The 57671-nt window shown below is 69.1% G+C and carries 51 protein-coding genes and 2 pseudogenes (1 of these 53 running past the window's edge); 23 read left to right on the top strand and 30 right to left on the bottom strand.

What is annotated here, in order from left to right; genetic code table 11:
- A protein-coding gene (locus A8G15_RS07115; protein WP_068157189.1) for an Rv1476 family membrane protein crosses the window boundary here: on the bottom strand, positions 1-505 show its 5' portion. 29 nt of this gene lie to the left of the window's left edge; 505 of the gene's 534 nt are visible here — the first part of the coding sequence; it begins with the start codon at positions 503-505; its stop codon lies beyond the left edge, outside the window.
- A 319-nt stretch (positions 506-824) separates the two neighbouring features.
- Here A8G15_RS07115 and acnA point away from each other — a divergent pair, with 319 nt between their 5' ends.
- Positions 825-3629, top strand: a complete 2805-nt coding sequence (gene acnA / locus A8G15_RS07110; protein ID WP_068157186.1) for an aconitate hydratase AcnA — start codon at positions 825-827, stop codon at positions 3627-3629.
- A gap of 242 nt (positions 3630-3871) precedes the next feature.
- The gene (locus tag A8G15_RS07105; protein ID WP_068157366.1) at positions 3872-4438 is read left to right on the top strand and encodes a TetR/AcrR family transcriptional regulator; all 567 of its coding nucleotides are present in this window, start codon (positions 3872-3874) and stop codon (positions 4436-4438) included.
- Positions 4439-4450: 12 nt separating this feature from the next.
- On the opposite strand, the gene A8G15_RS31415 is transcribed toward A8G15_RS07105, so the two are convergent.
- On the bottom strand, positions 4451-4702 hold the full coding sequence (locus tag A8G15_RS31415) for a helix-turn-helix domain-containing protein (protein WP_068157183.1): 252 nt from the start codon (positions 4700-4702) through the stop codon (positions 4451-4453).
- A 118-nt stretch (positions 4703-4820) separates the two neighbouring features.
- On the bottom strand, positions 4821-6452 hold the full coding sequence (locus A8G15_RS07095) for an ABC-F family ATP-binding cassette domain-containing protein (protein WP_068157179.1): 1632 nt from the start codon (positions 6450-6452) through the stop codon (positions 4821-4823).
- 124 nt (positions 6453-6576) lie between these two features.
- Between A8G15_RS07095 and A8G15_RS07090 the strand changes: the two genes are divergently transcribed.
- The 3 genes from A8G15_RS07090 (at position 6577) to ku (ending at position 9540) form a co-directional block, all read left to right on the top strand.
- The gene (locus tag A8G15_RS07090) at positions 6577-7365 is read left to right on the top strand and encodes an SDR family oxidoreductase (protein WP_068157176.1); all 789 of its coding nucleotides are present in this window, start codon (positions 6577-6579) and stop codon (positions 7363-7365) included.
- 4 nt (positions 7366-7369) lie between these two features.
- Positions 7370-8512 (top strand): lycopene cyclase family protein, encoded by a 1143-nt coding sequence (locus A8G15_RS07085; RefSeq protein WP_068157172.1) that lies wholly within the window; start codon positions 7370-7372, stop codon positions 8510-8512.
- Between the two features lie 62 nt (positions 8513-8574).
- Positions 8575-9540 carry a non-homologous end joining protein Ku gene (ku, locus tag A8G15_RS07080; protein WP_068157169.1) on the top strand — a complete coding sequence of 322 codons (966 nt, stop codon included), beginning with the start codon at positions 8575-8577 and terminating at the stop codon, positions 9538-9540.
- A gap of 36 nt (positions 9541-9576) precedes the next feature.
- Here the strand turns inward: ku and A8G15_RS07075 are convergent, their stop codons facing one another.
- From A8G15_RS07075 to A8G15_RS07030, 10 genes are all read right to left on the bottom strand, one after another.
- Positions 9577-11127 carry an MFS transporter gene (locus A8G15_RS07075; protein WP_156665289.1) on the bottom strand — a complete coding sequence of 517 codons (1551 nt, stop codon included), beginning with the start codon at positions 11125-11127 and terminating at the stop codon, positions 9577-9579.
- Positions 11128-11250: 123 nt separating this feature from the next.
- A complete protein-coding gene (locus tag A8G15_RS07070; protein ID WP_068157164.1) occupies positions 11251-11706 on the bottom strand; it encodes a MarR family winged helix-turn-helix transcriptional regulator in 456 nt (151 codons plus the stop codon).
- 112 nt (positions 11707-11818) lie between these two features.
- Positions 11819-12205, bottom strand: coding sequence for a MarR family winged helix-turn-helix transcriptional regulator (locus A8G15_RS07065; RefSeq protein WP_068157363.1), 387 nt, complete (start codon positions 12203-12205; stop codon positions 11819-11821).
- A gap of 95 nt (positions 12206-12300) precedes the next feature.
- A complete protein-coding gene (locus A8G15_RS07060; RefSeq protein WP_068157160.1) occupies positions 12301-12720 on the bottom strand; it encodes a metal-sulfur cluster assembly factor in 420 nt (139 codons plus the stop codon).
- Complete coding sequence (sufU, locus tag A8G15_RS07055) at positions 12717-13187, bottom strand: Fe-S cluster assembly sulfur transfer protein SufU (protein ID WP_068157155.1); 471 nt, start codon at positions 13185-13187, stop codon at positions 12717-12719. The genes A8G15_RS07060 and sufU overlap by 4 nt, the downstream gene beginning before the upstream one ends.
- A 1-nt stretch (position 13188) precedes the next feature.
- Positions 13189-14493, bottom strand: a complete 1305-nt coding sequence (locus tag A8G15_RS07050; protein WP_068157153.1) for a cysteine desulfurase — start codon at positions 14491-14493, stop codon at positions 13189-13191.
- 4 nt (positions 14494-14497) lie between these two features.
- A complete protein-coding gene (gene sufC / locus A8G15_RS07045; RefSeq protein WP_068157149.1) occupies positions 14498-15286 on the bottom strand; it encodes a Fe-S cluster assembly ATPase SufC in 789 nt (262 codons plus the stop codon).
- A gap of 41 nt (positions 15287-15327) precedes the next feature.
- On the bottom strand, positions 15328-16560 hold the full coding sequence (sufD, locus tag A8G15_RS07040) for a Fe-S cluster assembly protein SufD (protein ID WP_068157147.1): 1233 nt from the start codon (positions 16558-16560) through the stop codon (positions 15328-15330).
- Complete coding sequence (gene sufB / locus A8G15_RS07035) at positions 16561-18009, bottom strand: Fe-S cluster assembly protein SufB (protein ID WP_068157144.1); 1449 nt, start codon at positions 18007-18009, stop codon at positions 16561-16563.
- Positions 18010-18095: 86 nt separating this feature from the next.
- Entirely contained in the window at positions 18096-18863 is a 768-nt protein-coding gene (locus A8G15_RS07030) for a helix-turn-helix transcriptional regulator (protein ID WP_425415073.1), read from the bottom strand.
- Between the two features lie 107 nt (positions 18864-18970).
- On the opposite strand from A8G15_RS07030, the gene mptB reads away from it, so the two are divergent.
- The 4 genes and pseudogenes from mptB to A8G15_RS07010 all read left to right on the top strand — a co-directional run.
- Complete coding sequence (gene mptB, locus A8G15_RS07025; RefSeq protein ID WP_068157138.1) at positions 18971-20731, top strand: polyprenol phosphomannose-dependent alpha 1,6 mannosyltransferase MptB; 1761 nt, start codon at positions 18971-18973, stop codon at positions 20729-20731.
- The gene (locus A8G15_RS07020; RefSeq protein WP_068157135.1) at positions 20728-21672 is read left to right on the top strand and encodes an ABC transporter ATP-binding protein; all 945 of its coding nucleotides are present in this window, start codon (positions 20728-20730) and stop codon (positions 21670-21672) included. Before mptB ends, A8G15_RS07020 begins: the two co-directional genes overlap by 4 nt.
- A complete protein-coding gene (locus A8G15_RS07015) occupies positions 21669-22469 on the top strand; it encodes an ABC transporter permease (RefSeq protein WP_068157133.1) in 801 nt (266 codons plus the stop codon). The genes A8G15_RS07020 and A8G15_RS07015 overlap by 4 nt, the downstream gene beginning before the upstream one ends.
- A 61-nt stretch (positions 22470-22530) precedes the next feature.
- Positions 22531-23490, top strand: a pseudogene (locus tag A8G15_RS07010) (COX15/CtaA family protein); the annotation flags it as partial.
- A 53-nt stretch (positions 23491-23543) separates the two neighbouring features.
- Here the strand turns inward: A8G15_RS07010 and A8G15_RS31715 are convergent.
- Complete coding sequence (locus A8G15_RS31715; RefSeq protein WP_082899713.1) at positions 23544-23891, bottom strand: hypothetical protein; 348 nt, start codon at positions 23889-23891, stop codon at positions 23544-23546.
- A 22-nt stretch (positions 23892-23913) separates the two neighbouring features.
- Between A8G15_RS31715 and A8G15_RS07005 the strand changes: the two genes are divergently transcribed.
- Complete coding sequence (locus A8G15_RS07005) at positions 23914-24879, top strand: quinone oxidoreductase family protein (protein WP_068157130.1); 966 nt, start codon at positions 23914-23916, stop codon at positions 24877-24879.
- Here the strand turns inward: A8G15_RS07005 and A8G15_RS07000 are convergent.
- Both A8G15_RS07000 and A8G15_RS06995 read right to left on the bottom strand, forming a co-directional pair.
- Positions 24876-25845 (bottom strand): annotated as a pseudogene (locus A8G15_RS07000) (IS481 family transposase). The gene A8G15_RS07005 and the pseudogene A8G15_RS07000 sit on opposite strands and share 4 nt — an antisense overlap.
- A gap of 180 nt (positions 25846-26025) precedes the next feature.
- On the bottom strand, positions 26026-27003 hold the full coding sequence (locus A8G15_RS06995; protein ID WP_068157127.1) for a heme o synthase: 978 nt from the start codon (positions 27001-27003) through the stop codon (positions 26026-26028).
- Positions 27004-27225: 222 nt separating this feature from the next.
- Between A8G15_RS06995 and tkt the strand changes: the two genes are divergently transcribed.
- From tkt to A8G15_RS06965, 6 genes are all read left to right on the top strand, one after another.
- A complete protein-coding gene (tkt, locus tag A8G15_RS06990; protein ID WP_068157359.1) occupies positions 27226-29328 on the top strand; it encodes a transketolase in 2103 nt (700 codons plus the stop codon).
- Between the two features lie 8 nt (positions 29329-29336).
- The gene (gene tal / locus A8G15_RS06985; RefSeq protein ID WP_068157123.1) at positions 29337-30482 is read left to right on the top strand and encodes a transaldolase; all 1146 of its coding nucleotides are present in this window, start codon (positions 29337-29339) and stop codon (positions 30480-30482) included.
- Between the two features lie 2 nt (positions 30483-30484).
- Positions 30485-32026 (top strand): glucose-6-phosphate dehydrogenase, encoded by a 1542-nt coding sequence (gene zwf, locus A8G15_RS06980; RefSeq protein ID WP_068157121.1) that lies wholly within the window; start codon positions 30485-30487, stop codon positions 32024-32026.
- Complete coding sequence (gene opcA / locus A8G15_RS06975; RefSeq protein WP_068157356.1) at positions 32023-32931, top strand: glucose-6-phosphate dehydrogenase assembly protein OpcA; 909 nt, start codon at positions 32023-32025, stop codon at positions 32929-32931. The genes zwf and opcA overlap by 4 nt, the downstream gene beginning before the upstream one ends.
- Positions 32924-33676 carry a 6-phosphogluconolactonase gene (gene pgl, locus A8G15_RS06970; protein ID WP_068157118.1) on the top strand — a complete coding sequence of 251 codons (753 nt, stop codon included), beginning with the start codon at positions 32924-32926 and terminating at the stop codon, positions 33674-33676. The genes opcA and pgl overlap by 8 nt, the downstream gene beginning before the upstream one ends.
- 367 nt (positions 33677-34043) lie before the next feature.
- Positions 34044-34922: an LLM class F420-dependent oxidoreductase gene (locus tag A8G15_RS06965; RefSeq protein ID WP_068157116.1), complete on the top strand. Its 879-nt coding sequence runs from the start codon at positions 34044-34046 to the stop codon at positions 34920-34922.
- Between the two features lie 192 nt (positions 34923-35114).
- Here the strand turns inward: A8G15_RS06965 and A8G15_RS06960 are convergent, their stop codons facing one another.
- Positions 35115-35369 (bottom strand): hypothetical protein, encoded by a 255-nt coding sequence (locus A8G15_RS06960; RefSeq protein WP_068157113.1) that lies wholly within the window; start codon positions 35367-35369, stop codon positions 35115-35117.
- Positions 35370-35437: 68 nt separating this feature from the next.
- On the opposite strand from A8G15_RS06960, the gene A8G15_RS06955 reads away from it, so the two are divergent.
- The 4 genes from A8G15_RS06955 (at position 35438) to A8G15_RS06940 (ending at position 40347) form a co-directional block, all read left to right on the top strand.
- Entirely contained in the window at positions 35438-36532 is a 1095-nt protein-coding gene (locus tag A8G15_RS06955; protein ID WP_068157110.1) for an NAD(P)H-dependent amine dehydrogenase family protein, read from the top strand.
- Positions 36529-37008 (top strand): carboxymuconolactone decarboxylase family protein, encoded by a 480-nt coding sequence (locus tag A8G15_RS06950; RefSeq protein ID WP_068157107.1) that lies wholly within the window; start codon positions 36529-36531, stop codon positions 37006-37008. The genes A8G15_RS06955 and A8G15_RS06950 overlap by 4 nt, the downstream gene beginning before the upstream one ends.
- Positions 37009-37578: 570 nt before the next feature.
- The gene (locus tag A8G15_RS06945) at positions 37579-39090 is read left to right on the top strand and encodes a basic amino acid/polyamine antiporter (protein ID WP_068157103.1); all 1512 of its coding nucleotides are present in this window, start codon (positions 37579-37581) and stop codon (positions 39088-39090) included.
- A gap of 15 nt (positions 39091-39105) precedes the next feature.
- The gene (locus A8G15_RS06940) at positions 39106-40347 is read left to right on the top strand and encodes an arginine deiminase (RefSeq protein WP_068157100.1); all 1242 of its coding nucleotides are present in this window, start codon (positions 39106-39108) and stop codon (positions 40345-40347) included.
- Between the two features lie 784 nt (positions 40348-41131).
- Here the strand turns inward: A8G15_RS06940 and A8G15_RS06930 are convergent.
- The 4 genes from A8G15_RS06930 to A8G15_RS06915 form a co-directional block, all read right to left on the bottom strand.
- Positions 41132-41578, bottom strand: coding sequence for a nuclear transport factor 2 family protein (locus A8G15_RS06930; protein ID WP_068157092.1), 447 nt, complete (start codon positions 41576-41578; stop codon positions 41132-41134).
- 77 nt (positions 41579-41655) lie between these two features.
- On the bottom strand, positions 41656-42744 hold the full coding sequence (locus tag A8G15_RS06925; RefSeq protein ID WP_068157090.1) for a sensor histidine kinase: 1089 nt from the start codon (positions 42742-42744) through the stop codon (positions 41656-41658).
- Positions 42741-43445 carry a response regulator transcription factor gene (locus tag A8G15_RS06920; protein ID WP_068157086.1) on the bottom strand — a complete coding sequence of 235 codons (705 nt, stop codon included), beginning with the start codon at positions 43443-43445 and terminating at the stop codon, positions 42741-42743. The genes A8G15_RS06925 and A8G15_RS06920 overlap by 4 nt, the downstream gene beginning before the upstream one ends.
- Before the next feature lie 61 nt (positions 43446-43506).
- On the bottom strand, positions 43507-44205 hold the full coding sequence (locus A8G15_RS06915; protein WP_068157084.1) for a DUF305 domain-containing protein: 699 nt from the start codon (positions 44203-44205) through the stop codon (positions 43507-43509).
- A gap of 223 nt (positions 44206-44428) precedes the next feature.
- Between A8G15_RS06915 and A8G15_RS06910 the strand changes: the two genes are divergently transcribed.
- Positions 44429-44917, top strand: coding sequence for an SRPBCC domain-containing protein (locus tag A8G15_RS06910; protein WP_068157080.1), 489 nt, complete (start codon positions 44429-44431; stop codon positions 44915-44917).
- A gap of 109 nt (positions 44918-45026) precedes the next feature.
- Here the strand turns inward: A8G15_RS06910 and ppc are convergent, their stop codons facing one another.
- Positions 45027-47777 carry a phosphoenolpyruvate carboxylase gene (gene ppc / locus A8G15_RS06905; protein ID WP_068157078.1) on the bottom strand — a complete coding sequence of 917 codons (2751 nt, stop codon included), beginning with the start codon at positions 47775-47777 and terminating at the stop codon, positions 45027-45029.
- A gap of 47 nt (positions 47778-47824) precedes the next feature.
- Positions 47825-48058, bottom strand: a complete 234-nt coding sequence (gene secG / locus A8G15_RS06900; RefSeq protein ID WP_068157075.1) for a preprotein translocase subunit SecG — start codon at positions 48056-48058, stop codon at positions 47825-47827.
- Positions 48059-48240: 182 nt separating this feature from the next.
- On the opposite strand from secG, the gene A8G15_RS06895 reads away from it, so the two are divergent.
- On the top strand, positions 48241-49152 hold the full coding sequence (locus A8G15_RS06895; RefSeq protein WP_245687743.1) for a tyrosine-protein phosphatase: 912 nt from the start codon (positions 48241-48243) through the stop codon (positions 49150-49152).
- Positions 49153-49302: 150 nt separating this feature from the next.
- Entirely contained in the window at positions 49303-50217 is a 915-nt protein-coding gene (locus A8G15_RS06890; RefSeq protein ID WP_068157071.1) for an SDR family oxidoreductase, read from the top strand.
- Positions 50218-50226: 9 nt separating this feature from the next.
- Here the strand turns inward: A8G15_RS06890 and A8G15_RS06885 are convergent, their stop codons facing one another.
- The 7 genes from A8G15_RS06885 to rapZ all read right to left on the bottom strand — a co-directional run bounded on the left by A8G15_RS06885 (position 50227) and on the right by rapZ (position 57540).
- Positions 50227-51444, bottom strand: a complete 1218-nt coding sequence (locus A8G15_RS06885) for a CynX/NimT family MFS transporter (RefSeq protein WP_068157067.1) — start codon at positions 51442-51444, stop codon at positions 50227-50229.
- A gap of 93 nt (positions 51445-51537) precedes the next feature.
- Complete coding sequence (gene tpiA / locus A8G15_RS06880; protein ID WP_068157064.1) at positions 51538-52326, bottom strand: triose-phosphate isomerase; 789 nt, start codon at positions 52324-52326, stop codon at positions 51538-51540.
- 5 nt (positions 52327-52331) lie between these two features.
- Positions 52332-53543 (bottom strand): phosphoglycerate kinase, encoded by a 1212-nt coding sequence (locus A8G15_RS06875; RefSeq protein WP_068157061.1) that lies wholly within the window; start codon positions 53541-53543, stop codon positions 52332-52334.
- Positions 53544-53569: 26 nt separating this feature from the next.
- Positions 53570-54586 carry a type I glyceraldehyde-3-phosphate dehydrogenase gene (gap, locus tag A8G15_RS06870; RefSeq protein WP_068157058.1) on the bottom strand — a complete coding sequence of 339 codons (1017 nt, stop codon included), beginning with the start codon at positions 54584-54586 and terminating at the stop codon, positions 53570-53572.
- 121 nt (positions 54587-54707) lie between these two features.
- Positions 54708-55685 carry a DNA-binding protein WhiA gene (whiA, locus tag A8G15_RS06865; protein ID WP_211270126.1) on the bottom strand — a complete coding sequence of 326 codons (978 nt, stop codon included), beginning with the start codon at positions 55683-55685 and terminating at the stop codon, positions 54708-54710.
- The gene (locus A8G15_RS06860) at positions 55682-56683 is read right to left on the bottom strand and encodes a gluconeogenesis factor YvcK family protein (RefSeq protein ID WP_068157052.1); all 1002 of its coding nucleotides are present in this window, start codon (positions 56681-56683) and stop codon (positions 55682-55684) included. The genes whiA and A8G15_RS06860 overlap by 4 nt, the downstream gene beginning before the upstream one ends.
- Complete coding sequence (gene rapZ, locus A8G15_RS06855; RefSeq protein ID WP_068157353.1) at positions 56680-57540, bottom strand: RNase adapter RapZ; 861 nt, start codon at positions 57538-57540, stop codon at positions 56680-56682. The genes A8G15_RS06860 and rapZ overlap by 4 nt, the downstream gene beginning before the upstream one ends.
- Between the last annotated feature and the right edge of the window lie 131 nt (positions 57541-57671).

Below are 57671 nucleotides of genomic sequence, written 5' to 3'. Positions count from 1 at the left end.
CCTCGGCCTTGCGGCGGCGCGCGACCTTCGCGAGCGCGGTCGCACCGGCGGCGGCAGCGACGACGAGGATCAACAGGATCGTCCAGGCGGTCCATGCGGGACCGGGTTCGGTGATCGAATCGACGAAGTTGCGCGTGGAGACGACCGGGTCGCCCGTATAGGTCCGGTCCTGCGCGGCTTCGAGGGTCACCCGGTCGAGGCTGTCGCTGTAGGCGCCCACCCAGCCGGGACTGAGCACGAGCACGGTGCCGCCCTCTTCGCTCCCGACCTCGGTCGCGAGGTCGCGCAGCTGCGAATCGATCCGCGGGTTCCCGTCGACGACGACGACACGCAGGTCGATGCCGTGGTCCTGCGCCCGGTGGACCTGCTCGACGAGGGCGTCGACGCTGCCCGCGGGAGCGGAGACCTGGTCGTCGGCGAGGTCCGCCAGCACCTGGTCGAGCGAGACGCCCGGCGGGAGATCGGTGGCCGATGGCACTGGAATTCGTGGCAGTGGCGCAGACATCTCTCTCCGGTGGGGCTGGACGGGACCGGCGGCGCAGCCCCCGAGTCCGGTGGACTCGGGCACCGCGCGCACGGCGACATCCGCACCCTACGCGATGAGCGTGCCCCGACCGACCCGCACCGGGAGGCCGGCCACGGCGCGGAACCCACGCCCGGCCATTGCGCCGCGCGCATTGCAGGACAAGCGTACTGTTAGACTTGCCGCGAGACGCCGCGACACCACCACCCCTCCCCGGGATCCCGGTTCGGTTTCGTGTGCCTCGCTTCGGCCGTCGACACAGCCCCGTCGGCGGCGAGCCTCATCGACGAGTGGAGCTGACGTGAGCACCAGTACTGATTCGTTCGGAGCCAAGGGAACGCTGGAGGTCGGAGAGAACTCGTACGAGATCTTCCGCCTCTCGGCCGTGCCCGGCACCGAGAAGCTGCCCTACGCATTGAAGGTTCTCGCCGAGAACCTGCTGCGCACCGAAGACGGTGCGAACATCACCGCCGACCACATCCGCGCCATCGCGAACTGGGATCCGTCGGCCGACCCGAGCGTCGAGATCCAGTTCACCCCGGCCCGTGTGATCATGCAGGACTTCACCGGTGTTCCCTGTGTGGTCGACCTGGCCACCATGCGTGAAGCCGTCACCACCCTCGGTGGCGACCCGAACAAGGTCAACCCGCTGTCGCCGGCCGACATGGTCATCGACCACTCCGTCATCCTCGACTTCTTCGGCACCGCCGACGCCCTCGAGCGCAACGTCGACCTCGAGTACGAGCGCAACGGTGAGCGGTACCAGTTCCTGCGCTGGGGCCAGGGCGCGTTCGACGACTTCAAGGTCGTCCCCCCGGGCATGGGCATCGTCCACCAGGTCAACATCGAGTACCTCGCGCCGACCGTCATGGTCCGCAACGGGCAGGCCTACCCCGACACCTGCGTCGGCACCGACTCGCACACCACGATGGTCAACGGCCTCGGTGTGCTCGGCTGGGGCGTCGGCGGCATCGAGGCGGAGGCCGCGATGCTCGGCCAGCCGGTCTCCATGCTGATCCCGCGCGTCGTCGGCTTCAAGCTCACCGGTGAGATCCAGCCCGGCGTGACCGCCACCGACGTCGTGCTCACCGTCACCGACATGCTCCGCAAGCACGGCGTGGTCGGCAAGTTCGTCGAGTTCTACGGCGCCGGTGTCGCCGAGGTGCCGCTGGCGAACCGCGCGACCCTGGGCAACATGAGCCCCGAGTTCGGCTCCACCGCCGCGATCTTCCCGATCGACGGCGAGACGATCAACTACCTGCGCCTGACCGGCCGCAGCGACGAGCAGCTCGCGCTCGTCGAGGCGTACGCCAAGGAACAGGGCATGTGGCACGACGCCGCCAACGAGCCCGCCTACTCCGAGTACCTGGAGCTGGACCTGAGCACGGTCGTGCCGTCCATCGCCGGCCCGAAGCGCCCGCAGGACCGCATCCTGCTGTCGGAGTCGAAGATCGCGTTCCGCAAGGACATCCACAACTACGTCGAGGAGCAGCTGCCGGTCGAGCACAGCAAGCTCGACGAGGCCGTCGAGGAGTCGTTCCCGGCGTCCGATCCGGCCGTTCTCTCGTTCGCCGACGACGGCGCCGTCGACGTGCAGTCGGCCGCCAACGGTGCCGAGGGCCGCCCGACCAAGCCGGTCAAGGTGAGCTCCGCCGAGCGCGGTGACTTCGTCATCGATCACGGTGCCGTCGTGGTCGCGGGTATCACCTCCTGCACCAACACCTCGAACCCGTCGGTCATGCTGGGCGCTGCCCTGCTGGCTCGCAACGCGGTCGAGAAGGGTCTGTCCACCAAGCCGTGGGTCAAGACCAACATGGCTCCGGGTTCGCAGGTCGTCAACGACTACTACGAGAAGGCCGGCCTGTGGCCGTACCTCGAGAAGCTCGGCTTCTACCTCGGCGGTTTCGGCTGCACCACCTGCATCGGTAACACCGGTCCGCTGCCGGAGGAGATCTCCAAGGCCGTCAACGACAACGACCTGTCGGTGACCGCGGTGCTCTCGGGCAACCGCAACTTCGAGGGTCGCATCTCCCCCGACGTCAAGATGAACTACCTGGCATCCCCGCCGCTGGTCATCGCGTACGCGCTCGCGGGCACGATGGACTTCGACTTCGAGCACGACGCGCTGGGCCAGGACCAGGACGGCAACGACGTGTTCCTGAAGGACATCTGGCCGTCCGCGCAGGAGATCGACGACACCATCAAGTCGGCGATCAGCCAGGACATGTTCCGCAAGTCCTACGCCGACGTGTTCAAGGGTGACAGCCGCTGGCAGAACCTCGACACCCCCGAGGGTGACACGTTCGCGTGGAACGAGGACTCCACCTACGTGCGCAAGGCGCCGTACTTCGACGGCATGCCGCTCGAGCCGCAGCCGGTCTCCGACATCAAGGGCGCCCGCGTGCTCGCGCTGCTCGGCGATTCGGTCACCACCGACCACATCAGCCCGGCCGGCCCGATCAAGCCCGGCACCCCGGCTGCGCAGTACCTGGATTCGCACGGCGTCGAGCGCAAGGACTACAACTCGCTCGGTTCGCGTCGCGGCAACCACGAGGTGATGGTCCGCGGCACGTTCGCGAACATCCGCCTGCAGAACCAGCTGCTGGACGGCGTCTCGGGTGGCTACACCCGCGACTTCACCCAGGACGGCGCTCCGCAGTCGTTCATCTACGACGCGTCGCAGAACTACCAGAACGCCGGCATCCCGCTGGTCGTCCTGGGCGGCAAGGAGTACGGCTCCGGTTCGTCGCGCGACTGGGCTGCCAAGGGCACCCGCCTGCTCGGCGTGAAGGCCGTCATCACCGAGTCGTTCGAGCGCATCCACCGCTCCAACCTCATCGGCATGGGGGTCATCCCGCTGCAGTTCCCGGCTGGTGAGTCGGCGAAGTCGCTGGGCCTGACCGGCACCGAGGTCTTCGACATCGAGGGCATCGAGAAGCTCAACGAGGGCGTCACCCCGGAGACGGTGAAGGTCACCGCGACCAAGGAGAACGGCGAGAAGGTCGTCTTCGACGCGGTCGTGCGCATCGACACCCCCGGCGAGGCGGACTACTACCGCAACGACGGCATCCTGCAGTACGTGCTGCGCAACATGATCCGCGGCTAGAGGCGGCTCCGCGGCTGTGTCGCCCTCGGCGACACAGCCGCCCCACCCACCTGTGCGCGTTTGCGGCCCGCGGGCGCTGCGCGCCGGTGAGCACTTTCGGCCCGGACGGGCGCAGAGCGCTCACGACCACGATTCGCCGGCGGCGATCATCGATTCGGCAGTGGTCGTGGGCGCTTTGCGCACCGGGTGACCTGTCCCGCGAAAGGCCGAAGTGCCACCCGCACACGACGAAGGAGGTGCCCGTGCCCAAGGTCAGTGAGGACCATCTCGCCGCGCGCCGGAGCCAGATTCTCGACGGCGCACGACGCTGCTTCGCCGAGCACGGCTACGAGGGCGCGACGGTCCGGCTTCTCGAGGACGCCACCGGATTGTCGCGCGGTGCGATCTTCCACCACTTCAAGGACAAGGACGGCCTGTTCCTGGCGCTCGCGCAGGAGGATGCCCGGCGAATGGCGGAGGTCGCCGCCGACCAGGGTCTCGTCCAGGTGATGCGGGACATGCTCGCCTCGCCGGAGCAGTTCGACTGGCTCGGCACGCGGCTCGAGATCACCCGCAGACTGCGTACCGATCCCGATTTCGCGCGGGCGTGGACCGCGCATTCGGCGCAACTGACCGAGGCGACGGAAGGCCGCCTCGCCCGGCAACGCGAAGCCGGCCGGCTGCGCGACGACGTGCCGACCGATGTCCTGCTCGGCTATCTGGATCTGGTTCTCGACGGTCTCGTCGCACGGATCGCGTCCGGGCACGCGGAGAAGGAGCTCACCCAGGTGCTGGACCTGGTCGAGGAATCGGTGCGGCGCCGCGACTGATCGGCGCCGGTGTCAGCTGGTGCTGCCCGAGGCGGCTGCGCGCCGGCGGTTGGGGCCGCCGCGCCCACGGAGCGCGACGTGGGATTCGACGAGCACGTTGTGCACGAACCCGTAGGACCGGCCCGTCTCCTGTGCGAGCGTGCGAATGCTCGCTCCGGCTTCGTAGCGCCGCTTGAGTTCCTGTTGGAGGCGGTCCCGGGATTCTCCGGTGACCCGCGTCCCCTTGCTGAACGTGGACTGCCCGTCTTCGGATCTGCGTGCCATCGGATCCCTCCCGTCGGCTCGACAAGGCTCCGCTTACCAGGCTAGTTCACGTCGACGAAACCCGAGGCGGATCGCTGCGCACCGCCCCCGTATGTTCGTGCCACACCCGTCACCGGTGTCACGCGAGCTGGATCAGTTCGAGGTACTCCTGCGACCAGTGGTCCTCGGTACCGTCGGGCAGCAGGATCACCCGTTCCGGGTTCAGGGCCTCGGCGGCACCCGGGTCGTGGGTGACGAGCACGACCGCGCCCTCGTAGCTGCGCAGTGCGTCGAGCACCTGTTCACGCGAGACCGGGTCGAGGTTGTTGGTGGGTTCGTCGAGCAGCAGCACGTTCGCCGCCGAGGACACCAGCCCGGCCAGCGCCAGACGGGTCTTCTCACCGCCGGACAGGGTGCCTGCCGGCTGGTCGAGCTGCGGCCCGGTGAACATGAACGCGCCCAGCAGGCCGCGCAGATCCTGTTCCCCCGCGTCCGGGGCGGCGTGCCGGATGTTCTCCCACACGCTCGCCTCGTCGTCGATGGTGTCGTGTTCCTGCGCGAAGTAGCCGATCTTCAGGCCGTGCCCGGGTACGAGTTCACCGAGGTCCGGCTTCTCGACGCCGGCGAGCAGCCGCAGCAGCGTGGTCTTGCCGGCACCGTTGAGGCCGAGGATCACGACGCGGCTGCCGCGGTCGATGGCCAGGTCGACTCCGGTGAAGATCTCGAGCGACCCGTAGACCTTGGTGAGTTCCTCGGCCATGAGCGGTGTCTTGCCGCACGCGGCGGGCGTCGGGAACCGGATCTTGGCGACCTTGTCGGCCACCCGCACGTCGTCGAGGTCGTTGAGGAGTTTCTCGGCGCGCTTGGCCATGTTCTGGGCGGCGGTCGCCTTGGTCGCCTTGGCACCGAGTTTCGCGGCCTGCTTCTGCAGCGCCGACGCCTTCTTCTCGGCGTTGGCGCGTTCCCGGCGGCGACGCTGCTCGTCGGTGGCGCGGGCGTCGAGGTACTTCTTCCAGCCCATGTTGTAGACGTCGGCCTCCCCGCGGACCGCGTCCAGGAACCACACCTTGTTGACGACGTCGGCGAGCAGGTCCACGTCGTGGCTGATGACGATGAGACCGCCGTCGTGGTTCTGCAGGAACCCGCGCAGCCACGTGATGGAATCCGCGTCGAGGTGGTTGGTGGGCTCGTCGAGCAGCAACGTGGTGTCGGACTTGCCGCCGGAGCCGTCGGAGGCGGCGAAGAGGATGCGCGCGAGCTCCACGCGGCGTCGCTGACCACCCGACAGGGTGTGCAGCGGCTGACCGAGGACCCGATCGGGCAGGCCCAGGCTGTGGCAGATGCTCGCGGCCTCGGATTCGGCGACGTACCCGCCGAGCGTCGAGAAGCGTTCCTCGAGCGAGCCGTACTTGCGGACGGCACGGTCGCGGATCTTCTCGTCGACGGCTTCGGCCATCAACGCCTGCTGCTTCTCCATGCTGCGCATGATCTCGTCGAGGCCCCGCGCCGAGAGCACCCGGTCCTTCGCGAGGACGTCGAGGTTGCCTTCCTTCGGGTCCTGCGGCAGATAGCCGAGATCACCCGAACGCACGACGGTGCCCGCGTAGGGTTCGCCCTCCCCCGCGAGGATGCGCAGGGTGGTGGTCTTGCCGGCCCCGTTGCGGCCGACCAGTCCGATCCGGTCACCCGCCTGCACCCGCAACGCCGGCCCCGGCGCGGAGAGCAGCGTCCGCACACCGGCGCGGACTTCCAGGTCGGTGGCGGTGATCACGCGTGGGACTCCTCAGGGGGACGAACGGGACTGGGTCATGATGCCGGACGAACGGGCACACGAACCATTCATTTTACCGTGGTGCAGGCACGCCCCCGAGGTGAGATGCGCTACGTTCCGGGCTATGACGAGTTCCCCCGAATCCCCCGCCGTGCGCAACTTCGACGGACGTGTCGCGCTGGTGACCGGCGCGAGCCGAGGTATCGGCAAGGCCATCGCCGCCGAGTTGCTCGCCCGCGGCGCACACGTCGCGATCACGGCCCGTAAACCCGGTCCGCTCGCGGAGGCGGCCGCCGAGTTGCGGGCGCTCGGTCATCGCGGCTCGGTTCTCGAACTGCCCGGCAACGCAGGCGACGCCGACGCGCGCGGCGAATCGGTGCGGCGCACGGTCGACGAGCTCGGGGGCCTGCACGTGCTGGTCAACAACACCGGCATCAACCCGGTGTTCGGTTCGCTGATGGACGCCGACCTCGATGCGGTCCGCAAGATCTTCGATGTCAACGTCGTCGCGGCCCTCGGGTACGTGCAGGAGGCGTACCGGGCGTGGATGGCCGAGCACGGCGGCGCGATCGTGAACGTGGCCAGCGTGGCCGGTCTCCGTTCGACCGGGGTGATCGCCGCGTACGGCGCGTCGAAGGCGGCGCTGATCCGGTTGACCGAGGAACTCGCCTGGCAACTCGGTCCGTCGATCCGTGTCAACGCGATCGCCCCGGGCATCGTGAAGACGAAGTTCGCGGCGGCACTCGTGGCGGCGGGAGAGGACGCGGCCGCGGCCGGATACCCGATGAAACGGCTCGGCACCCCCGAGGACGTGGCACAGCTGGTGGCGTTCCTCGTCTCGGACGCGGCGCAGTGGATCACCGGCGAGACCGTCCGGGTGGACGGCGGGCTCCTCGCGACCGGTTCCATGTGATCGCGTGACCGGTTCCTCCGGCTCCGGTGACCGGGGCCGCGCACGCGCGGACCTCGTGATCGCCGGGCTCGGCCCGGCCGGCCGGGCGCTGGCGTTCCGCGCGGCGACCGCGGGCCTCGAGGTGACGGCCGTCGACCCGCACCCGGATCGGGTGTGGACGGCGACGTACGCGGCGTGGGCGGACGAACTGCCCGGCTGGTTGCCCTCGGCCGCGGTCGCCGCGCGTGTCGATGCGCCGTGGGCGTGGGCGGTGCGGGCCCATCGCATTCCTCGTCCGTACCGGGTGCTGGACACCGCTGCGCTGCAGCGCGCCCTGTCCCTGGACCGCATCCGGGTCGTGCCGGCGCGGGCCGTCGCGGTCGGTCCCGACGAGGTCTTGCTGGCCGACGGCAGGCGCCTGGCCGGTCGCTGCGTGATGGACGCGCGTGGACTGCCCGCGACGCCCGGACGGGCGCAGCAGACCGCGTTCGGGCTGGTCGTGGATGCCGCCGCGGCGGCGGCGGCGCTCGACGGCCGCGACGCCTGGTTCATGGACTGGCGGCGCGACAACGGCACGCGCGAGGGAGATGTCCCGTCGTTCCTGTATGCGGTGCCGGTCGGTGCGGGACGGGTGCTGCTCGAGGAGACCTGCCTCGTGGGCCGTCCGGCGCTGGCCCTGCCGGAGTTGGAGCGGCGCCTGCGGGCGCGGCTCGCGGGCCGCGGGGTGCCCCTGTCCGGCACCGAACCGGCCGAGCATGTGCGTTTCGCCGTCGAGGGCGCCCGTCGGCACCGGGGCGGCCCGGCCGGATTCGGGGCCCGTGGGGGCCTGATGCACCCGGCGACCGGATACGCGGTGGCCACCGCGCTGTCGGCCACGGATCCCGTGGTGGCGGCCCTGCGGTCCGGACGTGCACCCGACCGGGTGCTGTGGACACCGGCGGCACGTACGGTCGCGACCTTGCGGGCGGCGGGACTCCGGGTGCTGCTGGGGCTCGGCACCGCGGATCCGGCCGAGTTCTTCGAGGCGTTCTTCGCGCTGCCGGTCGACCGGCAGCGCGCCTACCTGTCCGGACGCGCCGATCCGGCCGGTGTCGCGGCGGCGATGTGGTCGCTGTTCGGCTCGCTGTCCCCCGCGCTGCGCCGGACGATCGTGCGCTCACTGGTCTGAGCAGATCCGGCGAATTCGGGCGGTCGACTGCACAGGTGCGTGTCGTCCCGCATGATGGACCCATGCGGTCGATCTGGAAAGGTTCCCTCGCGTTCGGCCTGGTGAATGTGCCGGTGAAGGTGTACTCCGCGACGGAGAGCCACGACATCCGGTTCCATCAGGTGCACTCGAAGGACGGCGGGCGGATCAAGTACGACCGGGTGTGCACCGAGTGCGGCGAGTCGGTTCCGTTCGCGGAGATCGACAAGGCGTACGACTCGGACGACGGGACCCGGGTGGTGCTGACCGACGAGGACTTCGAGAAGTTGCCGGCGGCGGAGAAGCACGAGATCCCGGTGCTGCAGTTCGTGCCGACCGAGCAGATCGATCCGATCCTGTTCGAGAAGTCCTACTATCTGGAGCCGGATTCGTCGTCGCCGAAGGCCTACGCGCTGCTCGCGGCGACCCTCGAGCACAGTGATCGCACCGCGCTGGTGCATTTCACGTTGCGCCAGCGCACGCGGCTGGCGGCGCTGCGCAACCGCGACGGCATGCTGGTGCTGCAGACGCTGCTGTGGCCGGACGAGGTACGGGCCGCGGAATTCCCGGTGCTCGACGATGTGCAGGCGCCGTCCTCGAAGGAACTGGCGATGGCCGAGACGCTGGTCGAGTCCATGTCCGAGGATTTCGATCCGGACGAGTTCACCGACGAGTACCAGGTCGAGTTGCGCGCACTGATCGACGACGCGTTGGCCCGCGGCGGCGAGAAGGTCTTCCAGGCACCCGAGGCCGCGGCCGAGGGCGAGGACGCCGAGGTGCTCGATCTGGTCGCGGCGTTGCAGCGCAGCGTGGACGCGGCGGGCGGGAAGGGCGCGGACGGCGACGGCGAGTCGTCGCAACGGCGCGCCCCCGCGAAGAAGACATCCGGTCGCAAGACGCCGGCGAAGAAGGCCCCGGCGAAGAAGAGCGCCGCGAAATCGACGTCCGCCCGGAAGGCTCAGGCGGACAAACCCGCGGCGAAGAAGTCCGCCGCGCGCAAGCGCGCCTGAGCCGTCCCCGTCGGTGATCCCCGATCGGGACCCGGTCTAGCTGCGTGCGCCTTCCGTCGCGTCGGCGTCCGCCTGGGCGTCGCTGAGCTGCTCGAGCCCGGTTCGGGTGTTGAGCGCGACCTCCTTGATGAACACGATCGCGACGAACGCCAGAGCACCGAGGACCGCGGCGATGAGGAAGATCCGGGCGGTGGCGTCGCCGTACGCGCCGCGCACGACCTCCTCGATCTCCGGCGGCAGCTCGTTGAGGTTCGACAGGCCGGCCCCGCCGGATCCCTCCGGGACCGTGATACCCAGCGCCGCCAGGCCCTTCGCGGTCAGGTCGGCGATGTGGGTGGACAGCACGGCACCGAGCACGGACACGCCCGCGGCGCCGCCGAGCGAACGGAAGAACGTCACCGTGGAGCTGGCCGCACCGAGATTCTGCGGGGCGACCGAATTCTGCACGGCGAGCACCAGGTTCTGCATCGTCATGCCCATACCGAGGCCGAGCACGAACAGGTAGCCCGACATCAGCACGATGTTGGTGGTGTGGTCGATCGTCGCCAGCAGCCCGAACCCGACGGTCATCGCGATCGCACCGACGACGAGGTAGATCTTCCATCGGCCGAAGCGGGTGATGAGCGCGCCGGACAGGGCGCCGGAGACCGTCGAACCGAGCACCATCGGCACGGTCAGCAGACCGGCGGCGGTGGGGCTGTAACCGCGGGCGATCTGGAAGTACTGGCCGAGGAAGACGGCACCACCGAACAGGGCGACGCCGACGGCGATGCTCGCGAGGGTGGCCAGGGTCGTGGTGCGGTCCCGGAACAGGTTCAGCGGGATGATCGGATCCTTCGCGCGGGATTCGACGAACACCGCCGCGGCCAGCAGCACGACGCCGAGCGCGACCAGCCCGTAGGACGTTCCGGAGCCCCACGCGAAGTTCTTGCCGGCGAGGGTCACCCAGATCAGCAGCACGCTCACGCCCGCCGCGATGAGGGTGGCGCCGAGGTAGTCGATGGTCACTTCCTTGCGCACGGTCGGCAGGTTCAAGGTGCGCTGGATGACCACGAATGCGAGGACGGCGAGGGGCACGCCGATGAAGAACGTCCAGCGCCAGCCGAGCCAGCTCGTGTCGACGATGACCCCGCCGATCAGCGGGCCGGCCACGGTCGCGACGGCCATCACCGCAGCGATGGGCCCCTGGTAGCGGCCTCGCTCGCGGGGGCTGAACATCGACGCGACGACGATGACGACGAGTGCCTGCAGGCCACCGAGGCCGAGGCCCTGGATCACGCGGCAGCCGATGAGCATCCCGACGGATTGGGACAGGCCGGCGAGCACCGATCCGGCGGTGAACAGGACCAGCGCCAGCTGCACCAGCAGTTTCTTGCTGACCAGGTCGGAGAACTTGCCCCAGATCGGGGTGGTCGCGGTGGAGGCGAGCAGGGTCGCGGTCACGACCCACGTGTACTGGTCCTGGGTCCCGTGCAGATCGATGATGATCGTCGGCAGCGCGTTGGACACGATCGTCGACGACAGGAACGCCACGAACATGCCCAGCAGCAGCCCGACCAGGGCGTTGATGCGCTGGCGGTGGGTCATGCCCGTCTGTGTGTCGTCCGGCGGCGTGGCCTCGGTCCCGGGTGCCGGTGGCACGGATGCGGTCATGGTCGCTCCTCGTCGGATCTGATGGCGAAGTCTGGGGACGGCCGCGGGGCCGGACCGTCAGAGCCGGGCGTCGCGGAATCCGTCGACGGCGGCGGCGAGTCGTTCGAGCCGGTCGACGAGGTCGCGGCCCTCCTCGTCGGTCCAGTCCGGTACGACCTCCTGCAGTAGCCGCACGAACCGCGATCGGTACTCGTGCAGGGCTTCGGCACCCGTATCGGTGAGAGTCAGACACGAGGCGCGGCGGTCGTCGGGATCGGCGCCCCGACGGGCGTAGCCCAGCGATTCGGCATAGGCGGCCTGGCGGCTCAGTGTCGATGCCGTGATCCCCAGCCGGTCGGCGAGATCGCCGAGCCTGCAGCCTTCCCCGGATCCCAGGTTGGCGAGCAGCGCGACCAGCCAGGTTGGCATGACGTCGGGATCCGCGGCACGGGCCCGCGCATTGAGGCTGCGACTGCGCCGTATCAGTGCGCGCAGCGCCGCGATCAGTTCTTCTGCGGTGTCCGGAGCCAGCATCCCATCCCCAATTGGTTGAACCTTGCAACCATAGGAAACTTGGTTGTCCAATGCAACTAAAGGGGCGGTGACGCAGGTCACCGCCCCTTCCGGCCGTCGATGCGGAACCGGGTCAGTCGAGAATGCCCCCGAGGCGGTGCATCAGCTCCGCCAACTGCCGGACGTCGGCGGTGTCCCACATCGCGAGGCGCTCACGCCACCGTCGGAACGTCTCCGCCCGCTGGTCCTCCAGGCGGCAGCGCCCGTCGGAAGTCAACGCGACCAGCCGCGCCCGCGCGTCGTGCGGGTCCGGGATGCGTTCGACCAGGCCGAGTCGCTCGACACTGTCGATACGGCGGGTCAGCGTCGACTTCTCGATGCCCAGCTCCGCGATCAGATCGGACATCGCCACCGCCTCGGCGCCGCGCAACAACACGAGCAGCGGGTAGCACATCGGATCCAGTTTCGGGTCCACCGCGCGAGCGCTCTCGGCCATGTAGGCCCGACCGCGCCGCCACATCGCGAACACTTCCTGTTCGAGCGCTGCGGCGGCGTCGCCCGGCGCCTCGCCGGTCGAATCCGGCAGGCCGTCCCGGGAAGGAACCACGGTCTCGGTCACACGGTGAAACCGAGGGCGCGCAACTGCTCACGCCCGTCGTCGGTGATCTTGTCCGGACCCCACGGCGGCATCCACACCCAGTTGATGCGCAATTCCTCGCACAGCCCGCTGCGCACCAGGGCGTTGCGGGACTGGTCCTCGATCACGTCGGTGAGCGGGCACGCCGCCGAGGTGAGGGTCATGTCGATGGTGACCGCCTCGTCGTCCTCGCTGATGCCGTAGACCAGGCCCAGGTCGACGACGTTGATGCCCAGTTCGGGGTCCACGACGTCGCGCATCGCTTCCTCGAGTTCGTCGAGGCGCTGCGGATCCATCGGTGCCGCATCGGCGGCGGCCGTGGGCGCCTCCGCCGCCGAGGTGTCGGTGGTCGCGGCTTCCGCCTCGGGAGTGCCGGTCTCGGTAGCCGGTTCGGTCATCGGTTCTGTCCTCCGCTCGAAACGGGTGCGTCGTCGGCGATCTGCACCACGGCATCCTTGAACGCCATCCAGCCCAGCAGCGCGCACTTCACGCGCGCCGGGTACTTCGACACGCCGGCGAAGGCGATGCCGTCGCCGATCACGTCCTCGTCACCTTCGACGGTGCCACGGCTGCTGACCATCTCGGCAAAGCTGTCGACCGTCGCGAGTGCCTGTTCGACCGGCAGGCCGATGACCTGATCGGTCAGCACCGACGTCGCGGCCTGGCTGATGGAGCAGCCCTGACCGTCGTAGGAGACGTCGCCGACGACGCCGTCGTCGGTCACGTGCACCCGCAGGGTCACCTCGTCACCACAGGTCGGGTTCACGTGGTGCACCTCGGCACCGAACGGCTCCCGCAGCCCCCGGTGGTGCGGGTGCTTGTAATGGTCCAGGATCACTTCCTGGTACATCTGTTCCATCCGCATGTCAGGACGCCCCGTCGATCGTGTTGCCGTCGTCCCGGGGATGGTCCAGCGGCGGATGTGTTCCGAAGAATTCCTGGGCGCGCCGGATCGCCGCGGCCAGTGCACGCACCTCGTCGGTGGTGTTGTAGACCGCGAACGACGCCCGCGCGGTCGCGGCGACACCGAAACGCCGGTGCAGCGGCCACGCGCAGTGGTGCCCGACACGGATCGCGACGCCCTCGTCGTCGAGGATCTGCCCCAGATCGTGGGCGTGGATGCCCTCGACCACGAACGACACCGCTCCCCCGCGATTCTCGGTGGTGGCCGGGCCGATGATCCGCACCCCGTCCATGCCGCCGAGCAGCTCGAGCGCCAGCGCGGTCAGTTCGTGTTCGTGCGCGGCGACCGCGTCCATCCCGATCTCGTTCAGGTACTGCACGGCCGCGCCGAGCCCGACGACCTGCGAAGTCATCGGCACACCGGCCTCGAACCGCTGCGGCGGTGCCGCGTACGTGCTGGCCTCCATCGTCACGGTCTCGATCATCGAGCCGCCGGTGACGAACGGCGGCATCGCCGCGAGCAGGGCCTGCTTGCCGTACAGGACACCGACCCCGGAGGGACCGAGCATCTTGTGGCCCGAGAACGCGGCGAAGTCGACGTCCAGGGCGTGGAAGTCCACCGGCATGTGCGGCACCGACTGGCACGCGTCCAGCACGACCAGCGCGCCGACCGCACGGGCGCGGCGCACCAGTTCCTCGACCGGCGCGACCGCACCCGTCACGTTCGACTGGTGGGTGAACGCGACGACCTTGACCGAATCGGTCAGTTCCAGCGAATCCAGGTCGATGCGGCCGTCGTCGGTGACGCCGTACCAGCGCAGCGTGGCGCCGGTGCGGCGAGCGAGCTCCTGCCAGGGCACGAGGTTCGCGTGATGCTCCAGCTCGGTGACGACGATGTCGTCCCCGGGCCCTACACGATGTTCGAAACGGTCGTCGCCGAGCACGTAGGTGACCAGGTTCAACGACTCGGTGGCGTTCTTCGTGAACACCAGCTCGTCGCTGTGCGCGCCGACGAACTCGGCGATCGCGGCACGAGCACCCTCGTACGCATCGGTGGCTTCCTCGGCGAGCTGATGCGCGCCGCGGTGCACTGCCGCGTTGCAGGTGGTGAGGAACTCGCGCTCGGCGTCGAGCACCTGGACCGGCCGCTGTGAGGTCGCGCCCGAATCGAGGTACACCAACGGCTTTCCGTCACGCACCGTACGGGCCAGGATCGGGAAGTCCTTCCGGATCCTGGTGACATCGAGATCCCTCACCGGGATGGTCATGTGTCTAAGCTCCTGCCGCCGCGGCCTGGGTGAAGCGGACGTAGCCGTTGGCCTCGAGCTCGTCGGCGAGCTCCGGGCCACCGGACTCGACGACCCGGCCCCCGACGAACACGTGCACGAACTGCGGCTTGATGTAGCGCAGGATGCGGGTGTAGTGGGTGATGAGGAGAACGCCGCCGTGCTCGCGTTCCTGGAAGCGGTTGACGCCCTCGGACACCACGCGCAACGCGTCGACGTCGAGACCGGAGTCGGTCTCGTCGAGGATCGCGATCTGCGGCTTGAGCAGGCCCAGCTGCAGGATCTCGTGGCGCTTCTTCTCGCCGCCGGAGAAGCCCTCGTTGACGCTGCGCTCACCGAACGCCGGATCGATGTCCAGCTCGGTCATCGCTCCCTTGACCTCCTTGACCCAGGTGCGGAGCTTCGGGGCCTCGCCGCGGACGGCGGTGGCGGCGGTGCGCAGGAAGTTCGACATCGACACACCGGGCACCTCGACCGGGTACTGCATGGCCAGGAACAGACCGGCGCGGGCCCGCTCGTCGACGCTCATCTCCAGCACGTTCTCACCGTTGAGGGTGATGCTGCCGGAGGTCACCTCGTACTTGGGGTGACCCGCGATCGCGTACGACAGGGTCGACTTGCCGGAGCCGTTCGGGCCCATGATCGCGTGCGTCTCGCCGGAGCGGACCGTCAGGTTCACGCCCTTGAGGATGTTGATCGGCTCGGCGTTCTCGTCCGTCTGGGCGACGCGAACGTGCAGGTCCTTGATCTCGAGGACGTTCTGAGGGGTGGACATCGGTGAATCGGTTCCTTACGAAGTGTGTGGGTGGTCGGCACTCAGGCGCCGACGGCGGCGAGTTCGGCTTCGACGGCTGCCTCAAGTCGTTCCCGGACCTCGGGGACGGTGATCTTCTCGATCAGTTCGTGGAAGAAGCCACGGACCACGAGCCGGCGTGCCTGGTCCTCGGGGATACCGCGGGCGCGCAGGTAGAACAGCTGCTCGTCGTCGAAGCGGCCGGTCGCGGACGCGTGACCCGCACCGACGATCTCGCCGGTCTCGATCTCGAGGTTCGGCACCGAGTCGGCGCGGGCACCGTCGGTGAGCACGAGGTTGCGGTTGAGTTCGAAGGTGTCGGTGCCTTCGGCCTCGGCGCGAATGAGCACGTCGCCGATCCACACGGTGTGGGCGTCGGGCTTACCGGAGTCGAGGTCGCCCTGCAGCGCGCCCTTGTACACGACGTTGGACTTGCAGTGCGGCTGCGAATGGTCGACGAGCAGACGCTGCTCGAGGTGCTGACCGGCGTCGGCGAAGTACAGGCCGAGCAGCTCGGCGTCGCCGCCGGGTGCGTCGTACTTGACCGTCGGCGAGATCCGCACGAGGTCGCCGCCGAGACCGACGGTGAAGTGCCGCAGCACCGCGTCGCGGTGCAGCCGCGCGTGGTGCGCGGCGACGTGCACGGCGTCGTCGGCCCAGTCCTGCACGGCCACGACGTTCAGGTGTGCGCTGTCACCGACGACGAACTCGACGTTCTCCGCGTAAGTGCCGCTCCCCCGCTGATCCAGGATGACGGTGACCTTCGCGAACGGCTCGAGGCGCAGCTGCAGATGCCCGTAGGCGACCTCGCCTTCGCCGGGACCGGTGAGGGCGATCGTGACCGGATCGGCAACCTCGACCTCACGGCCGACGGTGACGACCGTCGCCGTCTCGAACGACGAGTACGCCTGCGCGGCGATGCGGTCGAACGGGACGCCGCCCTGACCGAGTCGCTCGTCGTCCCGGCCGACGGTCTCGACCTGCACGCCCGCGGTGTCGGAGACCTCGACGGTGGCCGTGCCCGAGGCGACGGCGGAGCCGTCGTGCAGCCCGCGAAGGCGGCGCAGCGGGGTGAAGCGCCACGCCTCGTCGCGCCCGCCGGGGATCTCGAAGGCGTTCACGTCGAACGACGTGAAGAGTTCGCCCTTATTCGTTGCAGGCACCGCCTGCGCGTTCGTTGCAGGCACCGCCTGCGCGTTCTCGGCGCGCACGGCGTCCTGCACCCCGGTGGGGGTGTGAGCGGTATTCGCAGCCATTTAGCCGACTGCCCCTTCCATCTGCAATTCGATCAGTCGGTTCAGTTCGAGGGCGTACTCCATGGGGAGTTCCTTCGCGATCGGCTCGACGAAGCCGCGCACGACCATCGCCATCGCCTCGTCCTCGGTCAGGCCGCGGCTCATCAGGTAGAACAGCTGGTCGTCGCTGACCTTCGAGACGGTCGCCTCGTGCCCCATGGTGACGTCGTCCTCGCGGATGTCGACGTACGGGTAGGTGTCCGAGCGGCTGATCTGGTCGACGAGCAGCGCATCGCACTTGACCGTCGACTTCGAGCCGTGAGCGCCCTTGTTGACCTGCACCAGACCGCGGTAGGAGGCCCGCCCGCCGCCGCGAGCGACCGACTTGGAGACGATCGTCGAGGAGGTGTGCGGTGCCAGGTGCAGCATCTTCGCGCCGGTGTCCTGGTGCTGGCCCTCACCGGCGAAGGCGATGGACAGGACCTCGCCGCGAGCGTGCTCGCCCATCATCCACACCGCCGGGTACTTCATCGTCACCTTGGAACCGATGTTGCCGTCGATCCATTCCATGGATCCGCCGGCCTCGACCTTGGTGCGCTTGGTGACCAGGTTGTAGACGTTGTTCGACCAGTTCTGGATGGTCGTGTAGCGGCAGTGTCCGCCCTTCTTGACGATGATCTCGACGACCGCCGAGTGCAGCGAGTCCGACTTGTAGATCGGCGCGGTGCAACCCTCGACGTAGTGCACGGACGCACCCTCGTCGACGATGATCAGGGTCCGCTCGAACTGGCCCATGTTCTCGGTGTTGATCCGGAAGTAGGCCTGCAGCGGGATGTCGACGTGCACGCCCGGCGGCACGTAGATGAACGAACCACCCGACCACACGGCGGTGTTCAGCGCGGAGAACTTGTTGTCGCCGGCCGGGATGACCGTGCCGAAGTACTCCTTGAAGATCTCGGGGTGCTCGCGCAGGCCCGAGTCGGTGTCGAGGAAGATCACGCCCTGCGACTCGAGGTCCTCGCGGATCTGGTGGTAGACCACCTCGGACTCGTACTGGGCGGCGACACCGGCGACGAGACGCTGTTTCTCCGCTTCCGGGATACCCAGCTTGTCGTAGGTGTTCTTGATGTCCTCGGGCAGTTCCTCCCAGGACGTGGCCTGCTTCTCCGTCGAGCGGACGAAGTACTTGATGTTCTCGAAGTCGATGCCCTCGAGATTCGAACCCCACCCCGGCATCGGCTTCTTGTCGAACGTGCGCAGCGCCTTGAGGCGGATGTCGAGCATCCACTCGGGCTCGTTCTTCTTGGCGGAGATGTCGCGCACGACCTCCTCGGACAGGCCGCGCTGCGCCGCTGAGCCGGCCGCATCCGGGTCCGACCAGCCGTAGTCGTAATGGCCGAGGGACGCGATGGTCTCCTCCTGCGTCAGCGGCGCACCTGCGCCGGACGCCTGGTCCGATGTGAGGGTCATGCGAGCTCCTTCCGGAGTCTTGTTTCGTGTGGGCGCCGACTGGAGTGCCGACGGACCGGTCTGCCGATGGTTGCCGTTCCCGGCAGTCAGGGGTCGCTGTCGGGTCGGGCCTCGGCGGCCTGATCCGGAAGCAGCGGCACATGAGTGGTGCAGAAACTGTCGCCGTTGGCGATGGTCGCCAGCCGTTGGACGTGCGTGCCGAGGATCTCCACGAACGCCTCCTGTTCCGCCTCGCACAGCTCCGGGAACTGTTCGGCGACGTGCGAGACCGGACAGTGGTGCTGGCAGACCTGCATGCCGGTCCCGACACGACGGGTGGAGGCGGCGAATCCGGCCGCGGTGAACGCCTCGGTGATGTCCTCGATGGTCGCCTCGACCTCGTCCGGTCCGGCGGCGGGTTCGACACCGGCAAGGATCGACCGGACCCGGCGGCGCGCGAAATCCTCGATCGCGGCGTCACCACCGAGTTCGCGCAGATGCCGCATCGCGGCGCCCGCGAGATCGTCGTAGGTGTGTCCGAGCCGGGCCCGGCCGACCGCGGTGAGCTGGAATCGGCGTGCCGGACGTCCGCGGCCCCGGCCCTGCCGGCGTGGGGGTGCGGCGGCCTGCGCCTCGCCGGTGTCGATGAGTGCGTCGAGATGCCGGCGCACGCCGGCGGCGCTCAGTCCGAGTCGCTTTCCGATCTCCGGTGCGGTGATCGGGCCCTGCTCGAGGAGCAACTGGACGACCGCCGCGCGGGTCTGGCCTTCGTGCTGTGGCGACGAATCACGCGCCGCGCGCGTAGCGGCGAGCGCTGCGTCGGGCACGTGGCCTGCGCTTTTCTCGTCCGCTGCGTGTTCGGTCGCTGATTTCACAACACCAGTGTGACGGAATTCGGATACACGGTCCACCAAGGGTGCCCTTCCCCACAGCCCGGGCCGGAGCGGGAATAGGCCCACGAACCGCCCGATAGGCTGCTCGGGTGCCGCCGACCATCGACGAACCCAGCACGGCCGGTCCGGCCCCCGAACCGAGCCCGTCCGCCCGCACGTTCGGCACGACCGGCGGCCGCGTGATCGAGCTGGGCAAGCGCGCATTCGGGCTCGACGGTCGTGGCCACCACACCGACGTCGTCACCGTCCTGCACGGCGACGAAGACGAAGGACGCGGCCTCGACCCGACCGAAACCACCCAGTTGCGCCGAATTCGGTTGTTCGGTGCGACCGGCGCGGTACTCATGTGCGTCGGCGCGCTCGGCGCCGGGGCCCAGCCGGTGCTGCAGAACCCGGTTCAGGGTGTCCGGCTGCTCGGCCTGCCCGCGCGGATGCCGAGCGCCGCCCTGACCCTCGCGATGACCGGCACCGTGCTGGTCGTACTGGCCTGGCTGCTGCTCGGTCGCTTCGCCGTCGGACGGCGCGACCCCGACGGGCAGCCGCGCCGCCTGTCGCGTTCGCAGCTCGACCGCACCCTGCTGCTGTGGATCCTGCCGTTGACCGTCGCACCTCCGATGTTCAGCAAGGACGTCTACTCCTATCTGGCGCAGAGCGAGATCGCCGCGCGTGGACTGGACCCGTACGCGATCGGGCCGGCCGGAGCGCTCGGCGTCGACCACGTGCTCACCCGGACGGTGCCGAACATCTGGCGGGAGACGTCCGCGCCGTACGGGCCCGCATTCCTGTGGCTCGGTGAGCGCATCACGTTTCTGACCGGTGAGAACATCGTGTCCGGGATCTTCCTGCACCGGCTGCTCGCGCTCGGCGGCGTCGCACTGATCGTGTGGGCACTGCCGCGGCTGGCCCGGCGCTGCGGCGTGGCCTCGGTGACCGCGCTGTGGCTCGGCGCCGCGAATCCGCTGCTGCTGTTCCATCTGGTGGCCGGCATCCACAACGAGGCCCTCATGCTCGGTCTGATGCTGGCCGGTCTCGAACTGGCGTTGCGCGGGATCCACGCGGACGGGGCGGGGTCGCCGCTGCGCGGGCCCCATCTCGCGTGGCTCGTCGCCGGCGCCTCGCTGATCGCGGTGTCGTCGATGATCAAGGTGCCCTCGCTGCTCGCTCTCGGATTCGTCGGTATGGCGCTGGCCCGGCGCTGGGGCGCGACGGTGCGGGCGGTCCTGGCGGCGGCGGCACTGCTCGGGGTGGTCTCGCTGACGGTGATCGCGGCGGTGAGCTGGGGCAGCGGACTCGGGCTCGGCTGGACGAACACCCTCGGCACCGCCACCGAGGTGCGCAGCTGGATGTCGATCCCCACGTTGCTCGGGGTCGGCACCGGCCTGGCGGGCGTGTTGCTCGGTTTGGGCGACCACACCACCGCGATCCTGTCGATCACCCGGCCGATCGCCGCCCTGATTGCGGCATTCGTCACAATCCGGATGCTTCTGGCGGTGCTCGTCGGGCGAATCCACCCGGTCGGCGGCCTCGGCGTCTCGCTCGGCGCGATCGTTCTGCTGTTCCCCGTGGTGCAGCCCTGGTACCTGCTGTGGGCGGTGATCCCGCTCGCCGCGTGGGCCACCCGGCCGATCTTCCGGGTTCCCACCGTGGCCTTTTCGTCGCTGGTCAGCGTCATTTTGATGCCCAACGGCGGCGAGTACCAGCCGTTCATCATCGTGCAGGCCGCGATCGCGACGGTCGTCGTGGTCGGGTTGCTCATCGTCGCCACCCGCAACCGGTTGCCGTGGCGCGAGGAGGACCGCACACCACCGCGACCGGCCGAATTCCCCGACGCCTACGCTGGAAACCCGTGACCTCGAGATCCCCTGCCGGGACGGCGCCCGCGGTGCGCCTGGACGGCGTCGTCAAGAAGTTCGGTGACACCACCGCCGTGAACGAACTCGACCTCACGGTCGAGCGTGCCCAGGTGCTCGCCCTGCTCGGCCCGAACGGCGCCGGCAAGACCACCACGGTGGAGATGTGCGAGGGCTTCGTGACGCCCGATGCGGGCACCGTGCGTGTGCTCGGATTGGATCCGGTCGCGGATTCGGATGCGCTGCGGCCGCGGATCGGCGTGATGCTGCAGGGCGGCGGTGCGTATCCCGGATCGAAGGCCGGCGAGATGCTCGATCTGGTCGCCTCGTACTCGGCGGATCCGATCGATCCGGCGTGGCTGATGAACTGCCTGGGGCTCGACGAGGCCCGGCGCACCCCCTACCGGCGCCTCTCCGGTGGTCAGCAGCAGCGGCTTGCGCTGGCTTGCGCGCTGGTCGGACGCCCGGAACTCGTGTTCCTGGACGAGCCGACCGCCGGTCTCGACGCGCAGGCCCGCCTGCTGGTCTGGGAACTGATCGACGCGCTGCGCCGCGACGGGGTCTCGGTGCTGCTGACGACACATCTGATGGACGAGGCCGAGGAACTGGCCGACGAGGTCGTGATCATCGACCACGGCCGGGTCGTCGCCGCCGGAACGCCCGAGGAGGTGGCCAGGACCGGCTCCGAGCACCAACTGTGGCTCACCGCGTCCGCAGGGCTCGACATCGCGCCGCTGCGGACCGCGCTGCCCGAGGGGTTCCGCGTGCGGGAGGCGCAACCCGGCCGCTACCTCGTCGAGGGTGCGATCGATCCAGCGGTGGTCACCGCCACCGCATCCTGGTGCGCCGATCAGGGCGCGCTGGTGAGCGAGCTCCGCGTCGACCAGCGCAGCCTCGAGGACGTCTTCCTCGACCTGACCGGACGGGAGTTGAGAGGGTGAGCGTGACGCATCACGATCGGTTGGCAAGCAACCGGTTCGAGGCCGGGACCTTTGCTCCGGCGCCGCGACCGAACACGCCGGTGGCCATGCTCGCGGCGCAGACGCGCATGGAGCTCAAGCTGCTGCTCCGCAACGGCGAGCAGCTGCTGCTGACCATGTTCATCCCGATCACCCTGCTGATCGGACTGACGCTGCTGCCGATCGGCGACCTCGGCGATCCGCGGGTGGAGCGGGTGCTGCCCGCGGTGATGATGGTCGCGGTGATGTCCACCGCGTTCACCGGCCAGGCCATCGCCGTCGGATTCGACCGCAGATACGGTGCACTGAAAAGGATCGGCGCGACCGCCCTCCCCACATGGGGAATCATCGCAGGTAAGAGCTGCGCAGTCGCGATCGTAGTGGCGATGCAATCGATTCTGCTCGGTGCGATCGGAGTCGCGCTCGGATGGCGCCCGGGCCTGCTCGGCCTGCTGCTCGGCGCCGTCGTCATCGCGCTCGGAACCGTCATGTTCGCGACGCTCGGGCTGCTGCTCGGCGGCACTCTGCGCGCCGAGATCGTGCTGGCGCTGGCGAACATCGTCTGGTTCGTGCTGCTCGGTATCGGCAGCGTCGTGCTCGCCGGGGACGGATTGCCCGACGCGCTCGTCCACCTGGCGCGGGTGACCCCGTCGGGAGCGCTGGCCCTGGGCCTCGAGGAAGCCGTGCGCGGCGCGATGGACTGGCTCGCCGCGGCGATCCTCGCCGTCTGGGCCGTCGTGGGCGGTCTATTGGCCCGCCGGTTCTTCCGATTCACGTGACCGCGACTTTCCGGACGGCCCAACTACACCGCGTAGTGGACGGACCCGTACCATCGTGAACGTGCTGTATCGCGGCTACCTGAACCTCGTCGACCGACTTCCGCTGCCGTCTCTGCGGACCCAGCGGATCATCGCCTTCGTCACCATCGTCGTGCAGGGCGGCATCGCCGTCACCGGCTCGGTCGTGCGGGTCACCGCGTCGGGCCTCGGCTGCCCCACCTGGCCTCAGTGCTTCCCCGGATCACTGGTGCCGGTCGGCGTGTCCAGCAACGTCCACACGGTCCACCAGATCGTCGAATTCGGTAACCGCCTGCTGACATTCCTCGTCGTCGCGGTGGCCGCGGCGATCGTCCTGGCCGTCACCCGCGCGCGCCGCAGGCGCGAGGTCATCGCCTGGGCGTGGCTGATGCCCGCAGGCACGGTGGTCCAGGCAGTCATCGGCGGCATCACCGTGCTCGCCGGACTGCTCTGGTGGACCGTCGCGATCCACCTGCTCGCGTCGATGCTGATGGTGTGGCTGGCGGTCGTGCTGTTCGAGAAGGTCGGCGAACCCGACGACGGGGTCGTCGACCAGATCCTCCCCCAGCCGCTGCGATGGCTCACGGCGCTGTCCGGGGTCGTGCTCGCCGGCGTGCTGATCGCCGGAACCATGGTCACCGGGGCGGGCCCGCACGCCGGCGACAAGAGCATCGAGCGTCCGGTGCCGCGCCTCGACCTCGACATCACCAACCTCGTGCACCTGCATGCCGAACTGCTCGTCGGCTACCTCGCGCTGCTGGTGGGCCTGGCGTTCGCGCTGTACGCGGTCGCCGCACCGGAGCCGGTGAAGCTGCGCCTGAAGGTGCTGCTCGGCCTCGTCCTCACCCAGTCCCTCATCGGGCTTGTGCAGTTCTGGACGGACGTGCCTGCGGTCCTCGTGGTGATGCACGTCGCCGGGGCCGGTCTGTGCACCGCCGCGACCGCCGCGGTGTGGTGCGCCGGCCGGGTGCGTACCGCCGCGCCCCAGCCGGAAGCCGTCACCGCCGCCGGATCCCGGAGGGTGGGCCCACGGCGTTGCGCCTCTCGGCGGCAGCGTCAGCGCTCGTTGCGTGCCTTCGGGAACCGGGTCTGGTTCGCGACCCAGCCTGCCATCTTCTTCCAGTGGCCCTGCTGCGGCGTGGCGATACTGGTGACCTCGCGGTCCCAGTCCGAGACCGTGACGTCGGACAGTGCCTCGACGACCGCGTGCGCGGTCGGGAGATCGGCGACGACACGGTCGCCGAGGGTGCCGTCCGCGGCGACGACCGTCACGCGCACCCCGGCTCGCCCGATCGGCTGGAGCACCGCCTTGGCGGAGCCGCCGTGCGCGGCGACGAAGGAACGGAAGGAGGTGACGACGTCGGTCGGCGCGGGTGCGGTCGCGACCTGAGTTTCAGCGCTCATACCTGCAGAATACTGTGGGCACATGCGCGCAATCGAAGTGACACGGTTCGGCGGTCCCGACGTCCTCGTTCCCGCCGAACTGCCCGACCCCGCTCCCGGCCCCGGCGAGCTACTGGTCGGTACGGACGCGATCGGCGTCAACTACATCGACACCTACTTCCGGACCGGGCTGTACCCGACGGAGCTGCCGTACGTACCCGGGTCCGAGGGCACCGGCCGGGTCGTGGCAGTCGGGACCGGTGTCACCGAGTTCGCGGTGGGCGACCGTGTGTGCTGGGCCGCGGCGCCCGGCTCGTACGCCGAGCTCGTCGTCGTACCGGAGGCGGTCGCGGTGCCGGTCCCGGACGAGGTGCCCGCGGAGCAGGCGGCGTCCGCGATGCTGCAGGGCATGACCGCCCACTACCTGCTCGAGTCGACCTATCCGGCGCAGCCCGGCGACACGGTGCTGATGCACGCCGGTGCCGGAGGTGTCGGGCTGATCCTGACTCAGCTCGCGGCCGCGAAGGGGGTGCGGGTGATCACCACCGTGTCCTCGGACGAGAAGGAGTCGCTCTCCCGTGAGGCGGGTGCCGCGGAGGTGCTGCGCTACGGCGGCGACCTCGCCGGGCGGGTACGGGAGCTGACCGGCGGTGAGGGTGTCGCCGCGGTGTACGACGGTGTCGGGGCGGACACGTTCGAGGCGTCGCTGGCGTCGCTGCGGGTACGCGGCACGCTCGCGCTGTTCGGCGCGGCGAGCGGCCCGGTCCCCGCGTTCGATCCGCAGCGGCTCAACGCCGCCGGATCGGTGTTCCTGACCCGCCCGACGCTCGCGCACTACACGCGCGACCGCGAGGAGTTGCTGTGGCGGTCCGGTGACGTGTTCGCCGCCATCGCCGCGGGCGACCTCACGATCCGGGTCGGGGCACGTTATCCGCTCGCGGACGCCGCACAGGCCCACCACGACCTCGAATCCCGCAGGACCACCGGATCGATCGTGCTGACGCCCTAGGTGTAATTCCCGGGGACGTTGTGAACGCCGACGCGGTCTATAGGTGACTGTCCACCGATCCCGGTATGGGGCCGATGGTGATTGTAGTCATGCAGCCACCGTCGGTAGGTGGCACAGCGGGCCTCCTCGGACCGGTAGGTGTGCGCGTACGCCCACTCGGCAGCGAGGGTGCGGTTGAACCGTTCGACCTTGCCGTTGGTCTGCGGCCGATACGGCCGGGTCCGCTTGTGCGCGATCTCCGGACCGAGAGCACAAGCGAACTCCTTTGATCGATAGCAGGATCCATTGTCCGTCAGCACTCGCCTGACGGTGATGTCGTGGGCAGCGAAGAACGCGTGAGCACGGGCCCAGAACCCGGCCGCGGTGCCCTTGCGTTCATCTCCGAGGATCTCCGAGTAGGCGAGCCGCGAGTGATCATCGACCGCGTGGTGGCAGGTAGGCGTAACCCATCTTCGATCGGTTCTTGCGGCCGGTCCGCCGGCCGAGCTTGCGGTGCCCACCACCGTCGGGGATCCGGCCGAGTTTCTTGATATCGACGTGCACCAGATCACCCGGTTGCTCGTGTTCGTAGCGGTGTGGTGCCGGGCGGCGTACGGGCAGTCCGGTGGCCTGGTCGAGGTGGGCGAGTTGGGGCATCTTGTAGCGGCGCAGCACCGCCTCGACGGTCGATTTCGCCAGGTGGAGGTGGTAGGCGATGCGGTGCGGTCCCCACCGTCGGGTGAAGCGCAGGCCGATGATGCGTCGTTCGGTGCGGGTCGGGGTCCGGTGTGGGCAGGACCGGGGGCGTGAGGATCGGTCCTGCATCGATCGGTCACCGGACAGGTAGCGATCGACCCATTTCTTGGCGGTCGCCGGTGAGCACTGGAACCGTTCGGCGGCCCTGCGCAGGCTCCAGCCGGTCTCGGCGACGAGTTCGGCGAGGGCCAATCGGCCGCGTGGGGTCAGATAGGCGTTAGCGTGTGTCACGAGGACCTCTCGGTAGTCGGCGTGTGTGTGGTAACCACACCGATACCGGAGGTCCTCACCTATCTCGTGGCGGCACGCCGTTCACAACCTGCCTGGGAACTACACCTAGGCGCCCCGTGTGCCTTTGTGGCCCTCCCACGCCCGGGCGCCACAAAGGCACACGGGGCCGAAGGCCACGGATCAGAAGTAGGAGGCGATCGTGGGCAGATCCAGCACGGAGTCGACGGCCAGGCCCAGGCACACCACGGCGAGGTAGTTGTTCGACTGCAGGAACAGCTTGAGCGGCTTGACCGAGGCCCCGCCGCGGACGCTGTTGTACAGCTGGTGCGCGATGAACACGAACCACGCACCGGCCAGCAGCGCAACGGCCGCGTACACGACACCCGCGGCCGGGACGAGTACCAGCGTCGCCAGGACCGTCGCCCACGTGTAGATCAGGATCTGCTTGGTGACGTGCTGTTCGGTGGCGATCACCGGGAGCATCGGCACGCCGGCCGCCTTGTAGTCCTCCTTGTAACGCATCGCCAGCGCCCACGTGTGCGGCGGCGTCCAGAAGAAGATCACCAGGAACAGCACCAGCGGTTCCCAGCTCAGCGACCCGGTGACCGCGGCCCATCCGACCATCACGGGCATGCAGCCGGCAGCGCCGCCCCACACCACGTTCTGCCAGGTACGTCGCTTGAGCACCATCGTGTACACCAGCACGTAGAACGCGATGGTCGCGACGACGAGGGCACCGGCGAGCAGATTCGCGCGCCACCACAGCCAGACGAACGACGCGACGCCGAGCACCATGCCGAACACGAAGGCGTTGCGCGTCGGCACCGCCTGCCGCGCCAACGGTCGCAGGGCAGTGCGCTTCATGACCTTGTCGATGTCGGCGTCGACGACGCAGTTGAGCGAGTTCGCGCTCGCCGCACCCATCCAGCCGCCGAACAGCGTGCTCAGGATCAAGGCCAGGTCGACGCTGCCGCGATCGGCGAGCAGCATCGCCGGGATGGTCGCGACCAACAGCAACTCGATGACGCGCGGCTTGGTCAGCGCGATGTAGGCGAGGACGGTGCCCGATACCCGGCCCCACGGAGTGTCCGGCCGGGGGGTGCTGGGCGCTTCCGGGGCACCGAAGCCGTGTCCTCCCGGCCGTCGCCCTGTCCGCACACTGTCTCCTTGCACCACGCGAATACACACCTTCGCTCGCCCGCTCACCGCCGCCCGATCACGGACGCGCCTCTACTACGGTCGATGGTAGACCGCGGACAGGCCTCGACCGAATCGACCCGTAATCCGCGTAGTGCCGCCGCGGCGATTAGGCTGGGAGGGCGCGCGACGCATTCGCGGTCGCAGGCATCCCGTACACCCATGTCAGGAGACTTGAAGCTCGTGTCGATCACCGACGAGATCCGCACCCTCACCGAGGCGGTCCATCCCGCCGACTGGACCGATCTGGACACCAAGGCCGTCGACACCGCGCGTGTGCTTGCTGCGGACGCCGTGCAGAAGGTCGGCAACGGGCATCCCGGCACCGCGATGAGCCTGGCGCCGCTCGCCTACACGCTGTACCAGCGGGTGCTGCGCCACGACCCCACCGATCCGCAGTGGGTCGGCCGTGACCGGTTCGTGCTGTCCTGCGGCCACTCCAGCCTGACCCTCTACGTCCAGCTCTTCCTGTCCGGCTACGGCCTGGAACTGGCCGATCTCGAGGCGCTGCGCACGTGGGGCTCGCTGACCCCCGGCCACCCGGAGTTCGGGCACACCGCCGGCGTCGAGATGACCACCGGCCCGCTCGGCCAGGGCCTGGCCTCCGCCGTGGGTATGGCGATGGCCGCCCGCCGTGAGCGCGGCCTGTTCGATCCCGAGGCCGCCGCGGGCACCAGCCCGTTCGACCACTACGTCTACGTCGTCGCGTCCGACGGCGACATCGAGGAGGGCGTCACCTCCGAGGCGTCGTCGATCGCCGGCGTCCAGGAACTGGGCAATCTGGTCGTCTTCTACGACGACAACAAGATCTCCATCGAGCACGACACCGCCATCGCGCTCGGCGAGGATGTCGCCAAGCGGTACGAGGCGTACGGCTGGCACGTGCAGACCGTCGAGGGCGGCGAGAACGTCACCGCGATCCTCGAGGCCGTGGAGGCCGCGAAGGCCGTCACCGACAAGCCGTCGCTGATCCTGCTGCGCACCGTGATCGGCTACCCGGCCCCGACGAAGATGAACACCGGCGATGTGCACGGTTCGGCGCTCGGCGCCGACGAGGTCGCCGCCGTCAAGAAGTTCCTCGGTTTCGACCCGGAGAAGAACTTCGACGTGGATGCCGCGGTGCTCGAGCACACCCGTCGCGTCGTCGACCGCGGCGTGAAGGCCCGCTCCGAGTGGCAGGGCGGGTTCGATGCGTGGGCCGAGCGGGAACCCGAGCGCAAGGAACTGTTCGACCGTCTGCAGTCCGGCGAGTTCCCCGCCGGCTGGACCGACGCGCTGCCGACCTACGAGCCGGCCGAGAAGGGTCCGGCGACCCGCAAGGCATCCGGCAACGCCTTGGCCGCGCTCGGCCCGATCCTGCCGGAGCTGTGGGGCGGCTCGGCCGACCTGGCCGGTTCGAACAACACGACCATCCCCGGGTCCGACTCGTTCGGCCCGGAGACGATCTCCACGAAGGACTGGTCGGCGACCCCGTACGGCCGCACCCTGCACTTCGGCATCCGTGAGCACGCGATGGGCTCGATCCTCAACGGCATCGCGCTGCACGGGCCGACCCGCCCGTACGGCGGCACGTTCCTCGTGTTCTCCGACTACATGCGTCCCGCGGTGCGCCTGGCCGCGCTCATGCAGACCCCGGCGATCTACGTGTGGACGCACGACTCGATCGGTCTCGGCGAGGACGGCCCGACGCACCAGCCGATCGAGCACCTCACCGCGCTGCGCGCGATCCCGAACCTCGCGGTGATCCGGCCCGCCGACGGCAACGAGACGTCGTTCGCGTGGCAGGCCGCGCTGGAGAACAAGACGGGCCCGACCGCGCTCGCCCTGACCCGTCAGGACGTGCCGGTGCTCGAGGGCACCCGCGAGAAGGCCGCCGAAGGTGTCACCCGCGGTGCGTACGTGCTCGCCGAGGCGTCGACCGGCACCCCCGAGGTGCTGTTGCTCGCCACCGGCTCCGAGGTGCAGCTCGCCGTCGCCGCGCGGGAGGTCCTCGAGGGCGAGGGCGTCCCGACCCGGGTCGTGTCGGTGCCGGTTCTCGACTGGTTCCTCGAGCAGGACCAGGCGTACCGCGACGAGGTGCTGCCGCCGTCGGTGAAGGCCCGCGTGTCCGTGGAGGCCGGTCTGGCCCTGCCGTGGTACCGCCTGATCGGCGACGCCGGGGAAGCCGTGTCGCTCGAGCACTTCGGCGCTTCCGCCGACTACAAGACCTTGTACCGCGAGTTCGGCATCACCGCCGAGGCCGTCGTCGACGCGGCCCGCCGCTCGCTGACGCGACTGAAGGGATAGAGATCGCAATGACGCAGGAGACCACCACGCAGAACGCGAACCTGGCAGCCCTGTCGGCCGCGGGCGTGTCCGTGTGGCTCGACGACCTGTCCCGCGAGCGCATCGAGTCCGGCAACCTCGCCGAGCTCGTCGCGACCCGCTCGGTCGTCGGTGTCACCACGAACCCGTCGATCTTCCAGGCCGCGCTGTCGAAGGGCCACGCCTACGACGCACAGGTCACCGAGCTGGCTGCGGCCGGCACCGACGTCGACACCACCATCCGCACCGTCACCACCGACGACGTGCGGGCCGCGTGCGATGTGCTCGCGCCGGTGTTCGAGGCGACCGGCGGTGTCGACGGCCGGGTGTCGATCGAGGTCGATCCCCGGCTCGCGCACGAGACGGACGCCACCGTCGCGCAGGCGATCGAGCTGTGGAAGATCGTCGACCGCCCGAATCTGTTCATCAAGATTCCCGCGACGATCGCCGGGCTGCCCGCGATCGCCCGTGTGATCGGTGAGGGCATCAGTGTGAACGTGACGCTGATCTTCTCGGTGGACCGGTACGAGCGGGTCATCGAGTCCTACCTGGACGGTCTGACCGCGGCGAAGGCCGCCGGGCACGACCTGTCGACGATCCATTCGGTGGCGTCGTTCTTCGTCTCCCGGGTGGACACCGAGATCGATGCGCGGCTCGAGGAGATCGGCACCGAGGAAGCGCTGGCGCTGCGCGGCAAGGCCGGTCTCGCCAACGCTCGCCTGGCATACGCGTCGTACAGGAAGGCCTTCGAATCCGGGGCGCGGTTCGAGCAGCTGGCCGCGGCCGGCGCGCCGGCCCAGCGCGCGCTGTGGGCGTCGACGGGTGTGAAGAACCCCGACTACCCGGACACCCTGTACGTGACCGAGCTGGTGGCACCGAACACCGTCAACACGATGCCGGAGAAGACCCTCGAGGCGGTCGCCGACCACGGTGAGATTACCGGCGACACCGTCACCGGCACCGATTCGGCTGCCGAGCACGTGTTCTCCGCGCTGAAGGCTGCCGGGATCGATCTGAACGACGTGTTCCGCAAGCTGGAGGACGAGGGCGTCGAGAAGTTCGAGGTGTCCTGGAACGAGCTGATCGCGGCGACCGCCGAGCAGCTGTCGGCCCACACGGCCGGCGCGGAGGGCTGACCGTGCGCGACCCCGCGGCGGCGGAGTGGATCAATCCGCTCCGCGACGAGAGGGACCGCCGGCTTCCCCGCATCGCGGGCCCGTGTGCGCTGGTGATCTTCGGAGTCACCGGCGACCTCGCCCGGCGCAAGTTGATGCCGGCTGTCTACGACCTCGCCAATCGCGGCCTGCTGCCGCCCGGGTTCGCGCTCATCGGCTTCGCTCGGCGGGACTGGGCGGACGAGGACTTCGGCAGGATCGTGCACGACGCGGTCCGGGCGAACTCGCGCACGCCGTTCCGGGAGGAGGTGTGGCAGCGGCTCGCCGAAGGCATCCGGTTCGTCCAGGGCAGTTTCGACGACGACGACGCCTTCACCGAGCTCGCCACGACCCTCGCCGAGCTCGACAAGATTCGCGGCACCGGCGGCAACCACGCGTTCTACCTGTCGATCCCGCCGGATTCGTTCCCGGTGGTGTGCTCGCAGCTGTCACGATCCGGGCTGGCCGGGCCGGAGGACGGGCGGTGGAGCCGGGTAGTGATCGAGAAGCCGTTCGGCCACGACCTCACCAGCGCCCGGGCGCTCAATGCTGTTGTCGGCGAGGTGTTTCCCGAGGATGCGGTGTTCCGCATCGACCACTACCTCGGTAAGGAGACGGTTCAGAACATCCTGGCGTTGCGTTTCGCGAACCAGCTGTTCGACCCGCTGTGGAACGCCCACTACGTCGACCATGTGCAGATCACGATGGCCGAGGACATCGGGCTCGGAGGCCGGGCCGGGTACTACGACGGCATCGGCGCCGCGCGCGACGTCATCCAGAACCATCTGCTCCAGCTGCTCGCGTTCATCGCGATGGAGGAACCGATCAGCTTCGACCCGGCCGAGCTGCGGGCGGAGAAGATCAAGGTGCTCTCGGCGACGAGACTCGCCGAACCGTTGGACGAGACCACCGCGCGCGGTCAGTACGTCGCCGGCTGGCAGAACGGCGGCGAGGTCGTCGGGTTGCACGACGAGCAAGGTTTCGCGCCGGACTCGACGACCGAGACGTTCGCGGCGATCACCTGTGAGATCGACACCCGGCGCTGGGCGGGTGTGCCGTTCTATCTGCGTACCGGCAAGCGGCTGGGGCGTCGTGTCACCGAGATCGCGATCGTGTTCAAACGGGCCCCGCACCTGCCGTTCGACGACACGATGACCACCGAGCTCGGCCAGAACGCACTCGTGATCCGGGTGCAGCCGGACGAAGGTGTCACGCTGCGGTTCGGTTCGAAGGTGCCCGGGTCCTCGATGGAGGTCCGGGACGTGAACATGGACTTCAGCTACGGCCAGGCGTTCACCGAGTCGTCGCCGGAGGCGTACGAGCGGCTCATCCTCGATGTGCTGCTCGGCGAACCCTCCCTGTTCCCCGTCGACGACGAGGTCGAATTGTCGTGGAAGATCCTCGATCCGGTGCTTGAGCAGTGGGCCGCCGACGGCACCCCGGAGCCGTACGAGGCCGGGACGTGGGGTCCGCCGTCGGCGGACGAGATGCTGCGCCGTTCCGGCCGTGAATGGAGGCGGCCGTGAGGGTTCAGCTTCGCAACGCGACCGCGATCGACATCAGCAAGAAGCTGGTCGAGCTGCGCCGCAATGGTGGTGTCGTCACGCAGGGTCGCGTGCTCACGCTCGTCGTGTGCACGGACGGCGGACGGGGCCTGGAACCGGCGATCGCCGCAGCGACCGCCGCGGCCCGCGAGCATCCGTGTCGCGTGATCGTCGTCGGCCGGGTCAGCGACGGCAGCGAACCGCGCATGGACGCCGAGATCCGTCTCGGTGGCGATGCCGGGGCGTCCGAGGTGCTGATCCTGGCGTTGCACGGTCCCCTCGCGGACCATCAGGAATCGGTGATCGTGCCGTTCCTGTTGCCGGACACCCCGATCGTGGTGTGGTGGCCGACGTCGCCTCCCGAGGTCCCCGCGAAGGACCCGGTGGGCCGCCTGGCGGTTCGCCGGCTGACGGACGCGACCAACGATGCGGATCCGATGGCGTCGATCGCGTCCCGCCGTGCCGGCTACACCCCGGGCGACACCGACCTGGCGTGGGGCCGGATCACCTACTGGCGGGCACTACTGGTCTCCGCTCTCGATCAGGCTCCCCACGAGCCGATCGAGTCGGCCGGCGTGTCCGGCCTGGCCAACGAGCCCGCGCTGGATCTGCTGGCGGGTTGGCTCGCGAGTCGCATCGACGGCCCGGTGCAGCGTTCCGTCGGTGAACTGCGCGTCGAGTTGCACACGCGGTCGCAGACGATCGAGCTGGTGCGTCCGCAGGAAGGGCGTGTCGCGACGCTGCGGCGCACCGGGAAACCCGACTCGCTGATCACCCTGGCGCGCCGGGATTCCTGGGAATGCCTGGCCGAGGAACTGCGGCGGCTCGACCCCGACGAGATCTACCACTCCGCACTCAACGGCATCACGAAGGTGGAATATGTCTGACGCACCGGTCCGTGTGGAACGTTTCGACTCCGGCGAGGCGCTCGTCGCCGCGGCCGCGTCCGCGTTCGTGGACGCGGTCGTCGCGGCGCAGCGCGAGCGGGTGAACGCCTCGGTGGTGCTGACCGGAGGCGGCACCGGTATCGCGGTGCTCGAGCAGGTGTGCCGTGAGCAGGGCGGCATCGACTGGTCGGCGATCGACGTGTATTTCGGCGACGAGCGGTTCCTGCCGCCGGGTGATCCGGAACGCAACGAGGTGCAGGCGCGGGCCGCGTTGCTCGACCGGGTGCCGATCGATCCGGCGCGGATCCACGCGATGCCCGCCCTCGGGGAGTCCGGCGGTTCCTCCCCCGTGACGTCCGCCGAGGCGTATGCGCGGGTCCTGGCCGCGCACTCCCCTGACGGCACGGTGCCGACGTTCGACGTGCACCTGCTCGGGATGGGCGGCGAAGGCCACATCAATTCGTTGTTCCCGGACACCTCCGCGGTGCGCGAGTCCGAGAAGTTCGTCGTCGGTGTCGACGACTCGCCGAAGCCGCCGCCGGCGCGGGTCACGTTGACACTGCCCGCGATCCGCCGGTCCCGGCGGGTGTGGTTCCTCGTGACCGGCGCGGCGAAGGCCGACGCGGTCGCGGCTGCGGTGGCCGGCGCCGATCCGGTCGACATCCCGGCGGCCGGGGCCCGCGGTCTCGAGCAGACGGTGTGGTTCGTCGATACCGAGGCTGCGGCGTGTCTGCCGCAGGCGTGACCACGCGGACGGTCATCGTTCCGTTCCGTCGTCGGAGATGTCCTCGGGGCGGGGCTCCGATCCCGGCGCCCCGCCGTCGGCCCGTCGGCCGCATCCCAGCCTGATCGCGCTCCGCGGGCCGGATACCGTGCGCAGCAAGCCCGTTCGCGATCGCGCACGGTGGCAGTGGGTCGTGCGTGGTTCCATGCTCGGTGCTCCTCCCCTCGACGACTGTTGTCGTCCCTCACTCCTTTCGACGCCGTGAGGCCGCACTCGGTTCCACCGCGCGGCGCGGAATGCGCAGTACCACTGGGCGGGATATTCCGCGCCGAACCAGGCCCCGATGTCCGACGATGACGGACAGGACAATCGGAGAGGGTGTGGTGGCGTGAAGGTCGGAGTGGTGATGCCGGTCGAGCTCGGCATGGCGGGCGACCCGGAGGCGGTGCTCAGGTTCGCGCGGACCGCAGAGCAGTTGGGCTTCGACGAGATCTCCGCCGTGGAGCATGCGGTGGTCATCGCGAACACCACCAGCGCCTACCCCTACTCCCCCACCGGCAGGTCGCATCTGCCCGACGACTGCCCTCTGCCGGATCCGCTCGAAGTTCTCTCGTTCGTCGCCGGCGCCACCGACCGGCTCGGCCTGGCCACCGGAGTCCTGGTGGCGCCCAACCACAATCCGGTGGTGCTCGCCAAGCGACTCGCCACCCTGGATCGGCTGTCCCGGGGACGGACCCGGATCTGCCTCGGTATCGGATGGATGCGCGAGGAGATCGAGGCGTGCGGCGGCGACTTCCGTCGGCGCGGCAAGGCCACGGACGAGGCGATCGCGGTGATGCGGGCACTGTGGGCGGGCGGACCCGAGGGTGCCGACTTCGCCGGCGAGTTCCATTCGTTCACCGGTGCGTGTTCCTTCCCGAAACCATTCCGGGACAACAGGGTTCCGCTGTACATCGGCGGGCACAGTGCTGCGGCGGCCCGGCGGGCGGGCCGGATCGGCGACGGTTTCCAGCCTTTGGGACTCGGCGACGACCTCACCGGCGCGATCGCGACGATGCGGGCCGCGGCCACCGAGGCGGGCCGGGATCCCGCCGACGTCGCAGTGGTGCTCGGTGCGACTCTGCCGCGGATGGACGAGTCCAAGATCGAATGGGCCGGTTCGCTCGGATCCGATCGGATCCTGGTGTCGGCGTCGCGGCACGCCACCACCCTCGACGCCGTGCTCGACGAGATGGCGGCGTGCTCGCAACGGTTGTCCCTGGCCTGATCACGCCGGGACCGTTCAGGACGTGCGGGCGGTGCCCGATCATCGGCGGGACACGGAACCGCCTCGGGGCTCGCGGAACAGCCGCCACACCTGAGGGCCCTCCGGCGGCTGGGTGGACGGAGCGGGAGCAGTGGACTGCCGGGTCGACGACCTCTGGGGCCGTTGCACCCCACCCGCGGCGACCGATTCCTGCTACACCGGCGACGGCCCCCGGTCGATCTGCGCCGACAACGCCGCAGCCTTCGCCCACGACCCCGCCGCGGACAGTCCCGAGGTCACCGTCACCCTCCACCAGCGCACCGAGGACGGCGCTCCCGCTCTCGTGATCACCCAGTGCATCCTGGTCGACGGAGGCGCGGCGATCAGCCGGCTCATCGACGTCACCAGGTGGCCGTCCGGGTGGGAACCCGGGATCTGCGACGCGCTCGATGCCGTCCGGCGAGTCACGCTGCCATGGGAACCGGATGCCCGGATTCGCTACGAGAACCTGTTCCGATGTCGTAGCGTGCGCAGCCATGATCACCACAGTCGTCTGGGGCACAGGAAACGTCGGCCGCGCGGCGATTCGTGCCGTCGACGCGCACCCCGAGCTCCACCTCTCCGCGGTGATCGTGCACAACCCCGCCAAGATCGGCCGCGACGCCGGTGACCTCGGCGACGTCGGCCGCGAGCTCGGGATCGCGGCCACCGACGACGTCGGCGCCGTGCTCGCGTCGAAGCCCGACGCCGTCGTGTACGCGGCGTCCGGCGACATCCGACCCGACGACGCGCTCGCCGACATCGTCGCCGCGATCCGGGCCGGCGCCGTCGTCGTGACCACGTCCATGTACCCGCTGTACGACCACCGCAGCGCGCCCGCTGAGATGCGTCAGGCGATCCAGGACGCGATCGACGAGGGCGGTGGATCGCTGTTCGCGTCCGGAATCGACCCCGGTTGGGGCAACGACGTCCTGCCGCTGCTGCTCAGTGGTCTGGCGACCACCGTCGACGTGATCCGCTGCCAGGAGATCTTCGACTACTCCACCTACGACCAGCCCGATTCCGTCCGGTGGCTGGTCGGCATGGGGCAGCCCATGGACTACGCGCCGCCGATGGTCGCGCCCGGCATTCCGACGATGGTGTGGGGCGGTCAGATCCGGCTGATGGCGCGGGCGCTCGGCGTCGAACTCGACGAGATCCGCGAGACCCTCCTGCGCAGGCCCCTGGAATCCACCGTCACCACCGCGACCATGGGCGACTTCGAGGAAGGCACCCAGGGCGCGTTACGGTTCGAGGTGCAGGGCATCGTCGGCGGCGAACCGAGAATCGTCATCGAGCACGTCACCCGCATCCACCCGTCCTGCGCGCCCGACTGGCCCAGCCCCGCGGACGGCGCCGGCGCGCACAAGGTGATCATCGAGGGCAGGCCGCGGATCGAGGTCGCCGTCGAGGCCACCGACGAGGGCGGCAACCGGTCGGCCGGCGGCAACGCGACCGCGGTCGGGCGCCTGGTGGGCGCCATCGACTGGCTCACCCGCAACGAGCCCGGAATGTACGACGCGCTCGACGTCCCGATCCGGCCCGCGATCGGGAAGCTCACCGCCACCACTTTCGAGAGGACCCCGGCATGAACATCGACATCCCCGGGGGCAAGGACCCGATCGGTTACGTGTGGGGTGAGATGGTCCCCGGCATCGGGATCGCCGCCTCGCAGTTCTCGCTGTCGGTGTACGAGCACTCGAGCATCGACCTGCGCGCGTTCGAGGCGGCCCGGCTGCGGATCGCCCAGATCAACGGCTGCATCTTCTGTCAGGACTGGCGCACGGAACGAGACGGCGTCAAGGTCGAGATCGGCTTCGCCGAGGACGTCGAGAACTGGCGTACCACCGAGGCTTTCGACGACCGCACCCGCCTCGCCGCCGAGTACGCCGAGCGGTATGCCCTCGACCACCACGGACTCGACGACGAGTTCTGGGACCGGATGACCGCGTACTACACGCAGGCCGAGATCGTCGAACTGTCGATGAGCATCGGGGCGTGGCTGGCGTTCGGCCGGCTCAACCACGTCCTCGGCCTGGACACCACTTGCGTGCTGCCCGGGCACTGAGCGGGGCGTCGGCACTCGGACCTACCCGGCGGAAAGCGACTCGAAATCCCCGGCATCACCGGCCAGAAAGTCGCCGGACGCCGGTACTGGTACTGAGTGCTCCGGGTCGAGCTTCAACGGTGCGAAACCCCAGCCGGTCGATTTCGGTGCTCAGCAACCGGCACAACGGAACGCACATGTGCGAAGCACCCGTCCCAGACGAATCCCGGTCCGATCGCCGGACGCGGTCAAGCGACCGCCATTTGCCGCCGGCATCGCACTGGAACAATCGGATTCGACATCTACTGTCCTACGTCTTGCGTCCCTGCGGGAGCCTCGGACGGCCGGTCGAAGAGTTACAGGCCTGGGAACTCCGATGGACCGACGACTCGAGACAGAGCAAAGTACTCCACTGTCAAGAACTTTCGCGTGCGCGTACGCCCCAGCGGGTTCGCACCTTCGAGGGCCCGATGCGTGTGTCGCACAGCGATGATTGATCGGCTTCTCTTCCGTAACCATGTCTATACTGTCGCCAACGCAACCTACCGAATCCGCGACATGTGCGCGCCAGGAAGGATCGAGCGTGGAAGCATGACCGAAGACACCACCACGGTGAGAACCGCGAACGCAACGAGCAAGCTGGGTCTGCCTGCAATGACCGCGATGGTTGTGGGTTCGATGGTCGGTGCAGGAGTCTTCCAGTTGCCCTCGCGGTTCGCGAGCGAAACCGGCGTATACGGGGCGGCGATCTCCTGGGCGATTGCCGGCACCGGAATGCTCACCCTCGCGTTCGTATTTCAGAATCTTGCGAGGCGCAAACCGAATCTGGACAACGGCGTGTACGTCTACGCCCGCGAGGGATTCGGCGTTTACCCCGGGTTCCTTTCCGCAGTTGGCTTCTGGGCTTCCGCATGCGCCGGAAATGCATTCTACTGGGTGCTGATCATGACCACCGTGTCGCAGCTGTTCCCGGATCTCGAACCGGTTCTGGGTTCAGGCGACACCTGGTGGGCGTTCGCGGTGTCGGCAGCCGCGGTGTGGGGGTTCTTCTTCCTCATCCGCAACGGTGTGAAGGAAGCTGCATGGATCAACACGATTGTCACCGCCGCGAAATTGGTTCCGCTGCTGCTGTTCCTGGTTCTCGTGATCTTCTTCTTCGAAGCCGACGTCTTCGTGGACAATCTGACCGGCGGGTACGACCTTCCCGGCGGGGACTCCCTGTTTCAGCAGGTGCAAGGCACCATGCTGATCACGGTGTTCGTATTTCTCGGTATCGAAGGTGCGAGCGTGTATTCGCGTCACGCGAAGAAGCGGTCCGATGTCGGTCGGGCAACCGTCCTCGGATTCCTCTCGGTGTTGGCTCTGTTCGCCAGTATCTCGATCCTGTCCTACGGCATCCTTCCCAAAGAAGACATCGCCGCGTTGCAGCAACCATCCATGGGGGGCGTGCTCGAATCCGTGACCGGAGGGTGGGGCGGAACTCTTATCCGGGTCGGACTCATCGTCTCGGTCCTGGGCGCCTATCTCGCCTGGCAACTGCTTGCCGCCGATGTCGTCTACGCTGCAGCCAAAGACAAAGACTTCCCAGCCTACTTCGCACGACTCAACCAGCACGACGCTCCGGAGTCGGCGGTACTGTGGACCTCGATCCTGGTCACCGCCATCCTGTTCGCCGTGCAATTCCTCGGCAACGCACTGGACTTCACCCTCGACCTCACTGCGGCACTGGCACTTTTGCCATTTGCGCTCGCCTCCGCCTACGCCCTGAAAATTGCTCTCACACACGACGGCTATCCCGCCGGCGACCGCGGTCGCACCCGCGAACTGGTCGTGGCTGCGATCTCCACCGTCTACACCTTGTTCCTACTGTGGGCGGCGGGGTACCTGTTCCTCTTTCTCTCCTGCGTGCTGCTCGCTCCGGCGACGCTGCTCTACTATTCCGCGCGTCGCCAGCGGGGCGAGACCGTGTTCACCCGTTCTGGCCTGGTGGTCTTCGCTGTCGTCCTGGCCGGTGCCGTCGTCGGCATCGTGTTGATGGCCACCGGTGTCATCCAGATCGAACAGCCCACTCCGCCTGAGCCCCCTTACCTTCCGCACCAGTGATCCAGGAGAGCCTACATGTCCCGCAGCGCGCCACACGGCGTCCATTCCGAGGTCGGCACACTGAACAAGGTGCTTGTCTGCCGACCGAGCCTGGCACACGAACGATTGACTCCGAGCAACAATGACGACCTCCTGTTCGACGACGTCCTCTGGGTCGACAAAGCCAAGGAGGACCACAGCAAGTTCGTACAAGCGTTGCAGGAGCGCGGAGTCCAGGTCGTCGAGTTACACGACCTGCTCGGTGAGACGATGGGCGTGCCCGGCGCGAAAGCATGGCTTCTGGATCGCAAGATCGTCGCCAACGAGGTCGGTCTCGGGCTCGTCGACGACACAAGAGCATTCCTGGACTCGCTGCCGAACGACCAGCTGGCCGAGTTCCTCGTCGGAGGGTTGTCCACTCGTGATCTTCCCGACGATTTCCGTTCGCCCTACCTGGCATTGGCGCGCGAATCCACCGGCGTGAACGAGTACCTGATGCCACCGCTGCCGAACACGCTCTACACCCGCGACACCACCTGCTGGCTCTACGACGGCCTCACGCTCAACCCCCTCTACTGGCCGGCCCGACATGACGAGACCCTGCTCATGAAGGCCATTTACGAGTATCACCCCGATTTCCGAGGAAACACGATCTGGTGGGGCGACCCCGAACAGGACTGGGGCCAAGCCACTCTCGAGGGCGGCGACGTGATGCCGGTCGGGGCAGGCACCGTCCTCATCGGCATGAGCGAACGCACCAGCCGACAGGCCATCACCCAAGTCGCACAGGCACTTTTCCGCGCCGAAGCAGCCGACCGGGTGCTGGTCGCCGGTATGCCCAAACTGCGGGCAGCGATGCATCTGGACACCGTGTTCACCTTCGCCGATCGTGACATCGTCACCTACTATCCGGACATTGTCGACGGCATCCATCCCATCGAACTCCGCCCCGGAGCCGGCGGCCGGCTCGACGTCATCGATCACCAGGGTACGCACTGGATCGACGTCGTCGGCGCCGCGCTTGGAACCCCGCTGCGCAGGATCGAGCCCGGCGGTGGTTGGTATGCCGGGGAACGACAGCAATGGGACAGCGGCAACAACGTCGTCGCGGTTGAACCAGGCGTCGTCTTCGCCTACGACCGAAACACCCACACCAACCGCCTATTGCGCGATGCGGGCGTCGAAGTCCTCGAGATCACCGGCGCCGAACTCGGACGAGGCCGCGGCGGCGGACACTGCATGACCTGCCCCCTCTCGCGAGATCCCGTCGACTACTGACTCGACCGGTCACCCCCTGCAAGGGGCAGCATCTCGCACAGCGAGTTGCGCACTCGAAGGTGTCATCGCCGAACGCACGTCACCGAGTGGTTTCGAAAAGTTCGCCTGACCAGGCACGAACTTCGTGCAACAGGGCACTGAACCGTCGAGTACGAGCTGAACACCCCCCCGGCGGGTGTGACGAGGCTCAGGGAGAATCCCGGCTGTGCTCAACGAAGATCCCCACCCCTCGGCGGTGTTCACGGTGGCGGTTGTCGGGTGCTCCCATCTCCGTTGACGGACTCCAGCGCCCGCGCCCCCTCCGCCACGATCGCGGCGTCCGGTGGTTCCAGCACCTCGGCAGGTACCGAACCCGGTATCGTCCATTGCCCGATCCTGTTCGGGCGGTAGGTGATTCGTAGTTCCGACACCGGTACAGCACGGGCCGCCCCATTCGCGTCGAGGCCGGATGCGGAGACAGCCGACCGATGGAGGTCAGCGCTGTCCGCAGGGATATCGAACACGGTGTCCACCTCGGGCGAGACCTCCTCCACCGCGTCCCGGTCCGGTGGTGCCGCCACCGTCCGATCGGGCGTGGTGGGCGGGTCGGTGGAACGCACCCTTCGACTGGGCATGTCGTTCTCCTGCTCTCGAGTCGAGGCCGCGGACACGGTACGCGGTGTACAAGTCGAGCGTGCAGGGAAGAAGGCGCCGGGTCACGAGGGCAGTACTCGACTTCACCGGCCCCGTGCGGTGCGCGGCGCGAGAACCGGCCGGCGGATTGCGCGGAGGCCGAGTCCGACCTTCACCCTCTCGGTCGGGCACTCGGCACGGTAACCGCGATGTCCTCCGCGTAGTCGACCGCAAGTTCGCGCCGCGCGATGAGCCACTGGTCGTCGATCAGGCGATAGGTGTCGCGGTAGCGGACCGCGAGGGCGTTGTTGCGCATCCCGTCCCGCCCCCGGTACAGGTGGTGCGCGGTGCAGTACACCCGTCCGGTGGCGGTATCGCCGTCGATGTCGACCACCTGTTGGTGCACCTCGTGGCGAGTGCCGTGCAGGTGCGCGGTGCTCTTCAGCACGACCCCGGCGATCGCCGCCGCGCCGACGGTGACGATCTCCCCCGCTCCGCGGGTGATCGCCGGCGGTTGCACGAACTCGGCGTCGGCGGTGAAGAGGTCGGTGAGGGCGGCGGCGTCCCGATCGTCCACCGCGACGGCGTAGCGGGCGGCCAACTCCGAGGGGGCATTCATGGCCCGAGTATGCGACGACCCGGACGGTCCGCGCTGTCACCGTCCGCTGAGTGGAACCGCGAAGTGCCCCTGGAGTTTCACGGCACGGGCAGGTCCAGGTCGAACCGCGTGCCCTGCCCGGGGCCGGCGCTGGTGGCGGTGAGCGTTCCGCCGTGTGCGGTCGCGAGCCCCCGCGCGATGGTCAGGCCCAGTCCGCTACCCGCGGCACTACGGGCGGAGTCGGCGCGGTGGAACCGTTCGAAGATCGCCTCGAGCCGCTCCGGCGCGATGCCCTCCCCCGTGTCCTTGACACTGATCCGCACCCGGTGCCGGTCGAGCACACGTGCCGACGCGGTGACGGTGCCGCCCTCGGGCGTGTGCCGCAGCGCGTTGTCGAACAGGTTGGCGAGGATCTGCTCGATCCGGTGCCGGTCGAGCGAGAGCACCGGCAGGTCGCGGCCGGAGTGAACGTCCAGCTTCACTGCCTTGTTCGCGAAGCGCGGCGCGGCCGCCGCTGCCGCGGCCGCGACGACCGCGGCGGGGTCGACATCCTCGCGTTCGAGGGTCAGAGCGTCCTCGTCGACCGCCGACAGGACGGACAGATCGGTGACCAGGCGTCCCAGCCGGTCGAGCTGGTCGCGCATGACCTGCCAGGATGTGGCGTCCGCCGGTAGCACGCCGTCCTCGACCGCGTCGACATAAGCGACGAGTGTGGCTACCGGAGTGCGCAATTCGTGGGCGAGATCGGCGAGCAGTTGCTGCCGGGCACGTTCGGTGCGTTCGAGGCGACCGGCCATCGTCGCGAAGGCTTCCTCGAGGCGCGCGAAGTCGGTGTCGGTGCCGGACGGCCGGACGTCGATTCCGTACCGGCCGGCGGTGATGTCACGGGCGGCAGCCACGAGCCGCCCCACGGGCGCGGCGACACGACGGATGACCAGGACGGACGCGACGGTCGCGGCGAGAACTGCCGCGACCGCGCCGGCGATCAGGGCGGTACCGAGAGCCTGCGCGAATGCTTCCTCGGTGTGGGCGCGGACGTGCGGATCGTTCATGCCGGCCTGAGCGAGGTGCTTGTGGAACAGTGGTGGCGCCACCAGCGCGGCGACACCGGCGAGCGCGACACCGGCCACGAGCAACACCAGCAACTGCGCCACCATCAGTCGTCCCTGCAGCCCTGCCGGTTTCATCGCGTCACCATCGCGTATCCGACTCCGCGGACGGTGCGCACGAACCGGGGTGCGGCGGCATCGTCGCCGAGCTTGCGTCGCAGCGCCCCGACGTGGACATCGACTACGTGCGGGTCGCCGAACCAGTCGGGTCCCCACACGTGTTCGAGGATCTGCCCGCGGCTCAACGCGGTGCGGGGCCGGCTCGACAGCAGCTCGAGCACGTCGAATTCGGTGCGAGTCAGTTCGACCGGATGTCCGTCGACGTGCACCGTGCGCGCGGCCGGATCGACTTCGAGCGTGCCGAATCGGCGTATCGGCCCGCCTTCGGCGACGGGCCCCGTCCGGGGCCGGCGCAGCATCGCTTTGACCCGGGCGACCAGTTCGCGAGGGCCGAACGGTTTGACGACGTAGTCGTCGGCCCCGACCGACAGGCCGATCACCTTGTCGAGTTCCTCCCCCTTCGCGGTGAGCATGAGCACGTACGCGTCGGAGAACGTGCGGAGCCTGCGGCACACCTCGAGCCCGTCGAATCCGGGCAGCATCAGGTCGAGGACCACCAGTGCCGGGTCGGCGTCACGGACGGCGTCGACGGCGGACGGGCCGTCGTGCGCCACCGTCACCTCGAATCCCTCGCGGGTGAGATAACCGGCCACCACCCCCGCCAGGGCAACCTCGTCGTCGACCACCAGGATTCGCCGGTTCCCGTCCGTGTGCGCCATGCCTGTGTTCCTACACCGCGGCGCCGCTGTGGCACAGCGGCGCCTCCGGTGCCGGCGTGCGTCACTGCGCAAGCAGCTGCTCCATCGTCGTGATCTCCTGCTGCTGGGTATCGACGATCTGCCGTGCCATGTCGACCGCCGCCGGGTTCCGGCCGTGCTCGATCTCGCCCTGTGCCATCGCGACCGCACCCTGGTGGTGGGCGATCATCTGTGTCATGTACAGCCGGGCCGCGTCGGTGCCTTCGGCGTCTCGCAGTGCCTGCAGATCCTGCGGGGACAGCATTCCCTCCATCCCGCTCATGTCACCGGGCATCTGTTCGGCGGTTGTTTCGGGTTCACCCATCGGCATCTCGTGGTCCGGCGAGTTCATCGGCATGTCGTGACCAGGCGAGTCCATCGGCATGGACGTCATCGGCATCGAGGTCGCCGCGTTCCATTCGTCGAGCCACGCGGTGAGTTGCTCGATCTCCGGCGCCTGCGCTGCCCGGATCTCCTCGGCCAGGGTCCGCACCTCGGCGGGGATGTCCGACTTCGCGAGCACGATCTCGCTCATCTCGACGGCCTGCCGGTGGTGCGGAATCATCATCGCGGCGAACATCACGTCGGCGTCGTTGTGGTCTTCCTCGGCGCCCGGGTTCGACGTCGCGGTCGCCGCCGGGCCCGGCACCTGCTCGGCGCGATCGGGCGCGGCGCCGCCGCACGCCGTCAACGAGAGCAGTACTGCCACCGAAGCCGTACCGGTCGCCAGGAGTCTGTACATGATGTCGTCCGTTCGTGATGAGGTTGCTCGTGGGCAGCGGTGTGCTGCCCACAGCCCAATCTGCCCGCGCCGTGTCGGGGCCGGCCCGGTCGAACGGTCAAGATCCGATCAAGAACCGCGCCGATCTCGCGTCGGTCACGGATCCGCCCGGAGGCCACCGGGGTGCGCCGCGCGCGGGAGAATGTCGGTGTCCGGCGCCCCGATCGGCGAGAGGAGCAGTCCGATGAGCACTCCGACGACCGTGCTCGGCGAGGTCCGTCCCGAACACGACTGTCCGGCGGACGCGGTCCTGGTCTCCCTGCACTACCAGCGCAGTTTCCCGCTGCCGATCGCCTCGGTGTGGGCGGCGGTCACAGAGCCCGACGCGCTGGCCGCCTGGTACGGACGGTGGACCGGGGACCCGTCGTCCGGTCGGGTGCGGTTGACAATGACCGACGAACACGATCGCGCGACGACGGACATCGGGATCGTGGAGTGTGCGGGTCCGCGATTGCTCGTCCTCGATGTGGACGGGTGGCGGCTCGAACTGCGGTTGCGGCAGGTCGGGCAGGTCACGACGCTCGAGTTCACGCACCGGCACGTGCCGCGGTCGGAGGCAGCCGCGATCGGACCCGGCTGGCAGTACTACCTGGATCGTCTCGACACGCTGTTGATGGGACGGAAGACGCCGCGCTGGGCGGACTACGCGGAACTCGGCGAGTCGTACCGGTGAACCGGGCGGCGAGATGTGCCGTGCCGGTCGGACGGTCGGTGCACCGAAATTCCGGTGCACCGACCATCACTTTCGTCGTCTCTGTTCCTCCGGCTGCCGCTGCCGCGGCTCAGCCGCTGTTTCGCAGCGCGGTCGCCAGTCCGTTCATCGTCAGCTGGATGCCCCGCCGCACCTCGTCGCTGTCCTCGCCCGCGCGTAGTCGCCGGAGCAACTCCACCTGCAGGTGGTTGAGCGGTTCGAGGTACGGGAAGCGGTTGTGTACCGATCGGGCCAGCGCCGGGTTGTCGGCCATCAGATCGGGCTGTCCGGTGATCGCCAGGTATGTGCGGACGGTTCGGGCGTGTTCGTCGACGATCTTCCCGAAGACGCGGTCCCGCAGATCCGCGTCGGGAACGAGTTCGGCGTAGCGGGCCGCCAGCCCGAGGTCGGACTTCGCGAGCACCATCGCCATGTTCGACAGCACGGTACGGAAGAACGGCCACCGCTCGTAGAGGTCGGTGAGCGCGGCCCGGCGGGTGTCGTCGTCCCCGATCCAGGTTTCGAAGGCGGTGCCGGTGCCGTACCAACCCGGCAGCATGACGCGGGACTGGGTCCAGGCCAGCACCCAGGGGATCGCCCGCAGATCCGCGATCGACGACGTCGGCTTGCGTGAGGTGGGGCGGCTGCCGATGTTGAGCTGGCCGATCTCACCGACGGGTGTGGCGGTACGGAAGTACTCGACGAATCCGGGGGTGTCGTGCACGAGTTCGCTGTAGGCGGTGCGTGCCCGGAGCGCCAGATCGTCGAGGATCTCGTATGCGGCGGGTGCGTCGGAGCCGAGACCCTCGACGTCGAGCAGCGTGGATTCGAGGGTGGCGGCGACGAGACTTTCGAGATTGCGGCGCGCCGAGCGGGGTTCGGCGTACTTCGCGGCGATCACCTCACCCTGTTCGGTCAGCCGCAGCGAGCCGGTGACCGCGCCGGGGGGTTGCGCGAGGATCGCGTCGTAGCTGGGTCCCCCACCGCGCCCGACGGTGCCGCCGCGCCCGTGGAACAATCGCAGCCGGATGCCGTGCGCGCGTGCACATTCGACGAGGTCGAGTTCGGCGCGGTACAGCGCCCAGTTCGCGGCGAGGTACCCGCCGTCCTTGTTCGAATCGGAATAGCCGAGCATGACCTCCTGCACCGATCCGGCGGAGTCCACGAGGCTGCGGAACTCCGGGATGGACAGGGCAGCACCGAGAATCTCCGCACCGCTGTGCAAGTCCTCAATGGTCTCGAACAGGGGGATCACCGCGACCGGGCAGCGGGGTCCGGTGTCGGTGTGGTCGACGAGGCCGACTTCCTTCAGCAGCACCGCCGCTTCGAGCAGGTCGCTGACCGATCCGCACATGCTGATGATGTAGTGCGGCACTGCCTGCGGACCGAGGAGCCCGACCGCCTCGGCCGCGGCCCGCAGCACTCCGAGCTCGGCGGTGGTGAGTTCCCCGAGCTGCGCGCCGGGGGCGCTGAGCGGTCGGCGGGTGGCGAGTTCGCGGGTGAGCAGTTCGACTTTGGCTTCCTCGGGCAGCGCCTCGTAGTCGCCGGTCACGCCCGCCCATGCGAGGAGTTCGGCGATCACCCGGCCGTGGATCTCGGAGTTCTGCCGCAGGTCGAGCGCACTGAGGTGGAAACCGAACACCTCGACGGCGCTGCGCAGGGCGGCGAGGCGGTCGTCGGCGAGGACCTCGTCTCCGGCGGAACGCAACGAGGCGTCGAGGATGTCGAGGTCGACGAGCAGTTCGGCCCGGCTGGGGTAGGGCTCACGAGTGGGGACGTCGAAATCCGGCGGGTCGTCGAGCAGTCGCTGCGCGGTCGCGGCAAGGCGCCCGCGAATGCCGCGGATCGCGCGTCGGTAGGGTTCGTCGGCTCGTGAGGGCGCCTCGTCTGCTGCGGCCTCGACGAGCGCGGTGAGTTCGTCGGTGACCGCGACGAGTCGCGCGGACATCGACAGTTCCTGCTCGAGTTCGGCGAGTTCGGTGCGGTAGTGGCCGAACACGGTGGTCGCGGCACGATCGGTGGCGCGGTGGACGACATCGGCGGTGACGTTCGGGTTGCCGTCGCGGTCGCCGCCGATCCACGATCCGGTCCGCACGAGGGGTTCGGTGAGCAGGTCGGTGCCGGGCCACCGGGCGCGCAGTTCGCGGCGGACCTCGGCGTCGAGGGCGGGCACCACCGCGAACAGGGAGGCTTCGTAGTAGCGCAGCCCGGTTTCGATCTCGTCCTGGATCCGTAATCGGGACAACCGGATCAGCGCGGTCTGCCACAGAGTGAGGATCTGCTGCCACAGCTGCCGGTCGATCGCGGCGACCTCGGTGGCGTCCTCGGCGCGACCGCGGCGGCGCATGAGGTCGGTGATCCGGGACTGCACGACGAACACGGTGCGACGGCGGGTTTCGGTGGGGTGCGCCGTGATGACCGGTGAGACCAGCGCGTGTTCGAGTGCCGCCGCGACCGCATCCGGGTCGAGATCGGCGGCGTCGAGTTTGGCATAGGTGGCGGCCAGCGAACTGTCCTGGGGCGGTTCCCCGGCGTTGACGTGCAGCGCGCGACGCCGCTCGCGGTGGAGGTCCTCGGCGAGGTTCGCGAGCAGCGCGAAATGACTGAATGCACGGATGACGGGGATCGTGTCGGCGGTGGCGACCTCGCCGAACATGGCCGCGAGGTCGGCGCGGTCCAGTTCGGAGCGACGCACCCGGAAGCTTTCGATCCGGGCCTTCTCGACGAGTTCGTAGGCGGCTTCTCCGGCGTGCCGGCGCACGATCTGCCCGAGGATGCTGCCGAGCAGGCGGATGTCGTCGCGGAGGGGTTCGGTGGCGGCTGTTCCGGTCGGGACGCTCATCCGGTCAGTATCGGCGCGGGGCGCCGGTCGCGCGACCGGAAAGCCGGTCAGCTGAACTTGATCTGCAGCCCGATGCCGAGGATGGCGATCAGCCAGATGATCCCGGTGAAGACGGTGAGGCGGTCAAGGTTCTTCTCCGCGACCGTCGATCCGGACAGGCTCGACTGCACGCCGCCGCCGAACAGGCTGGACAGGCCGCCGCCCTTGCCGCGGTGCAACAGCACCAGCAGGATCAGCAGCAGGCTGGTGACAATCAGCAGAATGTCCAGGAACAGTTCCATGCGGCGTTCGGTGTCCTTCGATGGTCGGTGACGTCGGGCGTCAGCTTACCCGGTGCTCCACATCCGCCCGGTCCCGGCGGCATCCTCCGGTTAGGGAATGTGATTCTCCGAATCAAGAGCGTGATTCGGCGGCGTGTGATCTAAATGAGACGCAAAGAAAACCATACCCCGAAGGAAGTTTCGTGTTGTCTCGCACTGTCCTCCTCCCCGTGCGCCACAGCGCCCGGCTCGCAGCCGCTTTCGCTGTCAGCGGCGCGCTGCTGCTCACCGGCACCGCCACGGCCGGCGCCGTGCCCTTCGACCTCCCGTCCGGGTCGTCCGGTACCGGTGCACCGACCACCGTCGACACTCCCCGTCTGCCCTCGATCGACAACTTCCGCGATCTCGCCGGATCCGGCAGCGGCTACCAGGCAGCGTTCGGACTGCGGGTGCAGCCCGGCGTCTTCTACCGATCCAACGCCCTGACCACCGACGGCGCGGACGCCGCGGTTCTCGACACCCTCGGTATCTCGGCGGTGTACGACCTCCGCACCGACGGCGAGGTCGCCGCTGCCCCGGATCGGGTCCCGGCCGGTGCCGCGTACATCCGGCATCCGTTGCTGTCCGGCAACCTGAGTTCGACGGCGAACCTGAAGACACCGGCGGCGGCACGCGCGTTCATGCAGGACATCAACCGTTCGTTCGTCACCGACCCGCAGCTCCGCGCCGAACTCGGCGCGATGTTCACCGAGTTCGCCCACACCGAGGGCCCTCAACTGTTCCACTGCACCGCCGGGAAGGACCGCGCCGGCTGGACCGCGGCAATGCTGCTGTCCCTCGTCGGCGTCGACCGCGAGACCGTGTATACGGACTACCTGCTGTCCAACGAGTATTCGGGCGACCGCATCCGCGCGACACTGGCCGCGGCCGCCGACGCCCGCGGACCGGAGGCGGCCGCGATCTACGCGCCGCTTCTCGGCGTCGAGCGCGAGTTTCTCGAGGCCGGGTTCACCCAGCTCGAACAGGACTACGGCACGGTCCACAACTACCTCGTCACCGGACTGGGGCTGAGCCCGCAGACACTCGCGACACTGTCCGCGAAGCTCGTAGCCTGACCGGTGGCACCCCGCCCGGCCGGGCGGGGTGCCGCCGGCGCCGGAAGCACGAGTAGGTCGCCGGCGAAACACCCGGCCACGCCGCGCTGCAGGCACGGCAGTCACCCGATCCCCGACCGGAATCGTTCGGCACGAGCATCATCGAAGTCGATGAACGCACCATTGCACGGGAAGGTCGCGGTCGTGGCCGGAGCCACCCGCGGCGCCGGCCGCGGGATCGCCGTAGCACTGGGAGAGGCCGGCGGCACCGTCGTCTGCACCGGGCGCAGCAGTCGTGTGCACGGGAACGCGAGCTCCGACTACGATCGGCGCGAGACCGTCGAAGAGACCGCCGAGATCGTCACTGCGGTCGGCGGAACGGGCGTCGCGATCCAGGTCGACCACCTCGACGCCGACCAGGTGTCCGGACTCGCCGACCGTCTCCGCCGCGACTTCGGCCACATCGCCGTGCTCGTCAACGACATCTGGGGCGCGGAGATCCTCAAAGGCACCCCGGCGCAGTGGAACACACCGGTCTGGGAACACGACCTCGACGCGGGCCTCCGAATCCTGCGGCTCGGTCTCGACACCCACCTGATCACCTCGCATCACCTGCTGCCGCTGCTGGTGGCCGAACCCGGCGGCCTGCTGGTCGAGGTCACCGACGGAACGGCGCACTACAACGCCGGCCACTACCGCATCTCCGTCTTCTACGACCTGGTGAAGAACGCGGTCAACCGGCTGGCCTTCTCCCAGGGGCACGAACTGGCCGCGCACGACGGTACCGCTGTCGCCGTCACGCCCGGCTGGCTGCGCTCGGAGATGATGCTCGACAACTACGGTGTCACCGAGAGCACGTGGCGCGACGCCCTCGACGCCGACCGGCCCGGCCACCTGCCCACGGCGCCTCCGGGTTTCGCATCTTCCGAATCGCCGCTCTACATCGGTCGCGGCATCGCCGCGCTGGCCGCGGACCCTCTCCGGGCTCGCTGGAACCAGCGGTCCGTGACCTCGGCCGAACTCGCCCGCGCGTACCGCTTCACCGATACCGACGGCACCCGGCCCGACGCGTGGGCCGACTCGTGACGGTCCGCGTTATCCGGTCGGCGCGAGGTGGGTGTACCGGTCGCGGCCCGCGAATCCGCCGATCAGGCTCTGGCCGGCGGCGCACACCGCGATCAGGATCAGTACCGGTGCCCAGGTCCCGGTGACATCGAAGATGGCCCCTGCCGCGATCGGGCCGCACATGGCCAGCAGGTATCCGACGCACTGCGCCATTCCGGACAACTGTGCGGTCTGCGCGACCGTACGGGTGCGCAGCCCGAACAGTGACATGGCGAGCACGAATGTCGCACCCGAACTGATACCGGCGACGATCGCCCACAGCAGCACCAGCCCCGGGACCAGGAGGATCCCGACGGTGGCGACGACCAGGATCGCGCCACCGATCACTGCGAGCAGGCTCTGATCGGCCCGATCACCCATCAGCGCGGTCGCGCCCAGACCCGCGACGATTCCGACGACCTGGTAGGCGAACGAATGCCAGCCGGCGGTGGCCGCGTCCACGCCGAGACTCGCCTCGATCGATGGCAGCCACGTCACCAGCAGGTAGAACGTGGTCGACTGCAGGCCCATGAACGCGGTGACCTGCCACGCGACGCCCGAGCGCCACATCGAGCGGCGTGGTCCGGGTTCGACAGCGGGCGGCTGGGCTGCGGGCTCGCCGGGCCGGATCCGGCCGCGCAGGTACCACACGGCCCCCGCGACACACGGCAGGATCGCCCACACCGCCAGCGCGGTCCGCCAGTTGCCGGTCGCGACCGCCAACGGGACCGCCAATCCCGAGCCGAGCCCGGCGGCACCGGTGGTGACCGAGGAGTACACACCGGTGACGGTGGTGAGGCGGCCCGCGTGATCGCGTTTGACGACGGCGGGCAACAGCACGTTCGCGACCGCGATGCCGGAGCCGATCGCCACGGTGCCTACCCACAACCACACCCCGCCGGGCAGGGAACGCACGAGAATCCCGGCGGCGAGCACACCCAGCGCGAGCAGGATCAGCCGCTGCGATCCGTATCGGACGGCGGGCCGGTGGATCCACGGGGACACCGCCGCGAAGCACAGCAGCGGCACCGCCCCCAGGACCCCGAGGCCGGTGCTGCCCAGGCCGGTGTCCGCGCCGATCCGGTCCAGGAGCGGACCGACCGCGGTGATCGGCGGGCGCAGGCACGCGGCGACCAGCAGTACCGCGAGCAGACCGAACAGCACGGTTCGGCGGGTCGGGGCGGAACGGATGGAACCTGCCGCGGCCATCGGCGTGTCTTCACTTTCTGACGAAATGCCGTGGGGCGCAGGATCGGTGCCGATCCTGCGCCCCAAGGGTGGAACTGTCGTTCGCGTCGGCCGCTACAGCAGCGGACCGCCCGCGGCGATCGCCGAGAGCTGCGCGAACTCGTCGGCCTTGAGCGAGGCACCGCCCACCAGGCCGCCGTCGACGTCGGTCTGCGCGATGAGCTCGCCGACGTTCTTGGCGTTCACCGAGCCGCCGTAGAGGACGCGGACGGTCGCGGCCACCTCGGGCGAGGCGAGCTCGCCGAGCGCGGCGCGCACCGCAGCGCACACCTCCTGGGCGTCGGCGGCCGAGGCCACCTTGCCGGTGCCGATGGCCCACACCGGCTCGTACGCGATCACGGTCTTCGCGATCTCGTCGGCGGTCAGGCCCGCGAGCGAGCCCTTCAGTTGCTCGACGTTGTACTCGACGTGGTTACCCGCCTCGCGGATGTCGAGGCCTTCACCGATGCACACGATCGGGGTCAGGCCGTGTTTCAGCGCGGCCTTGGCCTTGTCGCGCACGATCTCGTCGGTCTCGCCGTGCAGCGTGCGCCGCTCGGAGTGACCGACGACGACGAACGTGCATCCCAGCTTGGCGAGCATGCCGCCGGAGATCTCCCCGGTGTAGGCGCCGGAGTCGTGGACCGACACATCCTGCGCACCGTAGGTGAGCTTGATCTTGTCGCCCTCGATGAGCGTCTGCACCGAGCGGATGTCCGTGAACGGCGGGATCACCGTCACGTCGACCTTGTCGAGGTACTTCTCCGGAAGGGTGAACGCGATCTTCTGCACCAGGGCGATGGCCTCGAGATGGTTGAGGTTCATCTTCCAGTTGCCGGCGATGAGCGGCTTGCGTGATGTCATTGCGCTCAGCCCTCCAGAACCGCGATGCCGGGAAGTTCCTTGCCTTCGAGGTACTCGAGGGAGGCACCGCCACCGGTGGAGATGTGCGAGAAACCGTCCTCGGGCAAACCCAGCAGGCGCACGGCCGCGGCCGAGTCGCCGCCGCCGACGACACTGAACGCGCCCTTGCCGGTGGCCTCGATGATGGCTTCGGCGACACCCTTGGTGCCGTCCGCGAACTTCGCGAACTCGAACACGCCCATGGGGCCGTTCCAGAACACGGTCTTCGCGGCCGAGAGCAGCGACGAGAAGCGCGCCACCGACTCGGGCCCGATGTCCAGGCCCATCCAGCCGTCCGGGATCTCGGTGGCCGGAACCACCTTCGACTCGGCATCGGCGGAGAAGCTGTCGGCGACCACGACGTCCTGCGGGATGTGCAGCACGTCGGCGTACTGCTCGAGCAGCGCCTTGCAGGTGTCGATCATCGACTCCTCGAGGAGGGAGTTTCCGACCGAGAACCCTTGCGCGGCAAGGAAGGTGAAGCACATGCCGCCACCGATGACGAGCGTGTCGACCTTCGGTGCGAGCGCCTCGATCACGGCCAGCTTGTCCGAGACCTTCGAGCCGCCGAGCACGACCGCGTACGGACGCTCGGAGTCGGCGGTCAGCCGGGCCAGCACGTCCACCTCGGCCGCGACGAGCGTGCCCGCGTAGTGCGGCAGCAGCGTCGCCACGTCGTACACCGACGCCTGCTTGCGGTGCACCACACCGAAACCGTCGGAGACGAACGCGCCGTCGTCGCCGACGAGTTCGACCAGGTCGCGGGCGAGGGCGAGACGCTCCGCGTCATCCTTGCTGGTTTCGCGCGGATCGAAACGGATGTTCTCGAGCAGGAGGATGTCGCCGTCGGTCAGGCCCTCGGAGCGGGCGAGGGCGTCCTGCCCCACCACGTCACCGGCGAGCTGGACGTTGCGGCCGAGCACCTCACCGAGCTTCGCCGCGACGGGCGCGAGCGAGTACTTCGGGTCCGGCTCGCCCTTGGGGCGGCCGAGGTGCGCGGTGACGACGACCTTGGCACCGGCGTCGGCGAGCGCCTTGATCGTCGGGGCCGACGCGACGATCCGACCGGGGTCGGTGATCGTCGCGCCGTCCAGCGGGACGTTGAGGTCGGAGCGCACCAGCACGCCGCGCCCCTCGACCCCGGCGTCGAGCAGATCCTTCAGGGTCTGAACTGCCACTGTTCGGGTGTCCTCTTCGATCGGTGTCAGAGGGACTTGCCGACGAGGCCGATGAGGTCGGCCAGGCGGTTGGAGTAGCCCCACTCGTTGTCGTACCAGGACACGACCTTGACCTGCTCGTCGATGACCTTGGTCAGCGGCGCGTCGAAGATCGACGAGTGCGGGTCGGTGACGATGTCCGAGGACACGATCGGGTCGGTGTTGTACTTCAGGATGCCCTTGAGCGGGCCCTCCGCAGCGGCCTTCAGCGCGGCGTTGACCTCGTCGACGGTGGCCTTCTTGGTCAGGGTCGCGGTGAGGTCGGTGACCGAGCCGGTCGGGACCGGAACGCGCAGCGCGTAGCCGTCGAGCTTGCCGAGCAGCTCGGGAAGCACGAGGCCGATGGCCTTGGCGGCACCGGTGCCGGTCGGGACGATGTTCAGGGCGGCGGCGCGGGCGCGACGCAGATCCTTGTGCGGCGCGTCCTGCAGGTTCTGGTCCTGGGTGTACGCGTGGATCGTGGTCATCAGGCCCTTCTCGATGCCGAACTCGTCGTTCAGCACCTTGGCGAGGGGGCCGAGGCAGTTCGTGGTGCACGAGGCGTTCGAGATGATGTTCTGCGAGCCGTCGTACTTGTCGTGGTTGACGCCCATGACGATGGTGATGTCCTCGTCGGTGGCGGGCGCCGAGATGATGACCTTCTTGGCGCCGGCGTCGAGGTGGCCCTTGGCCTTGGCGGCGTTGGTGAAGATGCCGGTGGACTCGACGACGACGTCGACACCGAGGTCGCCCCAGGGCAGAGCCGCCGGGCCTTCCTTGATCTCGAGGGCGGTGATCTTCTGGTCGCCGACGTAGATGTAGTCGCCCTCGGCGCGGACGTCCTTGTCGAGACGACCCAGGATCGAGTCGTACTTCAGGAGCGTCGCGAGGGTGTCGTTGTCGGTGAGGTCGTTGACGGCGACGATCTCGATATCGGTGGTGCCGAGTGCCTTCTGGGCCTCGACCGCACGGAAGAAGTTACGTCCGATGCGACCGAAGCCGTTCACGCCTACGCGGACAGTCACGATGAAGCTCCTTTGCCCAAATCTCGATGGTGGTGCAGCTGGTGCCCCTACCCTAATCTGCCGGGTCGAGGAAGGGGGATTCGCCCTGGCGTCGCGCGGCGCCCGACGCCGGGCCGGCGGACTACGCCTCGTCCAGCAGCTCGATCGTCACCGCGGACTCGGTGTCGGGAATACCGAGTTCCTTGGCCCGCCGGTCCGCCATCGACAGAAGCCGCCGGATGCGGCCTGCCACCGCGTCCTTCGTCATCGGCGGATCGGCGAGCTGACCGAGTTCCTCGAGGGACGCCTGGCGGTGCTGGACCCGCAGCGACCCGGCCGCGGCGAGATGGTCGGGCACATCGGAGCCGAGGATCGTCAGAGCCCGCTCGACGCGCGCCGCGGCCGCAACCGCCGCACGCGCCGACCGCCGCAGGTTCGCGTCGTCGAAGTTCGCGAGCCGGTTGGCGGTGGCCCGCACCTCGCGGCGCATGCGTCGTTCCTCCCACGTCAACCGCGTGTCCTGGGCACCCATGTGGGTGAGCAGCGCGCCGATGGCCTCCCCGTCGCGGACCACCACCCGGTCGGCGCCGCGCACCTCACGGGCCTTCGCGGTGATCCCCAGCCGCCGTGCGGCGCCGACGAGCGCGAGCGCCGCCTCGGGGCCGGGGCAGCTGATCTCGAGCGCCGACGAACGCCCCGGTTCGGTGAGCGACCCGTGGGCCAGGAACGCGCCGCGCCACGCAGCCTCGGCGTCGGCGATGCTGCCACCGACCACCTGCGCGGGCAGCCCGCGCACCGGACGCCCGCGCAGGTCGAGCAGGCCGGTCTGCCGGGCGAGGGCCTCCCCGTCCTTCGCGACCCGCACGACGTACCGCGAACTCTTGCGGAGGCCGCCCGCGCCGAGCACGTGGACCTCCGCGGAGTAACCGAACAGTTCGAAGATCTCGCGACGCAACCGGCGGGCGATCGAACCGAGGTCCACCTCGGCTTCGACCACGACACGACCACCCACGATGTGCAGGCCACCGGCGAAACGCAGGAGAGCGGACACCTCGGCCTTGCGGCTGCTGGTGCGGGTCACCGCGAGCCTGCTCAGCTCGTCCTTGACCTCCGCTGTCATTGCCACGAGACGATCTCCCTTCGACTGCTGTCGCGGGTGTCGGCGGCGCCGGACGCGGCAGGCAGATTCGTTGCCAGAACCTCCGCCAGTTTGGCGGGGTCGTGTCGGTGGGTGCCGGTTTCCGCGACGTCCGCGTAGACGATGTCGGCTCCGAAGCGGGCCGCGGCCCGGCACAGGTGTTCGCGTTCGCGGCCGGCGGGCACGGTCGTCGCGTCGACCACGATGTGGTCGACGCGGAAGCCCGGGGCGTGCTGCGCCAGCACGTGCAGGTGACGTTCGGTGGAGAATCCGGCGGTCTCCCCCGGTTCCGCGGCGAGGTTCAGGACCAGCACCTTGCGGGCCCGGGTGCGGGTGAGCGCGTCGCGCAGGTCCGGCACGAGGACGTGCGGGATGACGCTCGAGAACCACGACCCCGGGCCGAGCACCACCAGATCGGCGTCCTCGACCGCGTCGAGCGCATCCGGGGACGCCGGTGGGTCGGCGGGGATCAGGCGGACCCGCCGCACCTTGCCGGGCGTGGTCGCGACCGCGACCTGGCCGCGGATGCCGCGGCTGACGCGCGGATCCGATTCGAGACCGGAGACGTCCGCTTCGATGTCGAGGGGAATCGGCGACATCGGCAGCACGCGGCCGCGGACGTCGAGGACCGCGGCGAGCCGGTCCAGCGCGGCCACCGGGTCGCCGAGGACCTCGGTGAGCCCGGCGAGGATGAGGTTGCCGACCGAGTGCCCGGCGAGCGCGCCGGTGCCGCCGAACCGGTGTTGCACGGTCTCGGTCCACACCCGGACCTCGGGAGTGTCGGCGGCCAGCGCGGCCAGCGCCATGCGCAGGTCACCGGGTGGGATGACGCCGAGTTCGGCGCGCAGCCGGCCGGACGACCCGCCGTCGTCGGCGACCGTGACGATGGCGGTGACCCGGTCGGTGAGACGCCGTACCGCGCTGAGGGTCGCGTACAGGCCGTGACCGCCACCGAGCGCGACGATCGCCGGCGCGGTCATTCGCGGCCCAGATCCCGGTGCACGACGTGCACCGTCAACGCCGGATCCCGGTCGAGGTGTGTGGCGAGCGCTTCGGCCATCGCCACGCTTCGGTGTTTACCGCCGGTGCAGCCCACCGCGATCGTCATGTAGCGCTTTCCCTCCCGGCGGTAGCCGGCCGTGGTCAGTTGGAGCACTCGATGATAGGTCTGCAGGTACTCGTCCGCGCCGTCGCGTGAGAGTACGTAGTCGCGCACGTCGGCGTCCTGCCCGGTGTGGTCGCGTAACTGCGGCACCCAGTGCGGATTCGGCAGGAACCGGACGTCGCACACCAGGTCCGCGTCCATCGGCAGCCCGTACTTGAAGCCGAACGATTCGACGGTCACCTGGATGGTCTCGGCGGCGGCGTCCCCGAACGCGGATTCGATCTTGCGGCGCAGTTCCGGCCCCGACAGCGCGGAGGTGTCGACGACCAGGTCCGCCGCTGCTTTGACGGGGGCCAGCTGGGCGCGTTCTGCGGCGATGCCGTCCGCGAGGGTCCGGTCGGCGGTGTCCGCCTGCAGCGGATGGCTGCGCCGCACCTGTTCGAACCGCCGGACCAGCACGGCATCGGTGGCCTCGAGGAACAGCACCCGGGTGCGGACGGGGCGGGCGGCGAGCTCGGTGACGACCCAGCCCAGGTCCCCGGTGAACAACCGGCTGCGCACATCCATGACCACGGCGAGCCGTTCGAGCGGAGGTTCGGCCTGGACCGCCAGGTCGACCATGGCGATGACCAGTTGCGGCGGCACGTTGTCGGAGACGTACCAGCCGAGATCCTCGAGGGCGGTGGCCGCGGTGCTCATGCCCGCCCCGGACAATCCGGTGACCAAGGTCACCTCGGCGCGGCGATCCCTGGGTGTCGCGGCCGCCTCGGCGCCGTCCGTTTCCGTTCGGTACGGCCCGACCGCAGATTGATGCTTCACAGTTCCGGCTCCGCTCGCGTTCCCGACACGCCGACGATGTCATC

Origin of the sequence: Rhodococcus phenolicus (assembly GCF_001646785.1) — a bacterium.
GTDB lineage: Bacteria > Actinomycetota > Actinomycetes > Mycobacteriales > Mycobacteriaceae > Rhodococcus > Rhodococcus phenolicus.
This window is presented reverse-complemented; position numbering and strand designations above follow the sequence as displayed.

What these genes read in the sequence shown, in the direction of transcription:
- A8G15_RS31715 (WP_082899713.1), bottom strand. Translation starts at nt 23,891, where the DNA reads ATGAGCGCTGAAACTCAGGTCGCGACCGCACCCGCGCCGACCGACGTC.
- pgl (WP_068157118.1), top strand. Translation starts at nt 32,924, where the DNA reads ATGTCTGACGCACCGGTCCGTGTGGAACGTTTCGACTCCGGCGAGGCG.
- A8G15_RS06955 (WP_068157110.1), top strand. Translation starts at nt 35,438, where the DNA reads ATGATCACCACAGTCGTCTGGGGCACAGGAAACGTCGGCCGCGCGGCG.
- A8G15_RS07050 (WP_068157153.1), bottom strand. Translation starts at nt 14,493, where the DNA reads ATGACCATCCCGGTGAGGGATCTCGATGTCACCAGGATCCGGAAGGAC.
- A8G15_RS07075 (WP_156665289.1), bottom strand. Translation starts at nt 11,127, where the DNA reads ATGACCCACCGCCAGCGCATCAACGCCCTGGTCGGGCTGCTGCTGGGC.
- tal (WP_068157123.1), top strand. Translation starts at nt 29,337, where the DNA reads ATGACGCAGGAGACCACCACGCAGAACGCGAACCTGGCAGCCCTGTCG.
- A8G15_RS06885 (WP_068157067.1), bottom strand. Translation starts at nt 51,444, where the DNA reads ATGGCCGCGGCAGGTTCCATCCGTTCCGCCCCGACCCGCCGAACCGTG.
- A8G15_RS07090 (WP_068157176.1), top strand. Translation starts at nt 6,577, where the DNA reads ATGACGAGTTCCCCCGAATCCCCCGCCGTGCGCAACTTCGACGGACGT.
- A8G15_RS06860 (WP_068157052.1), bottom strand. Translation starts at nt 56,683, where the DNA reads ATGACCGCGCCGGCGATCGTCGCGCTCGGTGGCGGTCACGGCCTGTAC.
- A8G15_RS07060 (WP_068157160.1), bottom strand. Translation starts at nt 12,720, where the DNA reads ATGACCGAACCGGCTACCGAGACCGGCACTCCCGAGGCGGAAGCCGCG.
- A8G15_RS31415 (WP_068157183.1), bottom strand. Translation starts at nt 4,702, where the DNA reads ATGGCACGCAGATCCGAAGACGGGCAGTCCACGTTCAGCAAGGGGACG.
- A8G15_RS06950 (WP_068157107.1), top strand. Translation starts at nt 36,529, where the DNA reads ATGAACATCGACATCCCCGGGGGCAAGGACCCGATCGGTTACGTGTGG.
- secG (WP_068157075.1), bottom strand. Translation starts at nt 48,058, where the DNA reads ATGGAACTGTTCCTGGACATTCTGCTGATTGTCACCAGCCTGCTGCTG.
- tpiA (WP_068157064.1), bottom strand. Translation starts at nt 52,326, where the DNA reads ATGACATCACGCAAGCCGCTCATCGCCGGCAACTGGAAGATGAACCTC.
- A8G15_RS06925 (WP_068157090.1), bottom strand. Translation starts at nt 42,744, where the DNA reads ATGAAACCGGCAGGGCTGCAGGGACGACTGATGGTGGCGCAGTTGCTG.
- sufD (WP_068157147.1), bottom strand. Translation starts at nt 16,560, where the DNA reads ATGGCTGCGAATACCGCTCACACCCCCACCGGGGTGCAGGACGCCGTG.
- sufC (WP_068157149.1), bottom strand. Translation starts at nt 15,286, where the DNA reads ATGTCCACCCCTCAGAACGTCCTCGAGATCAAGGACCTGCACGTTCGC.
- A8G15_RS06930 (WP_068157092.1), bottom strand. Translation starts at nt 41,578, where the DNA reads ATGAATGCCCCCTCGGAGTTGGCCGCCCGCTACGCCGTCGCGGTGGAC.
- A8G15_RS06915 (WP_068157084.1), bottom strand. Translation starts at nt 44,205, where the DNA reads ATGTACAGACTCCTGGCGACCGGTACGGCTTCGGTGGCAGTACTGCTC.
- A8G15_RS06920 (WP_068157086.1), bottom strand. Translation starts at nt 43,445, where the DNA reads ATGGCGCACACGGACGGGAACCGGCGAATCCTGGTGGTCGACGACGAG.
- sufU (WP_068157155.1), bottom strand. Translation starts at nt 13,187, where the DNA reads ATGCGGATGGAACAGATGTACCAGGAAGTGATCCTGGACCATTACAAG.
- A8G15_RS06910 (WP_068157080.1), top strand. Translation starts at nt 44,429, where the DNA reads ATGAGCACTCCGACGACCGTGCTCGGCGAGGTCCGTCCCGAACACGAC.
- whiA (WP_211270126.1), bottom strand. Translation starts at nt 55,685, where the DNA reads ATGACAGCGGAGGTCAAGGACGAGCTGAGCAGGCTCGCGGTGACCCGC.
- A8G15_RS06940 (WP_068157100.1), top strand. Translation starts at nt 39,106, where the DNA reads ATGTCCCGCAGCGCGCCACACGGCGTCCATTCCGAGGTCGGCACACTG.
- ppc (WP_068157078.1), bottom strand. Translation starts at nt 47,777, where the DNA reads ATGAGCGTCCCGACCGGAACAGCCGCCACCGAACCCCTCCGCGACGAC.
- A8G15_RS07070 (WP_068157164.1), bottom strand. Translation starts at nt 11,706, where the DNA reads ATGCTGGCTCCGGACACCGCAGAAGAACTGATCGCGGCGCTGCGCGCA.
- ku (WP_068157169.1), top strand. Translation starts at nt 8,575, where the DNA reads ATGCGGTCGATCTGGAAAGGTTCCCTCGCGTTCGGCCTGGTGAATGTG.
- A8G15_RS07065 (WP_068157363.1), bottom strand. Translation starts at nt 12,205, where the DNA reads ATGTGGCGGCGCGGTCGGGCCTACATGGCCGAGAGCGCTCGCGCGGTG.
- A8G15_RS06890 (WP_068157071.1), top strand. Translation starts at nt 49,303, where the DNA reads ATGAACGCACCATTGCACGGGAAGGTCGCGGTCGTGGCCGGAGCCACC.
- A8G15_RS07005 (WP_068157130.1), top strand. Translation starts at nt 23,914, where the DNA reads ATGCGCGCAATCGAAGTGACACGGTTCGGCGGTCCCGACGTCCTCGTT.
- A8G15_RS06945 (WP_068157103.1), top strand. Translation starts at nt 37,579, where the DNA reads ATGACCGAAGACACCACCACGGTGAGAACCGCGAACGCAACGAGCAAG.
- sufB (WP_068157144.1), bottom strand. Translation starts at nt 18,009, where the DNA reads ATGACCCTCACATCGGACCAGGCGTCCGGCGCAGGTGCGCCGCTGACG.